The 57,671-nt window shown below is 66.3% G+C and carries 48 protein-coding genes (2 of these 48 only partly in view); 32 read left to right on the top strand and 16 right to left on the bottom strand.

Translation table 11 applies throughout. The features are described 5' to 3' along the window. Nucleotides 1-1,970, top strand: the 3' portion of a protein-coding gene (locus I7X43_RS04870; protein WP_198099747.1) for a TonB-dependent receptor. Its footprint begins 709 nt before the window's first position; 1,970 of the gene's 2,679 nt are visible here — the last part of the coding sequence; the start codon falls outside the window, past its left edge; its stop codon occupies nt 1,968-1,970. Between the two features lie 72 nt (nt 1,971-2,042). Beyond that, nucleotides 2,043-2,648 (top strand): septal ring lytic transglycosylase RlpA family protein, encoded by a 606-nt coding sequence (locus I7X43_RS04865; RefSeq protein ID WP_198099746.1) that lies wholly within the window; start codon nt 2,043-2,045, stop codon nt 2,646-2,648. On the opposite strand, the gene I7X43_RS04860 is transcribed toward I7X43_RS04865, so the two are convergent. From I7X43_RS04860 to I7X43_RS04850, 3 genes are read right to left on the bottom strand one after another with little or no spacing between them, the layout of a single operon-like run. Further along, nucleotides 2,614-3,459: a hypothetical protein gene (locus I7X43_RS04860; RefSeq protein WP_198099745.1), complete on the bottom strand. Its 846-nt coding sequence runs from the start codon at nt 3,457-3,459 to the stop codon at nt 2,614-2,616. The two genes, I7X43_RS04865 and I7X43_RS04860, sit on opposite strands and share 35 nt — an antisense overlap. Then, complete coding sequence (locus I7X43_RS04855; protein WP_198099744.1) at nt 3,456-4,223, bottom strand: substrate-binding periplasmic protein; 768 nt, start codon at nt 4,221-4,223, stop codon at nt 3,456-3,458. The genes I7X43_RS04860 and I7X43_RS04855 overlap by 4 nt, the downstream gene beginning before the upstream one ends. 51 nt (nt 4,224-4,274) lie before the next feature. Continuing rightward, nucleotides 4,275-7,649, bottom strand: coding sequence for a S41 family peptidase (locus I7X43_RS04850; RefSeq protein ID WP_198099743.1), 3,375 nt, complete (start codon nt 7,647-7,649; stop codon nt 4,275-4,277). Nucleotides 7,650-7,758: 109 nt separating this feature from the next. Here I7X43_RS04850 and I7X43_RS04845 point away from each other — a divergent pair, with 109 nt between their 5' ends. Together I7X43_RS04845 and I7X43_RS04840 are read left to right on the top strand one after the other, a co-directional pair. Beyond that, nucleotides 7,759-8,445: a YecA/YgfB family protein gene (locus tag I7X43_RS04845; protein WP_198099742.1), complete on the top strand. Its 687-nt coding sequence runs from the start codon at nt 7,759-7,761 to the stop codon at nt 8,443-8,445. Nucleotides 8,446-8,451: 6 nt separating this feature from the next. After that, on the top strand, nt 8,452-9,372 hold the full coding sequence (locus I7X43_RS04840) for a hypothetical protein (protein ID WP_198099741.1): 921 nt from the start codon (nt 8,452-8,454) through the stop codon (nt 9,370-9,372). A gap of 5 nt (nt 9,373-9,377) precedes the next feature. On the opposite strand, the gene I7X43_RS04835 is transcribed toward I7X43_RS04840, so the two are convergent. Together I7X43_RS04835 and I7X43_RS04830 are read right to left on the bottom strand one after the other, a co-directional pair. Beyond that, entirely contained in the window at nt 9,378-10,688 is a 1,311-nt protein-coding gene (locus I7X43_RS04835; protein WP_310737521.1) for an Hsp70 family protein, read from the bottom strand. Between the two features lie 59 nt (nt 10,689-10,747). Then, on the bottom strand, nt 10,748-12,019 hold the full coding sequence (locus I7X43_RS04830; protein WP_198099740.1) for a D-amino acid dehydrogenase: 1,272 nt from the start codon (nt 12,017-12,019) through the stop codon (nt 10,748-10,750). Between the two features lie 191 nt (nt 12,020-12,210). On the opposite strand from I7X43_RS04830, the gene I7X43_RS04825 reads away from it, so the two are divergent. Then, nucleotides 12,211-12,447 carry a hypothetical protein gene (locus I7X43_RS04825; protein ID WP_198099739.1) on the top strand — a complete coding sequence of 79 codons (237 nt, stop codon included), beginning with the start codon at nt 12,211-12,213 and terminating at the stop codon, nt 12,445-12,447. A gap of 23 nt (nt 12,448-12,470) precedes the next feature. Here the strand turns inward: I7X43_RS04825 and I7X43_RS04820 are convergent, their stop codons facing one another. From I7X43_RS04820 to I7X43_RS04805, 4 genes are all read right to left on the bottom strand, one after another. Then, nucleotides 12,471-12,893, bottom strand: a complete 423-nt coding sequence (locus I7X43_RS04820) for a universal stress protein (RefSeq protein WP_198099738.1) — start codon at nt 12,891-12,893, stop codon at nt 12,471-12,473. A 32-nt stretch (nt 12,894-12,925) separates the two neighbouring features. Then, nucleotides 12,926-13,756 (bottom strand): metallophosphoesterase, encoded by an 831-nt coding sequence (locus I7X43_RS04815; RefSeq protein ID WP_198099737.1) that lies wholly within the window; start codon nt 13,754-13,756, stop codon nt 12,926-12,928. Further along, the gene (locus I7X43_RS04810) at nt 13,753-14,478 is read right to left on the bottom strand and encodes a YecA/YgfB family protein (RefSeq protein WP_198099812.1); all 726 of its coding nucleotides are present in this window, start codon (nt 14,476-14,478) and stop codon (nt 13,753-13,755) included. The genes I7X43_RS04815 and I7X43_RS04810 overlap by 4 nt, the downstream gene beginning before the upstream one ends. Nucleotides 14,479-14,550: 72 nt before the next feature. Beyond that, nucleotides 14,551-16,410: a phosphoenolpyruvate carboxykinase (GTP) gene (locus I7X43_RS04805; protein ID WP_198099736.1), complete on the bottom strand. Its 1,860-nt coding sequence runs from the start codon at nt 16,408-16,410 to the stop codon at nt 14,551-14,553. Nucleotides 16,411-16,608: 198 nt separating this feature from the next. Between I7X43_RS04805 and I7X43_RS04800 the strand changes: the two genes are divergently transcribed. The 11 genes from I7X43_RS04800 (at nt 16,609) to I7X43_RS04745 (ending at nt 29,254) form a co-directional block, all read left to right on the top strand. Continuing rightward, complete coding sequence (locus I7X43_RS04800; protein WP_198099735.1) at nt 16,609-17,181, top strand: MOSC domain-containing protein; 573 nt, start codon at nt 16,609-16,611, stop codon at nt 17,179-17,181. Between the two features lie 142 nt (nt 17,182-17,323). Next, complete coding sequence (locus I7X43_RS04795) at nt 17,324-17,836, top strand: hypothetical protein (RefSeq protein ID WP_198099734.1); 513 nt, start codon at nt 17,324-17,326, stop codon at nt 17,834-17,836. Nucleotides 17,837-17,856: 20 nt separating this feature from the next. After that, nucleotides 17,857-18,225, top strand: coding sequence for a response regulator (locus I7X43_RS04790; protein WP_198099733.1), 369 nt, complete (start codon nt 17,857-17,859; stop codon nt 18,223-18,225). A gap of 9 nt (nt 18,226-18,234) precedes the next feature. Next, complete coding sequence (locus tag I7X43_RS04785) at nt 18,235-18,528, top strand: STAS domain-containing protein (protein WP_198099732.1); 294 nt, start codon at nt 18,235-18,237, stop codon at nt 18,526-18,528. A gap of 24 nt (nt 18,529-18,552) precedes the next feature. Then, nucleotides 18,553-20,760: a chemotaxis protein CheA gene (locus I7X43_RS04780; RefSeq protein ID WP_198099731.1), complete on the top strand. Its 2,208-nt coding sequence runs from the start codon at nt 18,553-18,555 to the stop codon at nt 20,758-20,760. 24 nt (nt 20,761-20,784) lie between these two features. Then, on the top strand, nt 20,785-23,619 hold the full coding sequence (locus I7X43_RS04775) for a methyl-accepting chemotaxis protein (protein WP_198099730.1): 2,835 nt from the start codon (nt 20,785-20,787) through the stop codon (nt 23,617-23,619). Nucleotides 23,620-23,662: 43 nt separating this feature from the next. Then, a complete protein-coding gene (locus tag I7X43_RS16555) occupies nt 23,663-26,293 on the top strand; it encodes a methyl-accepting chemotaxis protein (protein WP_375140380.1) in 2,631 nt (876 codons plus the stop codon). A gap of 14 nt (nt 26,294-26,307) precedes the next feature. Further along, on the top strand, nt 26,308-26,817 hold the full coding sequence (locus I7X43_RS04760; RefSeq protein WP_198099729.1) for a chemotaxis protein CheW: 510 nt from the start codon (nt 26,308-26,310) through the stop codon (nt 26,815-26,817). Then, complete coding sequence (locus I7X43_RS04755; protein ID WP_198099728.1) at nt 26,817-27,626, top strand: CheR family methyltransferase; 810 nt, start codon at nt 26,817-26,819, stop codon at nt 27,624-27,626. The genes I7X43_RS04760 and I7X43_RS04755 overlap by 1 nt, the downstream gene beginning before the upstream one ends. Beyond that, a complete protein-coding gene (locus I7X43_RS04750; RefSeq protein WP_198099727.1) occupies nt 27,619-28,158 on the top strand; it encodes a chemotaxis protein CheD in 540 nt (179 codons plus the stop codon). Before I7X43_RS04755 ends, I7X43_RS04750 begins: the two co-directional genes overlap by 8 nt. Before the next feature lie 10 nt (nt 28,159-28,168). Further along, nucleotides 28,169-29,254, top strand: coding sequence for a protein-glutamate methylesterase/protein-glutamine glutaminase (locus tag I7X43_RS04745; RefSeq protein WP_198099726.1), 1,086 nt, complete (start codon nt 28,169-28,171; stop codon nt 29,252-29,254). Here the strand turns inward: I7X43_RS04745 and I7X43_RS04740 are convergent. Beyond that, complete coding sequence (locus tag I7X43_RS04740; RefSeq protein ID WP_310737520.1) at nt 29,226-29,582, bottom strand: response regulator transcription factor; 357 nt, start codon at nt 29,580-29,582, stop codon at nt 29,226-29,228. The genes I7X43_RS04745 and I7X43_RS04740 overlap by 29 nt on opposite strands. A gap of 168 nt (nt 29,583-29,750) precedes the next feature. Between I7X43_RS04740 and I7X43_RS16550 the strand changes: the two genes are divergently transcribed. Both I7X43_RS16550 and I7X43_RS04730 read left to right on the top strand, forming a co-directional pair. Beyond that, nucleotides 29,751-31,259, top strand: coding sequence for a methyl-accepting chemotaxis protein (locus I7X43_RS16550; protein ID WP_198099724.1), 1,509 nt, complete (start codon nt 29,751-29,753; stop codon nt 31,257-31,259). A 101-nt stretch (nt 31,260-31,360) separates the two neighbouring features. Further along, on the top strand, nt 31,361-31,543 hold the full coding sequence (locus I7X43_RS04730) for a hypothetical protein (RefSeq protein WP_198099723.1): 183 nt from the start codon (nt 31,361-31,363) through the stop codon (nt 31,541-31,543). 26 nt (nt 31,544-31,569) lie between these two features. On the opposite strand, the gene I7X43_RS04725 is transcribed toward I7X43_RS04730, so the two are convergent. Further along, entirely contained in the window at nt 31,570-34,206 is a 2,637-nt protein-coding gene (locus tag I7X43_RS04725) for a bacteriohemerythrin (RefSeq protein ID WP_198099722.1), read from the bottom strand. Between the two features lie 58 nt (nt 34,207-34,264). On the opposite strand from I7X43_RS04725, the gene I7X43_RS04720 reads away from it, so the two are divergent. From I7X43_RS04720 to I7X43_RS04710, 3 genes are read left to right on the top strand one after another with little or no spacing between them, the layout of a single operon-like run. Continuing rightward, the gene (locus I7X43_RS04720; protein WP_198099721.1) at nt 34,265-35,797 is read left to right on the top strand and encodes a thioredoxin family protein; all 1,533 of its coding nucleotides are present in this window, start codon (nt 34,265-34,267) and stop codon (nt 35,795-35,797) included. A gap of 19 nt (nt 35,798-35,816) precedes the next feature. Then, entirely contained in the window at nt 35,817-36,209 is a 393-nt protein-coding gene (locus I7X43_RS04715; RefSeq protein ID WP_198099720.1) for a SirB2 family protein, read from the top strand. A gap of 23 nt (nt 36,210-36,232) precedes the next feature. Next, entirely contained in the window at nt 36,233-37,276 is a 1,044-nt protein-coding gene (locus I7X43_RS04710) for a homocysteine S-methyltransferase family protein (RefSeq protein ID WP_198099719.1), read from the top strand. Here I7X43_RS04710 and I7X43_RS04705 read toward each other — a convergent pair. The 3 genes from I7X43_RS04705 to I7X43_RS04695 all read right to left on the bottom strand — a co-directional run bounded on the left by I7X43_RS04705 (nt 37,228) and on the right by I7X43_RS04695 (nt 40,056). Next, entirely contained in the window at nt 37,228-38,022 is a 795-nt protein-coding gene (locus I7X43_RS04705) for a substrate-binding periplasmic protein (RefSeq protein ID WP_198099718.1), read from the bottom strand. The genes I7X43_RS04710 and I7X43_RS04705 overlap by 49 nt on opposite strands. A 70-nt stretch (nt 38,023-38,092) precedes the next feature. After that, nucleotides 38,093-38,854: a substrate-binding periplasmic protein gene (locus I7X43_RS04700; RefSeq protein ID WP_198099717.1), complete on the bottom strand. Its 762-nt coding sequence runs from the start codon at nt 38,852-38,854 to the stop codon at nt 38,093-38,095. Next, a complete protein-coding gene (locus I7X43_RS04695; protein WP_198099716.1) occupies nt 38,854-40,056 on the bottom strand; it encodes an HD-GYP domain-containing protein in 1,203 nt (400 codons plus the stop codon). Before I7X43_RS04695 ends, I7X43_RS04700 begins: the two co-directional genes overlap by 1 nt. Nucleotides 40,057-40,157: 101 nt before the next feature. Here I7X43_RS04695 and metH point away from each other — a divergent pair, with 101 nt between their 5' ends. Genes metH through I7X43_RS04675 form a run of 4 tightly spaced genes read left to right on the top strand, consistent with a single transcriptional unit; the run spans nt 40,158 to nt 47,659 of the window. After that, nucleotides 40,158-42,863 (top strand): methionine synthase, encoded by a 2,706-nt coding sequence (gene metH, locus I7X43_RS04690; protein ID WP_198099715.1) that lies wholly within the window; start codon nt 40,158-40,160, stop codon nt 42,861-42,863. 3 nt (nt 42,864-42,866) lie between these two features. Beyond that, nucleotides 42,867-43,520, top strand: a complete 654-nt coding sequence (locus I7X43_RS04685; RefSeq protein WP_198099714.1) for an FMN-binding negative transcriptional regulator — start codon at nt 42,867-42,869, stop codon at nt 43,518-43,520. A 52-nt stretch (nt 43,521-43,572) separates the two neighbouring features. Further along, nucleotides 43,573-44,748, top strand: coding sequence for a GGDEF domain-containing protein (locus I7X43_RS04680; RefSeq protein ID WP_198099713.1), 1,176 nt, complete (start codon nt 43,573-43,575; stop codon nt 44,746-44,748). A gap of 13 nt (nt 44,749-44,761) precedes the next feature. Beyond that, nucleotides 44,762-47,659 carry a ligand-binding sensor domain-containing diguanylate cyclase gene (locus I7X43_RS04675; RefSeq protein WP_198099712.1) on the top strand — a complete coding sequence of 966 codons (2,898 nt, stop codon included), beginning with the start codon at nt 44,762-44,764 and terminating at the stop codon, nt 47,657-47,659. A gap of 3 nt (nt 47,660-47,662) precedes the next feature. Here I7X43_RS04675 and I7X43_RS04670 read toward each other — a convergent pair whose 3' ends face one another. Further along, a complete protein-coding gene (locus I7X43_RS04670; RefSeq protein ID WP_246480122.1) occupies nt 47,663-49,021 on the bottom strand; it encodes an MATE family efflux transporter in 1,359 nt (452 codons plus the stop codon). A gap of 69 nt (nt 49,022-49,090) precedes the next feature. Between I7X43_RS04670 and proC the strand changes: the two genes are divergently transcribed. The 5 genes from proC (at nt 49,091) to I7X43_RS04645 (ending at nt 54,486) form a co-directional block, all read left to right on the top strand. Next, complete coding sequence (gene proC / locus I7X43_RS04665) at nt 49,091-49,897, top strand: pyrroline-5-carboxylate reductase (RefSeq protein WP_198099711.1); 807 nt, start codon at nt 49,091-49,093, stop codon at nt 49,895-49,897. Nucleotides 49,898-49,919: 22 nt separating this feature from the next. Then, nucleotides 49,920-50,522: a chorismate--pyruvate lyase family protein gene (locus I7X43_RS04660; RefSeq protein ID WP_198099710.1), complete on the top strand. Its 603-nt coding sequence runs from the start codon at nt 49,920-49,922 to the stop codon at nt 50,520-50,522. Between the two features lie 186 nt (nt 50,523-50,708). Then, entirely contained in the window at nt 50,709-52,787 is a 2,079-nt protein-coding gene (locus I7X43_RS04655; protein WP_198099709.1) for a hypothetical protein, read from the top strand. 36 nt (nt 52,788-52,823) lie between these two features. After that, nucleotides 52,824-53,699, top strand: a complete 876-nt coding sequence (locus tag I7X43_RS04650; protein WP_198099708.1) for an OmpA family protein — start codon at nt 52,824-52,826, stop codon at nt 53,697-53,699. Nucleotides 53,700-53,733: 34 nt separating this feature from the next. Continuing rightward, a complete protein-coding gene (locus tag I7X43_RS04645) occupies nt 53,734-54,486 on the top strand; it encodes a hypothetical protein (protein WP_198099707.1) in 753 nt (250 codons plus the stop codon). A 53-nt stretch (nt 54,487-54,539) separates the two neighbouring features. On the opposite strand, the gene I7X43_RS04640 is transcribed toward I7X43_RS04645, so the two are convergent. Then, nucleotides 54,540-55,001, bottom strand: coding sequence for a YybH family protein (locus I7X43_RS04640; RefSeq protein WP_198099706.1), 462 nt, complete (start codon nt 54,999-55,001; stop codon nt 54,540-54,542). A gap of 96 nt (nt 55,002-55,097) precedes the next feature. On the opposite strand from I7X43_RS04640, the gene recG reads away from it, so the two are divergent. After that, entirely contained in the window at nt 55,098-57,146 is a 2,049-nt protein-coding gene (recG, locus tag I7X43_RS04635) for an ATP-dependent DNA helicase RecG (protein ID WP_198099705.1), read from the top strand. A gap of 91 nt (nt 57,147-57,237) precedes the next feature. Further along, on the top strand, nt 57,238-57,671 hold the 5' portion of the coding sequence (locus tag I7X43_RS04630) for a GGDEF domain-containing protein (RefSeq protein ID WP_198099704.1). Its footprint extends 1,108 nt past the window's final position; the window shows 434 of its 1,542 coding nt (coding positions 1-434); the start codon lies at nt 57,238-57,240; its stop codon lies off the right edge, out of view.

Below are 57,671 nucleotides of genomic sequence, written 5' to 3'. Positions count from 1 at the left end.
TGCAGCGCGCCGGCTCGGAAGGTGTGTGGTGGGACAAGACCGGCGCCACCTACCCGGTCGCCAGCCTGGCCGGCAAGAACATCAGCCTGCTCAGCGGCGCCGTGCTGTTTGAACAGGAACGTGAGCGCAAGGGCGGCTATCTGGAAGTGGACTTCCGCCCCAGCAAGGACGTCAGCCTGAACCTGTCGGCCTTCGCCTCCAAGATGGATGCGAAGAACTTCAACACCAATTACATGGCCGACCTGATCAACGTGGTCTACGGTCCCGGCTGGAACGGCAAGGCCGTGGCCCCGACGGGCCCAACCTCGCTGTCGGGCGACACCATCACCTCGATCTTCGCGGGGGCCAACGCCTTTGCGGGCGTGGGCGGCTCGGCCGGCGCCTGGTCGGTGGTGGAAGACGTGGCCGCGCGTCCGGACGCCAAGACCGATTCCAAGTTCTTGAACCTGGACGGCAAGTGGCGCGTGTCGGACAGCCTGACGCTGACGACCAAGCTGGGCTCCACCTCGGGCGGCGGCTCCACGACCGACGTGGGTTTTGAAGTCCTGAGCGCCTGGAACCAAGGCGCCGGCTACACCCTCTCGCCCGAAGGCATCTTCGTGCTGGATGTGCCGGGCGGTGACAAGTTCAAGCCCGCAGGCGGCGGCATCGGCGGCTGGGGCGGTCGCTCCAGCTCCAAGGACAGCGAGCGCTACGGGCAGGTCGACGCCGAAATGTCACTGGACGATGACTTCTTCCACACGCTGAAGTTCGGTGCGCGCTTGGCCAAGCACCGTCGTGAGTTGACCCGCCTGGGGATGACGCTCAAGGCCGGCGCGGACAACGAGGCGCAAATTCCCGCCAGCGCCATTGGCAACTACCCCGCCAACTGGTACGGGAGCCTGCCGGTGAACCCAACCCCGGGCTTCCTGCCGTTCAAGATCAGCAAGGAATACGTGGCCCAGTGGGTGGCGCAGTACGCCACCTTCACCAACCACGCCACCCAAGCCGAATTCGACATCCAGGAAGACACCAGCGCCGGCTACGTGATGAGCAGCTTTGGTGACAACAGCGGTCTGGCCGGCAATGTGGGCCTGCGCGCTGTGCGCACCGACGCCACCATCAAGGCCTACCTGCCGGGCGGCAAGCCCAGCTTTGACAACGCCTACACCGACCTGCTGCCCAGCCTGAACCTGCGCAAAGCCCTGGGCACGGACTTGGTGGCCCGCTTTGCGCTGCACCGCAGCATGGCGCGCCCCGATTTCGGTCAGCTTGCCGGGAACGACCTGCGCGACATCCAGCACGAAGGTGTGGCCGGCAACCCCATGCTGAAGTCCATCAAGGCCAACAACATCGACGGCGCGCTGGAGTGGTACTTCGCCCCCAAGTCGGCGTTGACGGTGGGGGCGTTCGCCAGCAACCTCGATGGCGCCATCACCTACTCCAAGGAAACCCGTCTGTACGCCAATGCGTCCAAGCCCGGCAGCCCAGTGGAGGCCTACAAGGTCTCGACCCCGGTCAATGGCAAGGGCCGCATGACCGGGCTGGAACTGCAAGCTCAAGTGGCGCTCGGCTCGGGCTTTGGCATCGATGCCAATTACACCCGTTCGAACGGCCGCCAAACCCAGCGCCTGGCGGATAGCACCTGCAATGGCACGGCCACCGAAGAGTGCTCGCTGTATGGCACCTCCAAGGACGTCTACAACGCTGGTGCGTACTACGAGAACGACTGGATGAGCGCCCGCCTGGCCTACAGCCACCGCTCGGCCTACAAGCTGGGCAACCGCGGCGGTGCGGACTACTTCCAAAGCGCCAACGGCCAGCTGAACTTCGCCCTGAACGTGAACCCGATGAAGAACCTGACGGTGACGTTTGAAGCACAGAACCTGGCCGACCCGCTGCTCACCGTCTACAAGACGGACCTGACGCAGATCGCAGGGGTGTACAAGGCCGGCAAGATGTATTTCGCGGGCCTGCGCTACAAGCTCTGATCACCCCCACGCCCGGGTGCTTAAAGCCCGCCTCCCGCCCGGGGGGGCGGGCTTTTCATTTAGGCTTGCGCCATGCACCGACTGGTTGGGTCATTTTTGTTGCTGGTGCTGGCGGGCTGCGCCAGCCGCGCGCCTGTCCCCGCGGCCGCCACGGGCCGAGATGGCCCGCCTCCGGGGCCGCCACCGGCCCCTCACACCCTTCGAGACGCCACCCCACGGGTCGAGCCCATCCGCCCCGGTGGCCCCAACAAGCCCTACGAAGTGGCCGGTGTGCGCTACGTGCCCCTGCTGGAGGATTTGCCCTACGAAGAGCAGGGTTTGGCGAGTTGGTACGGACGCAAGTACCACGGCCAGCCGACGTCACTGGGCGAGCCCTATGACATGTACGCCATGACCGCCGCCCACCCGCGCTGGCCCCTGCCCAGCTACGCGCGCGTGCGCAACCCGGCCAACGGGCGGGAAGTCATCGTCCGCGTCAACGATCGCGGCCCCTTCGCGGCCGGCCGGGTCATCGACCTCAGCTATGCCGCGGCACTCAAACTGGACCTGCTGCGGGGCGTGGCGCCGGTTCTGATTCAGCGCTTGACGACCGAATCCATTCGTCAGGGCACCTGGCCCTTCAGTGCAGCCCCGCCCGAACGCGTCACAGCACGCGCCAGTTCGCCACCTGCGGATTGAAGAAACCCGACTGCTGGTACGCGCGGCGCACCACGCCCTGGTCTTGAAGGCCCCGCAGCCCAACCTCCAGAACCTCATTGCAGCGGTGGGCTTGCGGGTGGGCCTTGGGGATGAGGTAGTGGCGCGTCCCGCGAAGCGCCACCTTGACACCGGGAACCGGAACCAAACTCACACCGCCCACGGTCAACCCCATGTCCGTGCCGGGCTGGAAGGGGGCCAGCACCACATCGGCCCGGCCCGCCCGAATCATGCGCGGCATGGCTTCCCATTGGTCCGCGTGCGCCACTTGCGTGACCCCCAGCGCTTGAAGCGTGGCCCAGTCCACCCGCCAGTGGCGGTTGGATACAAAACGGAGCGCGCGCAGGTCGCCGCGCTCCCGCACGCTCAGCACGTCCGCGCGTGTGGCCAGCGTGTACAGGCCGGCAACAAACTCCCCATCCTGGACCATGGGGCGGCTGAAGTGGAACGCCGCAGGCTCATCGACATCGGTTTTCCAGTAGGTGGTGCCGCTCACAACACCCTGGCCCAGCGCCAACTCACGCACCAAACGCGGCACGGTGGGCACCGACACCAGCTCAGGGCGCGGGCCCCAGCCGCCCAGCTCCAGCGCTTGCATCAGCAGCACCAACTCCACCACATCACGCCGCGCATGGGGGCCGTCGTATTGGTGCAAATCGGCCATCGCACGGCCCGCCACAAAGCGATCAAAGTCCAGGCGCACGTCGTGCGGCACCAGAATGCGCCCGCGTTCCGCTCCAGCCTGGGCCACCAGCGGAATGGCCCCTGCGCCCAAGCAGGTGCGGCGTCTCATTTGGGGTGCCCCTTGGCGGCCTCGCCTGCTCGCACTTGAGCGTCGACCAGGGCCGCCACACGACCCTGCTCCTGTAACCGCCGCAGCCCGGCATCCAGCCGGTGAAGCCCGGCCGCAAAGTCCGCCCCCGGTGGGCAAATCACGTGGGTGGTGTTGTGAGAGAGGGTGCCCCGCACCACCACCTCCAGCCCCAAACGCCGGGCCTCAAACCCCACGTTGTCCGCATCGGTCAACACCACATCCACCTTGCCCGCGTGTAGCGCCATGAAAAGCCGATCCCCGTAAGTCATGCGCACGGTCTTGAGTTCGGGCCCATCCAGCGCCCGATCCAAGGTTTCACCATAACTCCAACCCCGATGCAGGCCCACGACCTGCCCCTTCAAGTCTTGCCATCGCGTGACGGGCGGCAGGGCTTTGTGTTCCAGGCTGACCGCCACGATGCGTTCGGTCCAAATCGCTTCGCTGAACTGGAAGCGGCGCCGGCGCTCCGGCGTGGCGTACGCCCCACCGACGCAGCCGGTACCGGCCTCCAGTTCCGCAAGGGCCCGCGGCCAGGGCAAGGCCGACAGGCGCACCCCCAAACCGGCCTGACGTGCCGCTTCCGTCACCAGGGTGGGGTAGACGCCCCGGGCTTGCCCCGCCTCACCCCACATGGACGGCGGATTGCCCTGATCAAAGGCGATGGGCAGGCTGGGCTCGGCCACGGCCACCGCTGTGGCCATGCCCATGCCCATCACGCCGACCCAAGCCTGACGCCATGCCATCCCATCGCTCCTTGTTGGGGAGACTTGCAAGGATAGCGGGCGACGCCCCGTTTAGTCTCGGGGTCGCGGATAGGCTTTCACCCGCGGCAGCCGCTCCTCCATCGCGGTGGCCTTGGCGGGCAATTGCTTGAGCAGGTGCTGCACGGCTGCCTCAAGCTGGGCATCCTGCCCTTGGGCCGTGGCGCGTGGGGGGTTGTCCACCTCCAGGTCGGGCACCACCCCCTTGCCTTCGATCAGCACCTCGCCGTGGGGGCTCATCTGCGCAATCTCCGCCGCGCGCACGATGCCGTTGTCCAGGAGGGTGTTGCGGTCGGTCAGCCAGACCCCCGCACCGCTCGTGGTCTTGCCAATCACGGCCCCCAGCCCCAAACGCTTGAACCCTTCCGCCACCGTCTCCCCATCGCTGTAGCTGTTCTCGTTGATCAACATGGCCAGCTTACCGGCGAAGCTCTGCTGCATGTTGGCCTGACGCGGCCCCCCGGCCGGGTGACGCGGCTGCCAGTACGCCCAGCTTTTGCGCAGCAGCTTGTCCAACACCCAGGAATCGATGTTGCCGCCGTTGTTAAAGCGAACATCCAGCACGATGGCCTCCTTGTCCAGCTGGGCATAGAACTCGCGCGCAAAGTCCGCGATGTCTTGTCCGCCCATGGCGCGCAAATGCAAGTAGCCCACCCGGCCACCAGACAGCCTGTCGACCGCTTCAGCGCGACGGGTGCGCCAGTCTTGATAGCGCAGTGCCGCCTCGCGTCGGGCATCCACGGGCGTGACGATGACGCTGCGCGCCCCGGTGCCATCGGCTCGCTGCACCTCCAGGCGCACTTGCTTGCCGGCCTCGCCCTGCAACAACACAGCGCCCTGTGGCCACTGCAGCGCTTGGCCGTTGATGGCGGTGATGACATCGCCTTCGCGCAGATCCAGGCCGGGCGCCTGCAGCGGCCCGCGCTCGCTGACCAGCTCCGCCTCGGTGCGATAGATCCGGGCCAGGCTTGCGCCCTTGGCATGGGACACCAGACGCGCCCCCAGGCCCGCCATCGCGGGCGCAGGGTCGGCGGCCGCCGGCACGTCGCCCAAGCCGACTTGGCTGTGCAAGAGGCTGAGGTCCGACGCCATCATCCCCATCAGCTCCCCCAGCTCCACGCGGTCCCCCACGCGCTCCAACAAGGGCACGTGGCGGTCACGGCTGGCGGCCCAGTCGACCCCGTGCAGTTGGGCGTCATAGAAGTAATCGCGCTGCAGTCGCCAGGCGTCCATGAACATTTGGCGCCATTCCTGGCGGGGGTTCACCGGAATCTGCCAGTCGGACCACCGCACGGCGAACTTGCTGGTGTCGGCGGGCGCCTTGGGCGCTGCGTCCAGCAGCAACAGGTCGCCGGCCTGACCGGGCGCCGCTTCGCGTTGAACCAGCAAGGTCTTGCCATTGCCGCTGAGTTGAAAGCGCCGCACTTTGTCGCTGTGCATGTCGGCTTGCGCGCCGGCTTCCAGGCTCACGCTTCGCAGCGCGCCCGAAGCGCCGTCGCTCTCGATCCACCACAGACGCTTGGCCTCCGCCTGCAAACTGCGGAAGCGGCCGGCCGGCAGCGGCAATTCGTGCAGGCGCTCGGCCAAGCCCTCCCGATCGATGCGCGGCAGGGCGACCTTCGCGTCTTTCTTGGGATCCGACTTGGCGTCCGGCTTTTCATCCTTCTTGGGCTCGGGCTTGGGCACCCCCGGCAATTCATCCTTGGCGGCGAAGGGCGAACGCAGCCCAGGCTGCAGGGCCAGCGCGTACAGCTTGGTGCCCGGTTCAAAGGCGGGTCCCATGTCGCGTTCAGCCCAAACACTGGAGCCCGGCTGGAGCTGAAAGTGGCGGCGCGAGGCGAAATACAGCCACTGGCCGTCCGGGCTGAACGCCGGCGAGCTGCTGCTGTACTTCGGGCTGGTGAGGACACGTTTGTCCCCATCGGCCAGGGTGTAAAGCCAAACTTGGCTGCGGATTCCCCCCGTCACCGGGCGACGGCTGTAGGCCAGCGCCTGGGCCTCGGGGTGCCAAGCGAACTCGATGCCGTTGTCATCCGACAGCTGATCGATTTTTTGGGTGCGCGGACCGCCGTCAGCCTTCAAATCCGTCAGGTACACCGCCCCGCCCAAGTCGGCGTGGGCAATGTGCCGACCGTCCGGCGCCACACTCAGCTCGGTGCGCAGCACCTTGGCATCGCGCGTCAGCACTTTGGGGGCGGTAAGGCCCAACGCGTCGAACTGCCAGAGCTCCACCTCGGCTTGCCCGCGCTGGGCCCCATCCGCTTGTGGGGCCGCCGGGAGGTCACACAGCGCGAACACCGACTTGCTGTCCGCACTGAACGCGGCGTCACGGCAGCGCGCGCCCTCGGGCATCGGGAGCACCGCGCGGCGCAGGTTCTGCACCCCTTGCGTCGCCAAACGGCCACGTACGCTCAGAAGCGCCCGCTCCCCATTGGGCGCCACCGCAGCCTCGGTCAGAAACGATTGGGGCTTTTGAATCCAGCGCGTCGTGCTGGCCGGCTGATCTCCGGCCAAGCCAATCGGCAGCACGGGGGCATCACCCCCGCCCGCATTCAAGTCCACGCGCTGCAAGTCTGCGCCCCGCGCCACCACCCCCGTGCTGCCGCTCAGGGCCAGGTGTCGAGCATCGAAATCTTTGAACCGGGTGTGCTGGCGCGCACCCTGTCCGTCAGCGCCCACCGACCACACATTGAAGAAGCCATCACGATCACTCAGGAACGCAATCCGTTCGCGGCCTTGCTCATCGCGATACGGCAGAGGGCGGCGGTTGTTCGCGCGCGGGAAATCAGCCCCCAGCAGCGGTTTGGCTTCGGCGGTGCCGTGCAGCTCCACGCTCCAAATCCCGGCCACCGCCCCCCCGCGGTAATTTTTGGCGTGGTCGCCGCGCAAGCCATGGCGCGTGAACAGCAAGCGCTTCCCGTCGAGCGACACCGCAGCATCGCTGGCGTCGCCGGCCGGCAAGGCTTGAAGCTGGTCGCCCACCAAGCGATAGGGCTGTTGAACCGGCCGGCCGTCCTCCGCCGGTGCGGTCACCAGCAAGGCGCCGCTGGCGTCGGCACTCCACACCCGCACCGTCGGCAATCCCAGCCAGGTGCGGCGCTGCGGCACCCCGCCCGCCAAGCTCAGGGTGTAAACATCCCCCGCGCTCTCGTACTGGGCCACAAAGGCGACGGTCTTGCCGTCCGGCAGCAACACCGGCGACTGCTCTTGCCCTGCGTGCGAGGTGAGCCGTTGCGCGGCTCCGCCCCCCAGCGTCACGCGCCACAGGTCCCCCTGGCTGACAAACACCACGGTGTCGCCCGCCACGGTCGGCTGGCGATAAAAACCCAGCGAACCGGCCTGGGTCAACCCAGCGCCCAACAAACCGGCTCCCAGGGCCGACCAACGAACCCAATGCGGCAGACTCATCACGCGATCTCCAAATGCAATGGGCGGGGATTGTGCGGCGCCCCTCGCGGCTGCCCGTTGGTCACCCCCCTTCCGCAGAACCGGCCTTCGTGAGACGGACAATCACCGCATGAAGCCCACCCCCGACCTGGATCTGGACGCCCTGCAAGCCTTGCTGGATGGCGTGCCCCAACCGCTCGAACCCTTGGACGTGAGCATGCTGGACGGCTACCTCACCGCCATCGCCCTGCAGCCCAAGGCCCCGCCTCCGGGTGAATGGTTGCGCTGGGTGTTGGACAGCGAGGAAGGCCGCGCGCCGGCAGAGGGCTTCAACCCCGAGCCGATTCGCGCCCTGGCCATGCGCCGCTTGCAGCAATTGGACGCCGCCATCCGCGGGCGCCAGTGGTGGGACCCCTGGGTCTTCGAACCCGAAGAGGAGGACGGCGAGTTGGCCGACCCCGACGACTGGGAAACCGTCCTCGCGGCGGTCTACCCCTGGGTGGCCGGCTTTGCCCTGGGCGCCGACAGTTTCCCAAAGGGCCTGATGGCCTGCGATGAAGCCGCGCTGCTGGAAGGCCTGGCCGGGATTTACCAGTTTCTGGACCCCGAGGACCTGGAGGACGCGGACGCCTTGCTGGAAGCGATTGAAGGCATCGAACCGGCCGCCAATCTTGAAGAGGCCATCGAGCACCTGGTGGCCCACAGCCTGCTGCTGGCCGATGTCAGCCGCCCGCGAAAGGCCCCCACGCCCGGTGGACGACACCCTGCGCCCCGAGGCCACCGATCCCCCGCCAGTGGGCGCTCCGGGCGGCGCTGAGTTCCGATGCACCCTCCCCACGAATCCGCCAAGGCGTCGGGCTTGCCTCGACGGGCGGTCGCGTTGGGCGGCGCGGCAGCCTGTCTGGCCCCGGGGGCTACACCGGCGAAAAAGCCGCCCTGGCGGTGGCTCGCCTCAGACTACGCGCCCATCGCCATCCGGCAAGGCCCTGACGCCGGCCAAGGTTACGGTCAACGCATGCTGGACGAAGTGCTCTGGCCCGCCCTGGCCGAACACGACCACGAATTAACGTTTGTGTCATCGGCCCGACTCGAGGCAGAACTCCGGGACCAGCCGGCCACTTGCGCCGTGCTGCTTAGAAAGACGCCCAAGCGCGCGGAAACCTGGCTGTATTCCGTCCCCATGATTCGACACCTGCCTGTCGGCTTGGTGGTGCGAGCGGCCGAACTCAGAAACCTGCGCGACTTGATCAATGCCCGAGGGGAAATCTCTCTCGCACGCTACCTCGACCGAGGCCACGTGGTGGGCGTGGTGGGCAACCGAGCCAATGGCGCTGGCATCGATGGCCTGTTGGAGCAGCGCCCCCAGCAGCGTCGCAGCATTGTGATCACCGATGCCAACCGCGCCACCATGGCGATGGTGCAGCGGCAGCATGACCTTAGCGCAACGCTGGCCTACTCCTTTGAGGTGACTTACTTCAATCGCCAGAAGGCGAGGTCGGAGACGGGTCAAGCCGCGCTGACTTGGCTGGCCATTGCAGAGCAAAGCGACACCCTGCTGGCGCACGCGGTCTGTGGTCGCTCGCCAGCGGGCCAAGCGCACATCGATGCCATCAACGCCCTGCTGCGCCGCTCGGGCGTTCGGGAACGCCTTCAAACGCTATACGAAACCTGGCTGGACGAGCCCGAACGCAAGCGGCTGGCCGCCTTGCGGCAACAAATGGGCAGCAAGTTCTTCGAGGAGTAAGGACGTCACCCAAACACCCGCCGCGCGTGCAGACCCAGGCCCTGGGCCACGGAGGCCAACGGGTCGCCTTGCACCCGCTGCGCCGTCCCAAAGGGCTGGGCAATGGCCTCGACCAGGGGACGCAGCCCGGTCGAGCCGCCGGTGAAGTACAGCGCATCAACCGTGCGCAAGCCGGCCACCCGCACCGTTTCCTGCGCGGCAGCGGCAATGGCCGCCACATCATCGGCCAGGGCAGTTTGGGCATCCTGACGCCTCATGGGCCACGCCAGACCCGGTTCGACCAGGTCCAAATCGAAGTCGTGGGTGTCCAACGGATCGAGGCGACCGTCTGAGCCGCTGAGGTCGATCTTACCGTCCTCCGATTCGCTGGCCAGGTGGTGCCCCAATCGGTCCTCCAAAACAGTCATCAAGCGGCGGTGCTCGGCCGGGTCGGCGTAGTCGGTCTTGCGCAGGCGCATCTCGGCCACCACGGCGGGGGTGTAGCAAGTGTTGATGAGGTGCCAAGTCGCCAAGTCAAAGGTGATGCCCGTGGGCACCTCACGGGGCGGCCCCTCGGCGCGGGCGGGGCCGAAACTGCCATGACCCAGGGCCCGCATCGGGCCCGCCAGGGCGATCCGTCGGTCAAAGTCGGTCCCGGCGATGTGAATGCCGTGATGGGCCAGGATGTCCGCCCGGCGATCCAGAAGCGCTCGTCGCTCCGGCCCCACACGCACCACGGAAAAGTCCGACGTCCCCCCGCCAATATCGGCCACCAGCACGGTTTGCTCCCGGGTGACCTGCTGCTCGTAATCGAAGGCGGCGGCAATGGGTTCGAACTGAAAGGCCAGTTCCGAGAACCCCACGGCACGGGCCGCGGCCTCCAGGGCGGCCTGCGCTTGGGCATCCCGCGCCGGGTCGCCGTCGACAAAGTAGACCGGCCGCCCGAGCACCGCGTGGGTCAAGGTCTGCCCGCCTTGACACGCTTCCGCAGTGCGTTTGAGCCGCTTCAAATAGCCCACCACCACGTCGGCGTATTTGGCCGAACGCCCGCCCCCCACGTCGGTGTGGCGCTCGAGCAAATCCGACCCCAGGATGGATTTCATCGAGCGCATCAAACGCCCGTCATGGCCCTCCACATACGCGGCGAGCGCCGCGCGGCCAAACGCCCGCGGCGGCCCGTCGACATCATGCGGTCCTTCCGCGAAGTAATAGACCGCGGTGGGCATGGTGAGGGACTCACCCTCCAAGGGCACGAGTCGCATGCCGCCAGCCGATGGCAAGGCCACGGCCGAATTCGAGGTGCCAAAGTCGATGGCGCAGAAAGAGGGCGTGGCCACGGCCAGTTTCTCCGAGGAAAAAGGGGCGGGATTGTGCCTGCCCTGGAGCGGCCTTTGGCTCAGGTGGCGTAGAACGTGAACGAGGTTTCAGGCTGGCGGCCGCTGATCAACTCGGCCAGCGCATGGCCACTGCCCGCGCCATGGGTCCACCCGAGCGTGCCATGTCCGCAATTCAGCCACAGGTTGCTCAGCTTGCGACTGCGCCCCAAATAGGGGATGTTGGTGGGGGTGCTGGGGCGCAAACCGGTCCAAAAGTTCGGCTCGCTCAGTTCCGCCACACCGGGGAACAATTCCTCATAGCGGTTCACCAAAGCCGCGCACCGGGTACGGGCGGTGGGGCTGTCCAAGTTCAAATCCAAACCGGCCATTTCAGCCGTGCCCGCAATGCGGATGTAATCACCCAAGCGGCTGATGGCGATTTTCCGGGTGTCATCCAAGAGGCTGACCGTGCTGGCGGCCTCCGGGCGCTTGAGCCGCAGCGTGGCCGAATACCCCTTGGTGGGATAGATGTTCAAACAGTCGGCCACGGGGTTGACCAAGGCCGGCGCGTAGCTGGCCAAAGCCACCACGTACGCGTCGGCTTTCAATGTTTCGACCTGGCCCTCAGCACCCCGAACCCGCACCCCGCCAATCTGCTGACCCTGCTTGTCCAGGGACAGGATGGTGGTGCTGAATCGCATCTCCACCCCCCGTTCAGCGGCCAACTGTGCAAGCTTTTGCGTGAACACCAGGGCGTCACCGGATTCATCGCTCGGCGTGTAGGTGCCCCCAAAGATGCGGTGGCCAAAGGTCGTGAGCGCCGGCTCCACGCGCAGCACGTCCTCGCGGCTCAGCACCCGGCGGTCCACGCCGTGCCGGCGCATGACCTCGGCCCCTGCCGCTCCGGCATCCAGGTCTTGTTGACTGCTGAAGAAATGCAGGATGCCTTTTTCCAGCCGGTTGTACTCAATGCCGGTGGCCGCCACCAGCTCCTTGAGACGGGCGTGGCTGTAACGGCCCAACTGCACCAACTCTTCGACATTGCGCTCGAAGCTGGCCGTGTTGCACTGGGTCAAGAACGCCAAGCCGTAGCGCATTTGCGCCCACTCCAAGCGCGGGCGGAACAGCAGCGGCGAATCGTCTCGCAACAACCACTTGGCCACCTTGATCGGCACCCAGGCATTGGCCCAAGGCTCGCAGAAGCTGACCGATATTTGCGCGCCATTGGCATAGCTGGTCTCAAGGCCGGCCCCGGGTTGGCGATCCACCAACACCACGTCGTGGCCCGCCTCCCGCAGGTACCAGGCCGAGCAAACCCCCAAGATACCCGCACCCAACACGATGACTTTCATGCCGCAATCTCCCCATCGAAGCCACAACTGTGCTTTATTTCCAACGCCCTGGGGCATTCCAGCCAATAGGGGGGTACCAAAAGCCCGGCAGCACGCGCACACTCAATGGCGTGGTGCCACCCCGCGTTTGTCAACCGGTCGTGCACCTGCTGCGCTGAGCCCCTGACCCGTTGTTTGAGTGGAGGTGCCTGATGCGTTGGATGCCCGTATGGCCGGCGAACCCGCTGGCTCGATGGTTGGGTCGGAGTGACCGCACCCGCCCGCATGACATGGACCCCGCCGATTTGGGCACTGCCTTTGGACTGGACGCCAGCCTGGAAGACGGGGGCGACTATTTCCGCCCATCGACCGCGTCGTTTCCGCTGGAAAGTGAACAGCGCCACGCCGACACACAGGCTCCCCTGCTGCGCGGTTCGGGCGGGCGCTGACACGGGTTCGCGCCAGGCGTCGATTAGCGGATCAACAGCACCGGAACCTCGGACTGCGCCAGCACGCGGGTGCTGACCGAGCCCAGCACCAAACTGCCCAGCGCACCGTGTCCGTGGCTGCCCATCATGATGAGGTCATGCCCACCCTTGCTGGCAATGCTGGCAATCGTGTCGGCTGCATGGCCCACCTTGTAGACAAATTCAGCCTTGACCCCCTGTTTGGCAAAGAAGGTTCGAAGGGGTTTGAACACTTTCTCCGCTTCGTCGTCGTAGTAGCCTCGCAAGGTTTCGCGGTCGATTGCGGCGGCGGCCCGGGGCGGCACACCGGGCACCACCGTCAAGCAGGTGTACTGGTGCTGAGGGCCCAACCACTCGTCATGCGCCGTCAAATAGGCCAAGGCGCGTTTGGTGTAGGGGCTGCCATCCACGGCGACGAGGATCTTCATGCGGATCTCCTTGATGCAATCGGTTCAGTTTCTCACTGCGGAGCGTGGAGATCGATGCGCAAAGGATCGATAAATCCCTGGGCCTCCCCTTTGCGCGTGTAGCCCCGGCCGTTGGCCAGGACCCGGCAGCGGCCCAGCCGGTAATCGTGCCGGCAGTGCAAGTGCCCATGCAACCAGAAGTCGGCTTGTTGGACCAAGTCGTCCAGGGCATTGCAGAACCCCGCCGTTCCGGGGTTCAAACCGTAGCGAGGGTCCGCGCTGCGCGCGCTGGGCGCATGGTGGGTGATGACCACCGTCACGCCGTCAAAAGGTTGCGCCAGGGTCTCGCGCAGCCAGGCCTGATCGATCAGCGCCTCGTCGCGCCAGCGCGGGGCCAACATGGGCGCCCCCTGCTCCAGCGCGCTGTACTGGCGCAGATAAAAGTTGGCGGCACGAAAGGCCTTTTCTTGCACCCGCAGCTGCTCCGTCAAGGGAGCGGCGGGGTCCACCAGCAGGTCGAAATCGGTCCACAGCGTGCAGCCCACAAACCGCACGCCACCGATGACCGTGACCATCCGATCCAAACAGCGAATACCCAGCCGTTCACAGGCCGCGGCCAAACCGGCCTTGGCCTCTGGCCAAGGCAGCCCGTCGTATTCGTGATTGCCCGGTACAAAAAGCACATGGCGCCACGGCGCCCCCAACTGAGGGGAAAACCGACGCAGCCCCCAATCCGCCTGCGCATCAAACGGCAAGAGGGCCGAACCCGCCTGATAAGAGCCGATGTCCCCGGCCAAAACCAGGACCTCGGCATCGGCTACGGCCTTCGGTTGAAAGCCCGCCTCGCGCTCCAGGTGCAGGTCACTCAGAAGTTGAAGAATCAATTTTTGCCGCAGCAGGCCTTGAACTTCTTGCCACTGCCGCAGGCGCAAGGATCGTTGCGACCCAATTTGGGGGCTTCGTGCCGCACCGGCTGCACGTGGTAACGCTGGCCTTCGGTGAGGGCGTCCAAATCGACGATGGCCATGACCAAGTCTTCCACGGCCTCGTCCAGGTTCTTGAGCGGCAGCTCGGCATCCAGTTCCGCCATGGCAGCGCGTTCGTCGTCATCGCTGCAGGGCAGGTGACGGGCCACCCGGTCCATGGCCTGCTCCACGGTGTCATCGGTCAGTGACAGCAGTCCGTTGGGGAAGGCGTTCAACGCCGTCACAAAGCCACTGGCAAACGGCACCAGGGGCTTGGAGTAGTCGGGCAGGGCCGCAAAGGCTGGGTCAGGGTCGGGCTCTTCATCGCCCTCCAGTTGCAGCACGATGGGGTCGAACCACTGCTCTTCCGCCAGCGATCGGCGCAGCGCCGCATGGCGGCGCTCAATCAAGGCGGTGGTCCGCGCCACCCAGGCCGGATCGGCGTCGGCAGGCAGGGGGCGTCCTTCAGCGTCGAACACCAGGGGCAGCCAGTCGGCGCTGTCGATCAGCTCGGGTTGCACGAGCACGCCACACAGGTAGCCATCCAGCATGGCGACATCCATGGCCTCCAGGCCACCGGGCGCTTCGCTGAGCAGGCGATCGAGTTCGTCGAGTTCTTGGGGGGTGAGGTCTTTGGCCATGGGGGGATTGTCGGTCCGGAAGTAAGAACGCCCGCGCGGGGCGGGCGTTGCGTCAATCAATCAATGTTGTGTTCACAGCGCCGCCAAGCGCGCCTCAATCTGGCGCTTGGTTGCCGGCAGCTCGGCCGGCAGACGCAACGCCAGCTGATCAAACAGCTCGGCATGCAGTTTCAATTCGGCCTCCCAGTCGGCCTTGTGGATCTCGGTCACCGTTTCGTAGTGGGCGCGCGTGAAGGCCAGCCCATCCCAGTTGAGCTCGTCGTACTTGGGGCTCAGACCGAAGGGGTTGTCCATGCCTTCGCCCTTGCCGTCCAGACGGTCCAGCATCCACGCCAGCACGCGCATGTTGTCGCCGTAGCCCGGCCACACGAACTTGCCGTCGGCGCCTTTGCGGAACCAGTTCACGCAGAAGATGGCGGGCGCTTTATCGCCCAACTGCGCGCCCAGCTTCAGCCAATGGGCGAAATAGTCGCTCATGTTGTAGCCCATGAAGGGCAGCATGGCGAAGGGGTCGCGGCGCACCACACCTTGCTGGCCAAAGGCCGCGGCGGTGGTCTCGCTGCCCATGGTGGCCGCCATGTAAACGCCCTCCACCCAGTTGCGCGCCTGCGTCACCAGCGGCACGGTCGTGCTGCGGCGGCCGCCGAAGATGAAGGCGTCGATCACCACCCCGTCGGGGTTGTCCCACTCGGCATCCAGGGCCGGATTGTTGCCAGCAGCCACCGTGAAGCGCGCATTCGGATGCGCCGCTTTGCGGCCCTCGACCTTGCCGTCGTGCGGCGTCCAGTCCTTGCCCTGCCAATCCACCAGATGCGCCGGCGCCTCACCGAGGCCCTCCCACCACACGTCGCCGTCATCGGTCAGCGCAACGTTGGTGAAGATGACATCGCGGTCCAACGAGGCCATGCAATTCGGGTTCGTCAGGGTGTTGGTTCCCGGGGCCACACCGAAGTAGCCGGCCTCGGGGTTGATGGCGCGCAGCCGGCCATCCGGGCCGGGCTTGATCCAAGCAATGTCGTCGCCGATGGTCGTGACCTTCCAGCCCTCAAAGCCCGCGGGGGGGATCAGCATGGCGAAGTTGGTCTTGCCACACGCACTGGGGAAAGCCGCCGCCACATGGCGCTTGCGGCCTTGCGGGTCGGTCACCCCCAGGATCAGCATGTGCTCGGCCAGCCAGCCTTGGTCGCGCCCCATGGTGGAGGCGATGCGCAGGGCAAAGCACTTCTTGCCCAGCAGCGCATTGCCGCCGTAACCCGAGCCATAGCTCCAGATTTCCCGCGTTTCGGGGTAGTGGACGATGTACTTGGTGGCGGGATTGCAGGGCCACGCCGTATCCGCCTGACCCGGCTGCAGCGGCGCCCCCACGGTGTGCACGCAAGGCACGAAGTCGCCGTCGGTGCCCAAGACCTCCAGAGCGCCCCGGCCCATGCGGGTCATCAGCTTCATGTTGACGGCCACATAGGGGCTGTCGCTCAACTCCACACCGATGTGGGCAATGGGGCTGCCCAAAGGGCCCATGCTGAACGGCACCACATACATCGTGCGTCCGCGCATGCTGCCCTTGAACAGCGCGTTGTCCCCCGTCTGCAGCAGGGCGCGCATGGCGTCCGGTTCCATCCAGTTGTTGGTGGGGCCGGCATCGTCTTGGTTCTGGCTGCAGATGAAGGTGCGGTCTTCCACGCGCGCCACGTCGCTGGGATCGCTCCAAGCCAAGTAGCTGCCCGGTCGCTTGGCGGGGTTGAGCTTCTTAAAGGTGCCCTTGGCCACCAGTTGCTCGCACAGGCGGTCGTATTCCTCTTGCGAGCCATCGCACCAAACGATTTGATCCGGCTCGGTCAGGGCGGCCACTTGGCGCACCCATTCAATCAAACGCGCGTGTTGCACATAGGTCGGCACATTCAGTGCCGGCCCATTCGCGGGGGTTGAGTTCATGACAAGTCCTTGGAGATGAAAAAACGGAATTGGGTGAGCCCTGCTTCTGCCTGAATGGGGGGGCAGGGCTCACCGAAGGCCGCTCGGCGCCGAACCCGCGATTTTCCGGCGCCCGTAACCAAGATGTAACCCGCCCTCGGCATGGGGTTATGCGCGTGGCGCATGGTGCAATGCAGCCTCGCCGCCCCACGAACGCCCATGAAACTGATCAGTTTGAACACCGCGCCCATCCAGCCCTTGCGCCTTTTGGACGGCACGGAGGTGGCCAGCGCCTATCAAAAACAGGGCCAACTGGGGCCTCGACCCGTTTCGTTTGAGGGGATCGAAGGCGACGCCCAGGCAGACCGCAGCGTGCACGGCGGCCCCCAGCAAGCGCTGTACGCCTACCCCAGCGAGCATTACGCCGTGTGGCAGACCCTGCGAGCCCAAGCGCGGGCGGCCGATTGGGGTGCCCCACTCCCCTGGGGCAGCCTGGGAGAGAACCTCACGCTAGCGGGGCTTCTGGAGTCGCAGGTCTGGATCGGCGATGTGTTGCAGTTCCCCGACTGCGAGCTCATCGTCACCCGTCCGCGTCAGCCCTGCGTCAAGCTCAACGCCGCGCTGGGTTTCCCGCAGGCCGCGCGCCTGATGCAGCAAAGCGGTTACAGCGGTTTTTATGTGGCCGTTCGCCAGCCTGGCACTCTCGCACAGGGGCAACCCTTTCAACTCGTTCCCGGCCCCCGCGAGTTGGCCTTGTCGGAATGGGAAGCGGCCCAACGACCCGGCGGCTGAGGGGTCCACGCAACAGCGCCGCCCCTCCATTTGACCAATGGGGTTTCCCCCGGCGCCCCTGGAACCCCGAGCCATTGACTTTGGTTTAGGCTCCATCCCAAGGCCCTCCACCCGGTGCGAGGGCGCACTACGGGTGAGGCCTATGCAATCGCAGGAAGACATCGGTGCCCTTTCATCGGGGCCCAACGCAGTGTTGCTGGATGACGGCACGGTCGTCATGGCTCAAGCCGTGCTGCCCGTGTGGGGGCGCCAGCTGGATGTGATTCACGAGCAGCTGAATGCCGGCATCAGCGAAATCACCGTCGCGCTGGCTGCATTGGATGGTCTGCACGAGGAGCTGGCCGCGCTGGGTCGTCAAGAACCACAAGCCCTACGCGACGGGCTCGGCCAGCTGCTGCCCCAAATCCAAGAGCAGAGCATGCACGCGCTCTCCGGCCTGCAGATTGGCGACCGCTTGAGCCAGATGCTGACCGTGGTGCGCGGCGACATTCAACGCCTGGTGGATGAAATGCCGCTGCTGGGCCTGGCTGGCCAGCAGCGCGCCGAAGAGTGGTTGGCTGAACTCAAAACCCGCTACACCACTCCGGAGCAGCACCGTGTCCACGGTGCCGACCCCACTGCCGGCGCGGACGCCGCCGGTATCGACTTTTTCTGATCCCCCGAAGAGGAGACCCAATGAGCAAGACTGTGATGGTGATTGACGATTCCGGCAGCTTCCGCACCGTCGTCAAGCTGGCCCTGCAAAAAGCGGGCTACACCGTTGTCGAAGCCGGCGATGGCAAGGATGCGCTGACCAAGCTGGAGGCCACGGCCAAGGTCAACCTGATCGTGTGCGACGTCAACATGCCCAACATGGATGGCCTGACCTTTCTGAAGACCATCAAAGGCATGGCGGCCTACAAGTTCACGCCGGTCATCATGCTGACGACGGAGAGCCAGGAAGCCAAAAAGTCCGAAGGTCGCGCGGCGGGAGCCAAGGCCTGGATTACCAAGCCCTTCCAGCCCTCGCAGCTGGTGGACGCCGTCAACAAGCTCTGCGTGTAAGGCCACCCCATGGGCGAACCGCTTCAATTGGGCACGGAGTGGACCATTGCACAAGCCAGCCAGTTGCATCAGCGGCTGCTGGAGTCCCTGTTTCAGAGTGCGGAGACTGCTGAGGCGCCTTCTTTGGACCTCGGTTCGGTGGACAGCATGGATTCCGCTGGGGTGCAACTGCTGATCGCCCTGCGTCGCAGCCTGCAAGAGCGGGGACAGGAGTTGCTGATCACCGCGGCCAGCCCCACAGTCCGCGCCGCCCTGCAGGTGTACCGCGTGCGGGACCTGCTGCTCCCCCCCGAAGTGGATTGACGGCTCCCGGCCAAAAGGATCTTCATGAGCCTGCACGACGACGATGCCGAAATTCTGGCGGCCGCCCGCGCCGGGTACCTCGAGGAAGCGCAGGAGATGCTGCGCCAATACGAGGCCGCCCTGCTCATTCTGGAGAACGAGCCCAGCGACAGCGAGCAACTGAACGCCGCCTTTCGCGCCGCCCACACCATCAAGGGTGGCGCTGGCATGTTCGGGTTCGAAGACGTGGTGCGATTCACCCATGACGTCGAAACCTTGCTGGATGCCCTCCGTGACGGGCAACGCACCCTCGACGCCGAGTGCATGGATGTGCTCCTGCTCAGCCGCGACCAGATTGAATCGCTGCTGGCCGCCATTGACCAGGGGGGCGAAACCGAACCCACGGTGTTGGAGCGCTCGCACGCGCTGAGCGCCCGCCTTCAGGTGCTGATGGGGCGCCCCGCCCCCGCGGTGCCCGCCCCGGCGGCGGCGAGCCCGGCAGCGGCGCCCGAACCGGCGCCATCCGGCCCCGCGTGTTGGCATTTGTCGTTGCGTTTTTTACAAGACGCGCTGCGCAACGGCCTGGACCCCTTGGCGTTTCTGCGCTATCTGGAGCAACTGGGGACGGTTCACGCCCTGCACCTGATGCACGCGGAGGTACCGGCGCTGGACGCCCTGGACGCCGAGGCGTGTTACTTGTGGGTGGAGCTGCGATTCGAGACCACCAAGGGCCGCAGCGAGATCGAATCGGTCTTCGAATTCGCGCTCGAAGACAGCGACGTGCAGATCTTCGAACCCGGCACACCCCCGGCCGCGTTCGAGAGCCTGGCCGAGCGCCGCTGCGGACTGGATGCCGAAAAACGCGCACTGCTCTTTGAAATTTGGCACGACATGGGGGTGCGGTTTGAGGTCGTTGAGACCGTCGTCGCCACCCTGGAAGCCGAAGAGGCGGTCATTCCCCGCATTGAACGCCGGGCCGAAGGGGCGCCGCGCGAAAAAGGCCCCGACCGTCGCAGTGGTGAGGGCGACCGGCGCTCGTCGCCGCGCGACCGCCGCACGGGGGAAGACACGCGTTTCATCCGGGTGCGGGCGGACAAGCTCGACACCCTGATCGATTTGATCGGCGAATTGGTCATTGCCGGCTCCGGCGCCCAAATGGTGGCGCACCAAGGGGGCGACAGCCTGGCCATCGAGGCCTCGGCCCGCGTCATGGCCTTGATGCAGGACACCCGCGATGCCGCCCTGGGCCTGCGCATGGTCCCGGTGGGCGAAACCTTTGGCCGCTTCCAGCGTGTGGTGCGCGATGTGGCCAAACAGCTCGGGAAGGAGATCGAGCTGGTCGTCACCGGGGGCGACACCGAAATGGACAAGTCCATGGTGGACGCCATCGCTGACCCCTTGATGCACCTGGTACGCAACAGCATGGATCATGGCTTGGAGCTTCCCGATGACCGGGAAGCGGCAGGCAAACCGCGGGCCGGCACGCTCAAGCTCAACGCCTTCCACGAGGCCGGCAGCATCGTCATCGAGGTCGCCGACGATGGGCGCGGCCTGTCGCGCGACCGCATCCTGAACAAAGCCATCGAACGGGAGTTGGTGGCTGCTGACGCGGTGCTCTCCGACGCCGAAGTCTGGCAACTGATCTTCCAGCCCGGCTTCTCAACGGCCGAGCAGGTCACGGACCTCTCTGGGCGCGGAGTGGGCATGGACGTGGTCAAACGCGGCATTGAAAGCCTGCGCGGCCACATCCACCTCTCCAGCACACCGGGCAACGGCACGCGCACGCAGATTCGCCTGCCCCTGACCCTGGCCATGATCGATGGGTTCCTGACTCAGGTGGGGGAGGTGCACTACGTACTCCCGCTCAGCGTGGTCAGCGAGTGCATTGACGTGCCCCCCGAAGCCGAGCGGCAGTTGGCCCAGAACCCGACGCAGGTGAGCGGCACCTTCAACTTGCGCGGCGAAATCGTGCCGTGGCTGGATTTGGCGCGCTTTTACCGCTCCCCCAGCGACACCAGCCGCCGCCGCAGCGTGCTGGTGGCGCGCGAAGGCCAGCAGTCGCGCGTGGGCTTGATCGTGGACCGCTTGCTGGGCGAGCACCAAACCGTGATCAAGCCGCTGTCGGGCTTGTTCACCCACGTCAAAGCCCTGGCCGGCTCCACCATTTTGGGCAGCGGCGATGTGGCCTTGGTGCTCGACATCCAAGGCCTGATGGAGGCCGCACGCCGCCACGGTGCCGCCGCACGCCATTAACTCTCATTAGAAAAGGGCTCCCCCATGAACGCCTTTCTTCGCCGCCTCCAGACCTGGCAAAAGCTGGCAGTTGCCGGCTTATTGGCCTTGATCGCTGCCTTAGTGCCACTCACTCAACTAACTCTGGACTTGCAGGACCGAATCAGAGTCGCGGTCGGCGAGGACGCTGGCTTAGACGCGGTTGAAGCCAGTGGAGAAATCTTGGTAGCGCTGCAGAACCACCGTGGTCTCAGCAACCGCCTGCTGCTGGGGGACGGCAGCGCTCAGTCAGGTCGTGAAGCGGCCGCGGCCAAGGCCAGCAAGCTACTGGGCGAAGTGACGGCGCAGTTGAATACCGCTGGGCTAGCCAAGTCGGCGGGCCGATTTGCTGCCTTGAGCAAGGAGTTCAGGGAGCTTCTAGACGCCGTCGTCAACCGCAGCGCACCAGCGTCAGAGGCGTTTACTCGGCACACCCAATTGATTGACGAGTATCTCTTCACGGTTGAAGGCTTGGCCGATGAATCGGGCCTTTCGCTGGACCCCATTGCTGAGAGCTATTTCATGATGACCTCCGTGGTGGACTTCCTCCCCCGCCTGATGGAGACCCTCGCTCAGGCCCGCGGAAAAGGCGCAGGGTTGGCCGCTCAACTACAGGCCAACAAAGAAGTCAACCCGATTGACCGCGCTGCCCTGACCCAAGCCGCATCGCAAGTGGACTACTTTCGCCGCCGTGCAATAGCGCAGTTTGAAAAAGCCGCCTCAGCAGATCCGCGGGTCGCAAAAGCGGTACAGGCAGCGACTCAAAAGGCCAACGCTGAAGCGCAGCGCTTCTTGATGCAGTTGCAGAACGAGGTGTTAGCCGCCTCGAACAAGAGTGCACCAAGCCCCGAGGCAATCTTTGCCTCGGGAACCCAGGCCGCTCTGGCTCAGTTTGCGCTACACCAAGCGGCAACCAGCGTGCTCCAGACGATGCTTCACGACCGCATCGCGGCAGAGACGCGCACACGAAATTTGCAGGTAGGCAGCATCTCCCTCGTGTTCGTTTTCGTTGCCCTTCTGGGCGCCTTCACGGTTCGCGCCATCACCCAACCCTTGCATCGCGCCATGGAGGCGGCCAATGCCGTCGCAGCCGGGGATTTGAGCAGCGACGTCGCCGACCGCGGTGGCGACGAAATGGCCCGACTCCTGGAGGCCATCGGTCGCATGCAAGTGAACTTGCGAGAGCGCAACGAGCGCGACAGCAAAGCCCTGGCGGAAACCACACGCGTGAAGCAAGCCCTGGATCGGTGCTCCACCAATGTGATGGTGGCCGATGCCAGCGGGCAGATCGTCTACTTCAACGCCTCCTTGCTATCGATGATGCAAGGTAATCAAGAGGAGTTGCGCCGCCACATCCCCAGCTTTGACGCGAATCGCCTCATGGGAGCGAACTTCGACCAATTCCATCGCAACCCAGGCCACCAGCGTCGTCTGTTGGATGGGTTGACCGCCGAATACCGCAGCCGCGTGAAGGTCGGACAACTCACCTTTGACCTCTTCGCCAATGCCATTTGGAGCGATCAGCACGAACGCCTCGGGACTGTGGTGGAATGGCGGGACATCACCCAAGAGCTCGCCGCCAGGGATCGTGAGCAGCGTGTGGCGGCGGAGAACCTTCGAGTTCGTCAAGCCCTGGATGTGACCGCCACACCGGTGCGCATCGCAGACGCTGAAGGGGTGCTCGTGTACGTGAACGATGCCTTGGCCACAGTATTGCGCCGCGACGAAGGTGCGTTCCGCGCCACCAACCCCAGCTTTAGCTCACAGAACGTCATTGGCTCGTCAGTGGGCATGTTCTACGCGGACCCTGCAGGCGCCATCGCACGGTTGAAGTCACTGAAGACGCCCGCCACCTCCCAAATGACCCTGGGCGGCCGGGAATACCTCGTGACGACCACACCCATCTTGGATGCGCAAGGACTACTGTTGGGGTCGGTGGGCCAATGGCTGGACGTCAGCGACCAACGCCAGGCCGAAGCGGAATTCAGCACCATGACTTCAGCAGCAGCCCAGGGTGACCTCACCCAACGTGTGAGAACGGACAACAAACAGGGCTTCTTCCGGGAGGCCGGAGAAAGATTCAACGAACTGATCCAAAACATGGGCAGTCTGTTGCTCGAGGTTCGCGGAGCCGCGGATCAACTCAGCTCCGCTTCTGCGCAAGTTTCACAAACTTCGCAAAGCCTCAGCCACAGCGCCAGTCAGCAAGCGGCCAGCGTTGAGGAGACGACCGCTTCACTGTCTGAAATGGCAAGCAGTGTTCAGCACAACGCGGAGAACGCCGGCATCACCGATCGCATGGCCACGCAAGCCGCGCAGCAGGCCATGGAGGGCGGTCAGGCGGTGACCATGACGGTGGATGCCATGAAGAGCATCGCCACCAAGATCGGCATCATCGACGACATCGCCTATCAAACCAACTTGCTGGCCCTGAACGCGGCCATTGAAGCGGCCCGCGCTGGCGAGCATGGCAAAGGCTTCGCCGTGGTCGCGGCCGAAGTACGCAAGCTCGCTGAGCGCAGCCAGGTGGCGGCGCAGGAAATCGGCGCCCTCGCCGGCAACAGCGTCGGCTTGGCCGAACAGGCGGGCCAACTGCTGTCCCAAATGGTGCCGTCCATTCAAAAAACCAGTGAGCTGGTTCAGGAGATTGCCGCCTCCAGCGGGCAGCAGAGTCAGGGCGTGGCGCAAATCACCTCGGCGATGAACCATGTCAGCGGCATCACCCAGCAAACCGCCAGCGCAAGTGAGCAGCTCAGCGCAACAGCCGAGGAGCTGTCGGCCCAGGCGGCGCAGCTTCAAGAACTCCTTGCCGGCTTCCTGCTGAGCGAGCACGACCGCTAATCCACAGTTTCGAACGATAACGTCAACATTTCGGGAGTTACTTGTGCGCACCAACCTGCCGATCACCCAACAAGAATGGGTCCTGCGCGATGGCATGACCATCGTCTCGCGTACGGACCTCAAAGGTCGCATCACCTACGTGAACGACGATTTCATTGAGGCCAGCGGTTTCGTGGAATCGGAGCTCATCGGCCAGGCGCACAACATCGTGCGCCACCCCGACATGCCGCCCGAAGCCTTTCAAGACCTGTGGGACACCTTGAAGGCCGGGCGTCCCTGGAGTGGCATGGTCAAAAACCGTCGCAAGAACGGTGACCACTACTGGGTCGTCGCCAATGCCACCCCGGTCAAAGAAGGCGACTCGGTGGTGGGCTACATGTCGGTGCGCACCCGTCCGACACGGGACCAAGTTGAAGCAGCCGAACGCATTTATCGCGATTTCCGCGAAGGTCGCGCCAAGGGGTGGGTGATCCGCGACGGGGCCGCCGTGAAGACCGGTTTGACCGATCGCCTGGACCAATGGCGGGACCGTTGGAGCCTCGGGTTTGCGCAAACGCTGCAGTGCGCCGCCCTCGCCGCCGGCGGTGGCCTCTTTGCCTATGGGGTGGGACAGTGGCCCTTCATGGTGGGTGGCGCGGCGTTGCTGGCGGCGGGTGCTTTCGGCGCTTGGACCATGAACCGCCGAATTGACACGACGCTGCGCGATGCCGGGCGGTTGCTGGAAAATTTTGCCCAAGCCCGATTCGACGGCATCGTGCAGGTCAAGGGACGCGACCGGCTGGCGGAAGCCATGCAAGCCCTGCGCCGAGTGCAAACGCGCTTGGGCTTTGAATTTGCCGACACCAAGAAGCGCGCCGAAGATTCCGAACGCATTCGGCAAGCCTTGGATGTCGCAGCGACCAACATGATGGTCGCCGACCCCAGCTACAACATCATTTACGGCAACGCTTCTCTCAAGGCCATGTTGAATGTGGCGGAGGCCGACATCCGGAAAGACCTGCCGCAGTTCAGTGCGGCCGGCGTCATTGGCGCCAACATCGACCAGTTCCACAAGAACCCCGCACACCAGCGCGGCCTGTTGGATCGCCTCAGCGGCGCCCACAAGACCCGCCTGCACATCGGGGGCCGCCGCTTTGACCTGATCGTGAACCCCGTAATCAAAGACGGCAAACGCTTGGGCACGGTGGTCGAGTGGAAGGACATGACGGCCGAATTGGCCGCACTGGAACGCGAGCAAGCACTGGCCGCGGAAAACGCGCGGGTGCGTCAGGCCCTGGACACCTGCTCCACCAACGTGATGATTGCCGATGCCAACGGCAACATCGTCTACAACAACGCCTCCGTCGCGCAAATGATGCTGCGCAACGAAGGGGAGCTCCGCAAAGTGCTGCCGCAGTTCGACGCCCGTCGCATCGTGGGCAGCAACTTTGACCAGTTCCACCGCAACCCCGCCCATCAGCGCAACCTGTTGGGCCAGCTCAAAGGCGAATACAAGACCCAGATCAACGTGGGCAGTTTGACCTTCCGACTGACGGCCAGTCCCATCGTCGATGCCCAAGGCCAGCGCCTGGGGACGGTTGTGGAGTGGATGGACCGGACCGAAGAAGTCGCCGCCGAGCGCGAAATTGCCACCTTGGTCGAAGGGGCCAGCGGGGGGGACTACGCCCAGCGCATCAACGTCGACGGCAAGAACCCCTTCTTCCAGATGCTGGGCAATGGCTTCAATGGCCTGCTGCAAAGCATGAGCACCACGCTGCTGGAAGTGCGCACCGCCGCCACCCAGCTGTCCAGCGCGTCCGAGCAGGTGTCGCAGACCTCGCAGTCGCTCAGCCACAGTGCGAGCCAGCAAGCCGCCAGCGTGGAGGAGACGACCGCCTCGCTGCACGAAATGGGGGCCAGCATCCACCAGAACGCCGAAAACGCCCGCGTCACCGACCGCATGGCCACCGATGCCTCGCGTCAGGCCCAGGACGGCGGTACGGCGGTGCGCACCACGGTCGATGCCATGAAGAGCATTGCCACCAAGATTGGCATCATTGACGACATCGCGTACCAGACCAACCTGCTGGCGCTGAATGCGGCCATTGAGGCAGCCCGCGCCGGCGAGCACGGCAAGGGCTTTGCCGTCGTGGCGGCGGAGGTTCGCAAGCTGGCCGAACGCAGCCAAGTGGCCGCACAAGAAATCGGCTCCTTGGCCGGGGAGTCGGTCAAGGTGGCGGAAACCGCGGGACGCCTGCTCACCGAGATGGTGCCCGCGACCCAGCGCACCAGCGAGCTGGTGCAAGAGATTGCCGCGGCCAGTGGCGAGCAAAACCAAGCGGTGGAGCAGATCAACGCGACGATGAACCACATCTCCGGCATCACGCAGCAAACCGCCAGCGCCAGCGAAGAGCTGAGCGCCACGGCCGAAGAGCTCAGCGCCCAAGCCATGCAGCTGCAAGAATTGATTGCCAGCTTCCGCCTACAAGGCGAAACCGGCAGCAGCACGCCCAGCTCAGGCGGCGGTTTTGCTGGTCGTCGGGCCGCGGCCGCTGCGCCGGCCCGCGGGGCGGCTCCGGCCCCCCGCATGGCAGCCCCCACGCGTCCTGCCCCCACTGCCGCAGCCGCCGCCCCCCGCAGCGGACCGCGGGCGCCGGCCGGGCCGGTGGATGAGTCGCACTTCTCTTCTTTCTGAGCCCGAGTACCCCCATGAGCGCAGAACCCTCAAGCGCCACCACCCGCCAGGTCTTGCGCCTGGCCTCCGGGGGGGAGTCGCTGGTCGTGCCCATCGACAGCGTGCGCGAGATCCTGGAAGTCGGCAAGCTGACGCCCATGCCCCGGGCGCCGGACTTTCTGCGGGGCGTGATGAACCTGCGCGGCGCCGTCGTGCCCATCATTGACCTGGCCTCCCGCTTTGGCCACGGGGCCTCCACGATCGGCCGGCGCAGCGCCATCGTGGTGGTGGAGTGTGCCGGGGACGAGGTGCAACCCCGTGTTCTGGCCGGTCTCCTGGTGGATGCGGTCTTTGAGGTGCTGGACTTTCAGACCACTCAACTGGAGTCGGTTCCCAGCCTGGGCATCCAACTGCCCACCCAGTACATCGCCGGAATGATCAACCTCACGAGCGGGTACGCCGCCCTGCTGAGTCTGGAAACCCTGCTCGCCCCCGCCGACTTGGCCACCCGCATTGGCGCCGCACAAGAGGCAGGAGTGAACTGATGCAAGGCTTGCAGCCCTCGACCTTTCGCGCCATCACCGAGCTGTTTCACCGCATCTCGGGCATTCGACTGGTCGAGGCCAAACAAGCCCTGGTGTATGGACGGCTGCAAAAGCTGGCGCTGGATGAAGGCCAGGGCCAAGATGTCGAAGCTTTTGCCCAGCGCCTGATCAAGGGCCAGGTGCCCGACCGGCTCATGGTGGAGTTGGTGAACCGGCTCACCACCAACGAAACCTATTTCTTCCGCGAACCGCAGCACTTTGAAGACCTGCGCAAGCGGGCCGAGGCCGCCAAGTCCAGCAAAGAGTTTGTGCTGTGGAGCGCGGCCTCGTCGTCGGGCGAAGAGGCTTACTCCATCGCCATGCTGCTGGCCGACTGCCTGGGGCTGAAACACCCGTGGTCCATTTACGGTACCGATTTGTCCACCAACATGGTGGAGGCGGCGCGGCAAGCGCTCTACCCACTGGAGCGGGGCCGCAACATCCCCACCGAGTACCTGAAGCGCTACTGCCGCAAAGGCGGCGGGCCTTACGAAGGCCAGTTCCTCATGAATGCCGAACTGCGAGCCCGTGCCCAGTTCATGGGGGCGAACTTGATGCAGCCCTTACCCAAAGAGTTGCCCCAGTTCGACATCATCTTTTTGCGAAATGTGTTGATTTATTTTGACGCCGCCGCCAAAGCGGACATCGTCAAACGGGTGATCGGGCGGCTCAAGCCGCAGGGCGTGCTATATACGGGGCATGCAGAGTCGCTGACCGGTCTGGGGCTGCCCTTAAGGGCCCTGGCGCCGGCCGTCTATTGCCATGCATAAGCCACCCAAACCCGTCTTTACACCCCGCCCCTTCACCCCCCCGACAGCCCCAGCGCCTGAACTGCGCAACCTGCTGCCGGGGCAGTGGCACTTTGGTGCCAGCGGCACGCTGAAAACCCTGCTGGGCTCGTGCGTGGCGGTCACGCTCTGGCACCCGCAGCGCGGCTTGGGGGGCATGTGCCACTATCTGCTCCCCGGTCGGACCCGACGCGCCGGTGAACCGCTGGATGGTCGCTACGGCGACGAGGCGCTGGAGTTGCTCGTTCAGCAGATCCGGCTGCAGGGCACCCAGCCCAAGGACTATCACGCGCACCTGTACGGGGGCGCTGACACCCTGCCCGACGCCATGAACGTGAAGTTCAACGTGGGCGAGCGCAACATCGAGCAGGGCTGGAGCCTGTTGGATCAACACGGGTTTCAGCTTCAAGGCGTCGATGTGGGCGACACCGTGCCCCGCACCGTCACGCTGCAGCTGCCCCAAGGGCTGGTGACCATGACGCGCGGCAAGTGCGTCAATTCCACCCCCCGATAAAGGCTGTCCCATGATTCGCGTCGCCATCGTCGACGACTCGGCCGTCGTGCGCCAGCAGCTCAGTCAGCTGCTCACCCAGGCCGGCCTGCAAGTGCAATTCACGGCCAGCGACCCGCTCTTCGCCTGGCCCAAGATCAAGGCCAACCCACCCGATGTGCTGGTGCTGGATGTCGAAATGCCGCGCATGGATGGCATCAGTTTTTTGCGCCAGCTGATGAGCGAACACCCCCTGCCCGTGGTGATGTGCTCCACGCTGACGCAGGCTGGCGCGGAAACCACACTGCAAGCCCTGGCCGCCGGCGCGGTGGCCTTTGTTACCAAGCCCAAGATTGGTTTGCGCGATTTCTTGGCGGATGACGCCAATGGACTGATTCCCGCGGTGAAGGCCGCCGCCGCTGCCAATCTGCGTGCCCTGCCCAAGCCCCAGGCGCCGCGTGCCCCCGCCCCCACTCACCCGGTCCAAGCCCCGGCACCCGCCGCGGCGATGGCCGAAACCACCGACCGCATCGTGGCCGTGGGTAGCTCCACCGGGGGCGTCCAGACCTTTGAGAACTTCTTGCAGGGCCTACCCAACACCCTACCGGCGGGAATCGTTTGGGTCCAACACATGCCCCCCGGCTTCACGGCGAGTCTGGCCGAGCGATTGACCCGTGTCTCCGGCTTCGACGTGATTGAGGCCAAGGACGGCGACCGCGTGCTGGCGGGCCGGGTCTTGATCGCCCCCGGGGGCAAGCACATGCAGCTCACGCGCAGCGGCGCGCAGTACCGGGTGGAAGTGAAGGATGGCCCTCTCGTGAACCACCACAAGCCGTCAGTGGACGTGCTGTTTCGCTCCGTTGCCCGCTGCGCGGGGCGCAATGCCCTGGGGGTGATCCTGACCGGGATGGGAGACGACGGCGCCCGCGGCCTGCTGGAGATGCGCAAAGCCGGCGCTTACACCGTGGCGCAAGACGAGGCCTCTTGTGTTGTCTACGGCATGCCCAAGGCGGCGTTTGAAATGGGGGCGGCCGTGCAGTCGCTGCCGCTGGGCGCCATCGGTTCGGCGGTCGTGGAGCGCCTTCAGGCGGTCAACGCAACACCTTCTGGCACACCGTGATCAGCTCCAACGGGCTGAAAGGTTTGAGCAGATAGGCGCTCGCCCCCATGCGCAGGCCTTCCGCGCGGTCGCGGGGGTCCGTTCTTGAAGTCAACATCACCACCTTGGTGCCTGACAAGCCCGGATCCGAGCGAATGCGACTGCAGGCGGTCAGCCCATCGATGGCGCCGGGCATCATCACGTCCATCAGCACCAAGTTGGGCTTGGTGCGCTGGGCCTTGCGAAGGCCTTCCTCGCCATTGGCCGCCTCGTCGATCGAGAAATTCTCAAATTCCAACGTCACCCGAATGAGTTCCCGGATCTCTTCCTGGTCTTCAACGATCAGCACGGACTTCAAAGTGACCTCTTCGTTTTCAAAGTCTGCCCCCGATGGGCGGGCGGTGGGCTACCCTGAGTCAGACCCGCAGTCGCCCTAGGGCCTGGAGCCTCATTTGAGTGGCACGATACACCCGAAGCCCCTGGTTGCAAGCCCGAAATCTTCAGAACAAGGAACGATGTGAGCACCTCCAATTCGCTGGGAGCCAGCTCCAAAGCCCAAGACCGGATTTTGTTTGGTCTCACCCTGGTCAATGCCCTGGCCGTGGTGGGATTGGCCCACGCCGCCCAGCGCTTGGGCACGGGGGGCATGATCGGCGCCGCGGCACTGGGGGCCGCCCTCTTTCTAATGTGGCAGCACAGTGGCCGGTCCCCCGCACGCTTGGGCATGGCCCTGCTCAATGTGGTCTTGGTCCTGGCGCAGCATGAATTCAGAGACAAAGCCGCCGTTGACTTTGCAGCGCTGGAGTCGGCCATGCCGGTCACGCTGTGTTTGCTCCTGCCCTACCGCGATTGGCGCCCCATCGCCCTGGCCGGTGTCAGCTATGTGCTCGCCGAGTTGGCCTGGGAAGGGTGGCGCTCCCTGGGTTCAGCGGCCTACATCGGCGCCCTCTCGGTTGTCTTGGGCGTCATTGCCCGCAGCCTGGCCCGCGAAGCCGCCGAGCGTTTCGAGCTCGAATTCTTGGTCAACGCCATGGGTCGCGATGGCCCCATTCGGCTCAACCTGGATGTGGTTCGCACCGAGTCCGAGATCGGCAAACGGCTCAAGCATGTGCAAACCCGCATGGCCGTGGCCCTGCGTGAGGTGCGCGAAGCCATCACCCTGGTTCAAGGGGCAGCCCAAGAGGTCGGCAGCAGCGCTTCGCTGTTGAGCGAACGCACCGACCGCACGGCCTCGGGCCTGCGAGACGCCGCCCTGAGCCTGGAGCAAATCAACGTCATCGTGCAAGAGTCGGCCCGCGCCGCCAAGGAAGCGCACACGCTGGCCGATGAGGCCGCCTCCATGGCCACCCGGGGCGGGGGCGTGGTGGGCCAACTCGTGCGCACCATGCAGGACATCGACCAGTCCTCGCGCCGCATCACCGACATCATCGGCACCATCGACAGCATCGCCTTTCAAACCAACATCCTGGCCCTGAACGCCGCGGTGGAGGCCGCCCGGGCCGGTGAGGCCGGGCGCGGGTTTGCGGTGGTGGCCACCGAAGTGCGCATGCTGGCGGGCCGTTCCTCGGAAGCCGCCAAAGAAATCAAGTCCCTGATCGCCGCGTCGCTGGAGACCGTGGAACGGGGCAGCCGCTTGAGCAACGAGGCCGGCACCGCAATGAACGACTTGGTTCACTCCGTGCAGGGCGTGGGGGCGGTGTTCAAGAACCTAACCGCCGATTCCGCCGAGCACGCAGCCTCCATCGACGTGGTCACGACCTCCGTCAAGGAATTGGACGCGGTGACCGCTCAAAACGTGGAAGTCGCCGTGCGCGGCGGTGAAATTGCCAGCGAGTTGTTGACGGAAGCCGTGCGACTGGCGGAGGTGCTTTCCAGTTTCCGGCTCGGCGACGACGCCAAGCTCACCAAGCTGCTCGAAGAAACGCGCGTCAAAGCGGCGCAGGCGGCTCAAGACCATCAGGCCAACATGTCCCGCAGTGCTGCGCACCAGCGCGCCGAAGAACCGGGCGGTGTGGACTTTTTCTGACACCCACGTCTAAGGCCGCGTCAACGTGATGGCCGTCACATGGCGGTCACACGTCGCTGCTCAAAATGAGGGCCATTCTGACGATGACTCAAGGGATGGCCATGAACAAACAAACAAACCCCGGCCCCGCCACGCTGCCCCTGGTGGCCAGCCTGCTGCGCCGCTGGACCGCGCCCACCCCGGTGGAACCGGCCGCCGAAGAATGGGGCGTTGAAGTGCCCTATGTGTCGTTCGTTCACACGGCGGACGGCACGGACGAGCCGCACTGGCCACTGGCGGCCTGATCACCGGCCGCTAACCTGGCGCTGGACTATCCCAGCGCCAGTGCTTTGAGCGCGGCGATCCAGCGATCGCGCAGGGCCACCAATTCCTGCAGCGCTTCGGCCTGAAGGGGCTGCCCAGAGAGCTCCGCCTCTCGCAGCCACGCCTGCGCGCAAGTACGCAGGAGCGTACCCAGTTCGCAGGCCTCGGTCCAATCCAAGGCCTCCGCCACAGACGCTTCGACGCCCCAGGCCTCCCAAAGCTTCTCAGGGTGGTCTGACAGCCCCGGAATCAAGGGAGGCTCCGGGTGCTCACTCCCTTGTCCCTGCAGTCTTTGCAAGAGCGCTTGGCACCAGGCGCGCTCCTTCACGACCGCCCGCAGCAATTGCAAGCGCTCGTGTGGCAAGCGGGCACAGGCCTGCCACACCGCATCGGGTTGCCACGTCGCTTTCCAGGCGGGGATTTCTTGCGCCGGCATGGGGCGCGCGATGGCATAGCCCTGTGCGAACTCATAACCTAGATGCAAAAGCATTTCCCCGTGCGCCACGGTTTCCACCCCCTCTGCCACCACTTGACGGCGAAAGGCACGCGCCAAACCCAGAACGGCATCCAAGATGGACAAGTCGTCCGGGTCCTCCAGGACATCTCGCACAAATCTCTGGTCCACTTTGAGGCACTGCGCGCCCAACTCCTTGAGGTAAGCCAGCGAGGAGTAGCCCGTTCCGAAGTCGTCGATCGCGAAGTCCACGCCCAGCGCCCGACACGCGTCGATGAGGCAGGAAACCCGCGCCATGTCCTTGAGCGCACTGGACTCCAACACTTCCAACTCCAGGTCTCCTGGGCGGACGGTCGGATGCCGGGCTAAAGCCTCTTGCAGCACCTGCAAGAAGTCCGGGCGGCTCAGTTGCGCGGCTGACACATTCACACTAACGGTCAATTCCACGCCTTGCGTGCGCCACTGAGCCTGCTGCTGCAGGGCCGCGTCCAAGACCCAATCGTCCAGGGCCAGGCCCACGGAGTGGCCTTCGACCCCGGGCAGAAACTCCCCCGGGAGCACCAGGCCGCGCTCTGGATGCCGCCAGCGAATCAGCGCCTCGACGCCCAGCATCGCGCCACTGCGCATGTGGACCTTGGGCTGATAAAAGAGCTCGAACTGCCCCGCCTCCAACGCCTGCCGAACCAGTTCCACCTGTTCCAGGCGCCCCCGCACCATGCGGTCCCGATCGGCATCGAAAACATGCAGCCGATTGCGCCCAGACTGCTTGGCCTTGAAGAGCGCTTGTGCGGCACTGCGCAGGAGCTGATCCGGTGCCACACTCCCGTCGGCCGCCTGAAGCAGCACGGCACCCATGCTCGCGCTGAGCTGCCAGCGTCGCCCGTCCACCTCCAAGGGCTGTGCCACGGCCTCTCGAACCGCACTCAGCGCCGCCACCGCGTCCGACCGGCCTCCAGAGCACATCACCACCAGTGCGAATTCATCACCCCCCAACCGCGCGAGAAGCGCCGTTTCGGGCAGACCCGAATGCAAGCGGGAAGCCAACTGGGTCAACACCCGGTCGCCGCCCGTATGGCCGCACTGGGCATTGACCTCATGAAAGGCGTCGAGGTCGAGGCAGGCCACCGCCAAGGTCCCCCCGGCATGGGGCAGTTGCGCCAGCAGCCCGTGCATGCGGTCGGTCAGCAGGGTGCGGTTGGGCAAATGGGTCAGCGCGTCAAAGTGCGTCGCATCCGCCAGCTTCTTCTGATGCTCCTTGGCCGCTGTGATGTCCGTAAACAAACAGACATAGTGGGCCAACTCGCCCATGTCGTTGCGCACCGCGCTGATGGTTTGGAGCTTGGCAAACAACTCCCCGTTGCGCCGCCGCCCCCAAACTTCACCGTGCCAGCGCCCTTGCAACATCAGCGCCGTCCACATGTCCCCGTAGAACGCGGCCTCATGTTCATCGACCTTGAGCAATCGCGCGTTGTGCCCCACCGCCTCAGCGCGGGGGAACCCCGTGATGTGCTCAAACGCGGCATTGACATCCAGAATGGTGCCCTGCGGGTCGGTGATCATGATGGCTTCGTTGGCGTTCGCAAAAACGCTGGCCGCCTGGCGCAGGCGCTGGGCCTCGTTCGAACGGGCATGAAGCTCCTGCATGAGGCGCAGGGTGTTTTTGGACAGCGCCGAGGTGACCGTGAGCACCAGCTCCATCAGGCCCTCGTGCTTTTGCACCTGGTCGGCGGCACGCGCCCGAGCCTGGGGAAGGCTCAGGCCTTCGCGCAGCCCGATCACGCACAGAGCGAAGTAGCGGTCGGCCCGAAGAATGTGCCCGGCCAACCAGCGCACCAAAAAATCCAGCAAGGTTTCAGGGTCAATCTCTCCCGCGCTCCCAGTCGCCGCCAACTGCTCCAGCTTGCGCTCAAACTCAGCATGGCGCTCGCGGTGTGAGCGCTCATCGGCCTCCCCGCCCAAGTGCTGCGCCCACAGCGCCTCCTCATGGCGGAAGTGGTATTCGGTGTAAGACACCAGCTCCCGAAACACCCGCGCGAGCGCCTCGCGGTCCACGCCAAAGGCCAGTTGGCTGGCCACTTGGTTCAGCAAGTCCACCAAGCGTTTGTGCTGGTCGTCGATGTCCCCAAGGCCGGTGCCAAAGACCTCGTTCCAAACAAAAACGCTCAGGGCTTTCATTGAGGGCGGACGCATCGCAGTGGATTGCACATGGCCGGACAATATAAGCGTCAGTTCTTTTTTCCTACACGTCATGCGAATAGCCCTAAGCGCCCTGAGCCTTTCCCTCGTTCTGGCCTTTACCGCCCCCGCCCAGGCGGCGCTGGACATGCCGCCCGGCATCGCGTGGCGTGCCGCCAGCCAGGACGCGGACATCGAAGCCGCCTTCCAAGCCGCGAAGGCCGAGAAGAAGCCCGTGCTGCTGTACTGGGGGGCCAAATGGTGCCCACCCTGCAACCAGCTCAAGGCCACGCTGTTCAACCGCGCGGACTTCATTGAGCAAAGTCACGCCGTCATCCCCGTGCTCATCGACGGCGACCTGCCCGGCGCCCAAAAGCTCGGGGCCCGCTTCAAGGTGCGGGGTTACCCAACCATGATCCTGTTCAACGGCGACGGGCAGGAGCTCACGCGCCTGCCGGGCGAAGCCGACGCGGCGCGGGTCGTCAAACTGTTCCAAATGGGCCTCTCGGGGGGGCGCCCCATCAAGGCCGTGTTGGCGGATGCCCAGGCCGGCAAGCCCCTCAAGGCCGGCGAATGGCAGTTGCTGAGCTTTTATTCTTGGGAAACCGACGAGCAGTCGTTGGTGGGTGCGGCGGATCGCGGTGCGGTCCTGCAGCGTTTGGCCCAAGGGCGCGGCGTCCCGGACGAAGCCCGCACGCGGCTGAAGCTGAAGTCGCTCGCCGCCGGCGCCAACCCAGCCCAAGGTGATGCAGCCTGGGTCGGCAGCCTGCTTGGGGACGCCAAGAAGGTGCGCCAGCACCTGGACGTGCTGAGCAACAGCGCCGATGACCTGGTGCGGGCCTTGCACCCCAAGGCCGGGGCCGACCGCATCACGCTGGTTCACGCCTTCCAGCAGGCCTTGCTGCAACAGCAGAACGACACGCAACTCTCCCGAGCCGATCGCATCAACTGCTTGGCGGCACGCGTGGAGTTGGCGCGCCTTGATCTGGACAAAGCCGACATTTCCCCCAAGCTCGAAGCCACCTTGTTGAATGAGGTCCGAGGGCTGACCGCGTTGTTGGATCGTGAAATTCAGGACGGATACGAGCGCCAAGCGGTGATGACCGCTGCCGGGCACGTGCTGGGGCTGGCCGGGCTGTGGAGTGAAAGTGACGCTCTGCTCAAAGCCAACCTGAGCAAGAGCCATTCGCCCTATTACCTGATGAACCAGCTGGGAGCCAACGCCCGCAAGACGGGCCGCAAGGACGAAGCGCTGTCATGGTTCGAGCAGGCTTTCAATAAGAGCGAGGGCCCCGCCACCCGTCTGCAATGGGGTGCCACCTATTTCGAAAACCTCGTGAAACTGGCACCGCAGGATGCCGCCCGCATTGAGAAGCTGGCGGCCCAACTGGTGCAGGAGGCCGAGAAAGACAAGGGGGCGTTCTACGAGCGCAGCGCCCGCTCCTTGCAGAAGGTCAGCGAGCAGTTGCTGGGCTGGGCCAAGGCCCACAACGGTCAGGCTGCCGTGGCCCGGGTGCAAGGGCAGTTGGGGCCGGTGTGCGGCAAGCTGGACAAGGCGGATGCTTCACGGAGTACCTGCGAAGCCCTGTTCAAGCCGCGAGCCTGAGGCCGCCTGAACGGCCGGCATGGATTTCTACGACTACCCCGCCCTTAAAAGCCTGCACGCCCTGATGGCGTTCGTGGCGATTGGGCTCTTCGGGGCCCGGGGGCTCCCGCTCCTGGGCGGGGCCCGCTGGCCGCGAGACAGCCGGCTGCGGGTGATCCATGGGGCCGTCATTTTCTTGTTGGTGGTGTCCGGCATCAGCCTATGGGGCGTGCTGTACATCAGCCCTGTGCACCACAGCTGGCTGGCCACCAAGATGGCGCTGACCGCGGTGTACGGCTTGCTCGCCTGGGGCACGTTTGACGAGGAAACGCCCGATGGGCTGCGGGCCCTGTGTTTTTTGCTGGGGCTCTTGTGTGCCCTGGTGCTGGTACGCGTGGGTCAAACGCGCGACCCGCTGTTCGGCTTGGGCTAAGGCTCAGGCCGGACAATGCGCCCATGAATGCCACTGCTTACACCCGAGCCGCCGCCCTGCCCACCTTGATGCGCCAGCGCATCTTGGTGCTGGACGGGGCCATGGGCACCATGATCCAGCGCTATCGGTTGACGGAGGCGGATTTCCGCGGCACCCGCTTTGCCGATCACCCACGGGACCTCAAAGGCAACAACGACCTGCTGCAACTAACCCGCCCTGACGTGATCACCCAAATCCACGAGCAGTATTTGGCGGCCGGCGCGGATGTGATCGAAACCAACACCTTCGGCGCAACCTCCGTGGCGCAAGAAGACTATGGCCTGGCCGGGTTGGCCTACGAACTCAACGTTGAAGCCGCCCGCCTGGCACGAGCCGCTTGCGATCGATACGCCACCCCGGATAAACCGCGCTTTGCCGCCGGCGCGTTGGGCCCCACGCCGAAGACCGCCTCCATCAGCCCCGATGTGAACGACCCGGGAGCCCGCAACGTGGACTTTGAGCAGCTTCGGGCCGCCTACTACGAGCAGGCCCAGGGCTTGTTGGCCGGCGGTTGCGACCTGTTCCTGGTCGAGACGATTTTTGACACCCTGAACGCCAAAGCGGCGCTGTTTGCCCTGGATGAGCTGATGGACGCCACCGGGGAGCGCCTGCCGGTGATCATCTCGGGCACGGTGACCGATGCGTCGGGGCGCATCCTCAGTGGGCAGACGGTGACCGCCTTTTGGCACTCGGTTCGCCATGCCCACCCAATCGCCGTGGGCCTGAATTGCGCCCTGGGCGCCAGCTTGATGCGCCCCTATCTCGAAGAGTTGGCCCAAGCGGCCGCGGACACCCCGATCAGCTGCTACCCCAACGCCGGCCTGCCCAACCCCATGAGCGACACCGGCTTTGACGAGACCCCGGAGATCACTGGCCGTCTGGTGGGTGAATTTGCGGCCCGGGGCCTGCTGAACATTGCCGGGGGCTGCTGCGGCACCACGCCTGCCCACGTGGCGGCCATCGCCGAACAAGTGGGCCGCTACCGACCGCGCTCGGCCGGGGCCTTTACCGGCTTGGTGGGCGGCTGATCCGGGTCCTCGGGCAGGCTGGGCAGCAGGGTCTGCTCCAACTCTTTGACCACGCCGCGGCGGCGCAAGTCGGCCAGAACCCGGTTGAAATCAGCCGCGCGCGCTTGGGCCCGCGGGTCTTGACGCGGCCACACCAAGTGCAGATAGCCATAGGCAATCGGCCCCCCGACCGTCTTGAAGGCACTCAGGCCGGCCGTGCTCTGCCGCGCCCCGGCCCACCCCGCGTAGTCACTCAACGCCACAAAGTCCACCCGGCCCCGCGCCAACATCTCAAAGCACTGCGGCGTGTGCGCCACCCGTTCGATCTTGACGATGCCGTCGTCGACCATGCGCTGCACGGGCACCGGCTGGTTGGAGCCTTGCAAGTGGCAGCTGCGCTTGCCCGGCAGGTCCGCCAAACCGGTGATGGTGCTGTCGGCCCGCACAAACAGATAGGAGCGAACCGACAGCAGCGGATCAGAGAACACCAGATCCCGTTCCCGCTCGGTGGTTCGGAGCAGTGGAAACGCCGCATCAAACTGCCCCTCGAGGATGGACACCCGCACGCGCGCCGGGGGCTGGTAGTGCAATTCCATCTGGAGCGACTGCTCGGCCAGCACGCGGCGGATCAGGGCCGCATAAAAACCCTGCTGCGGCAAATCCGCGCCCACATAGGGCGGAAAGTCGTTGGTGACCACCCGCCACAGCGTGGCCTGCGCCGGCACAGCACAGGCCCAGAGCAGCAATGACCACACGATTCGGCGCATGCCCCGAGTTTCTACCCATCGCGCCCTTTTGGCGCTCGGGTCTGCCCCCGATGGCCTGCCGCGGGCTGAATCAGCTGATCGGGCCCTTGGGCACCACGCGCTGCTCCAGCCGGTTCAGCTCGCCGCTGCGGCGCAGGCGTTGCAGCGCCCGGTTGAAGTCGCGCACCCGTCGGGCGCTTTCCGGCAACACGCGCGGAAACATCAGATGCACGGGCTGTTCCGAGAGCAAAACTGGCGCCATGCGCACTTGGTCGGCCGCCTCACCCATGGCGTGCAGGGCCGAATACCCGGTGTTCTCCCCCGTCACCACAAACCGCACCCGCCCCACAGCGAGCATGCGAAAGCAGGCCGACAAGTCGGTCACCCGCTGCATCTTGAGGCGCCCGGCGTCGAGGGCCGCCTCCAACTCAGGGTAGGTGCGCACGCCCTGGACGTTGCACAACAACCCGTCTTTGAAGTCTTCCACCGTCGAGCCCGCCCAGGCGTCGTCGCGGCGCAGGAACACCCGCAGCCGCACGACGTAAAACGGGTCGCTGGCCAGGAACGTCAGCTGCCGCTCGGGCGTACGCGCAGCCGGAAACAAGGCCGCATACAAGCCCTGAGCGGCATCCAGCTGAGCACGCGCCGGGGGGAGGAAGTGGAATTCCGGGTTGATGTCCATCTCATCAAAAACCCGACGCAAGATGACGGCGTAGTAGCCAAGATCCGCTGCCTTGGTGGTGATGGCCGGTGGCAGGTCGGCCGTGGCCAGCGCCCAGGTGTCCCGCGCGTGGACTGGCCCCGCAGCCCACGCTGCGAGCGCCCAGGTCGCCCACTGTCGCCACCCGCGCATCACGCCGCCAATCGAAGCAATTTTTCGAGCGAAACCCGCAGACGCAACTCGTGTGGCGCCAGACTCTGGGTGATGGCGTTGCTCGCCAAACGGGTGTCGCGCGGCACCGGCTCATAGAGCGGGTTGCCGCTCTTACCGATCAAGGCCGCCACCAAGGGCTCCGTCGCACTCAACCCGCGCTTGACCACCACCCCTTCTTCGCCGGTCGCCAAACGCACCGCGCTACCGGGCGGATACAGCCCCACAGCCTTGATGAGGGCCGCGCCCGCTTCGTCCTGCTGCTTGCGTTCGTCCAGAAAGATGGAACGAGCCGCCTGCGCGCCAGCCTGCGCCTTGCGCGCGGCGCGCGGCGACAAACGCGCCGCAAATTGGTCGATGCGTTGCAGCAACCGGGCCAATTGCTCTGGGACCGCGCGCCCCTCCAGCGGACCGGGAGCCGCGTCATGGTGCAGTCGCACCGCCTGCAGCCAGGTGTCGTCACGCACCCCCAGCTGCTGCAGCAAGTCCGCCGACCGGTCGCCATGCCCGGCCAACAGGCGCATTTGGTCGGGCCGCAAGGCTTCGCGCTGCTGCGTCAGCCGGTCCTGCAGCAAGCCCAGCGACAGGTTCATGCTCAGCGCGGCACGCGTCAGGGCGCCCACCCGGTCCACAGGCCAGCCCATCCGCTCCCCCGCCAGATGGCACAGCGCCGCGCACAACAGTGCATGCCGCGCCGTGTACTGACCCAGCTCCTGGCCGGCGTCGTACACCAGCATCAGCAGGGCCTTGTCCGGGCTGCGCTGCAGGCGCTCCTGCCCTTCGGTGTGCAGGGCCTCGAATCGCGCCAGAAAGTCTTCGGTGCGCGGCTCCTTGAGCAAGGCATGCAAACGCGACTGGAAATCCAGCCACTGCGCCACATCACTGGCCACCACCGCGGCCGGCTTCTGCCGGTCGTGTTGAAAGTCCGCCTGGACCCGGGCGATGTCCTTCAAGGTCGCGTTCTGGTGGACCAGGGTGTTGGCGCGGGCCGTCACCTCCCGTTGGTAGGCTTCGGTCTCGTGGGCATAGGTGTAGGCCCCCCGCTCCAGCAGCTCGCGCACCGCGTCCGAAGCGGGCAGCACCGAGCCGCTGGCGAACAGCAGCTTGCCGCTGGCGTCGCGCAACGAAAACCCGAGCCGCTGGCCAGGCTTGAGAGCGTTGGGGGGCAGGTGAATCAGTTCCACCCCTGCATTGTCGGCGCGCGAAGCCCAGACCCAAGGGCAGCTTCCTAGAATCCCCGGCGGATTTACCCCAGTTTTTCGCGCCTTTTCAGGCGCCACCTGCCATGTCCTTGCCCCCCCTCAAACTCTCTGGCCTCGAACCCATGACCATCGGCCAGGGCAGCCTGTTCGTGAACGTGGGGGAGCGCACCAACGTCACCGGCTCCAAGGCCTTTGCCCGCCTGATCCTGGCCGGCCAGTACGAAGAAGCCGTCGCCGTGGCGCGCCAGCAGGTGGAAAACGGCGCCCAGATCATCGACGTCAACATGGACGAGGCCATGCTGGACAGCCAGGCGGCCATGGTGCGATTCCTGAACCTGCTGGCCAGCGAACCCGATGTGGCACGCGTGCCGGTGATGGTCGACTCGTCGAAGTGGAGCGTCATTGAGGCCGGCCTGCGCTGCCTGCAGGGCAAGGGCATCGTCAATTCGATCTCGCTCAAGGAAGGCGAGGCCGAGTTCCTGCGCCAGGCCAAGCTGGTCAAGCGCTACGGCGCCGCCGCGGTGGTGATGGCCTTCGACGAACAGGGCCAGGCCGACACCTTGCAACGCCGCCAGACCATCTGCCTGCGCGCCTACGACCTGCTGGTCGGGATTGGCTTCCCGCCCGAAGACATCATCTTCGACCCCAACATCTTTGCGATTGCCACCGGCATCGAGGAGCACGCCAACTACGCGGTGGACTTCATTGAGGCGACGCGCTGGATCAAGCAGAACCTGCCCGGCGCCAAGGTGTCCGGCGGCGTCTCCAACGTGAGCTTCAGCTTCCGCGGCAACGAGCCGGTGCGCGAGGCCATCCACACCGTCTTCCTGTACCACGCCATCCAGGCCGGCATGGACATGGGCATCGTCAACGCGGGCATGATCGGCGTGTACGACGAGATCCCGGCCGACTTGCGCGAGCGCGTCGAAGACGTGGTGCTGAACCGCCGCCCCGACGCCACCGAGCGCCTGCTGGAAGTGGCCGATGCGGTCAAAGGCGCCGCCAAGGACGATTCGGCCAAGCTGGCCTGGCGCGCGGGCGATGTGAACGAGCGCCTCAAGCACGCCCTGGTGCACGGCATCACCGACTTCATCAACGAAGACACCGAGGAAGCCTGGCAAGCCATCAAGGCCCAGGGGGGCCGCCCGCTGCATGTCATTGAGGGCCCGCTGATGGCCGGCATGAATGTGGTCGGCGATCTCTTCGGCGCCGGCAAGATGTTCCTGCCCCAGGTGGTCAAGAGTGCGCGCGTGATGAAGTCCGCCGTCGCGCACCTGATCCCTTACATCGAGGAAGAAAAGCGCCAGCTCGAAGCCGCCGGTGCGGACGTGCGCGCCAAGGGCAAGATCGTCATCGCCACGGTGAAGGGCGATGTGCACGACATCGGCAAGAACATCGTCACCGTGGTCTTGCAGTGCAACAACTACGAGGTCATCAACATGGGCGTGATGGTGCCGGCCCATGAGATCCTGGCGCGCGCCAAGGCCGAAGGGGCCGACATCATTGGCCTGTCCGGCCTGATCACCCCCAGCCTGGAGGAGATGCAGCACGTCGCAGCCGAGATGCAGGCCGACCCGCATTTCCGCGAGGCCGGCATTCCGCTGCTGATCGGCGGGGCCACCACCAGCCGCGTGCACACCGCGGTCAAGATTGCCCCCAAGTACGAGGGCCCGGTGCTGTACGTGCCCGACGCGTCGCGCTCGGTGTCGGTGTGCTCCGAATTGTTGAGCCCCGAGCGCCGGGGGGCCTACCTGGCCGAGATCCAAGCGGACTACAACAAGGTGCGCGAACTGCACGCCAACAAGAAGCAGACCCCGCTGATCCCGCTGGCGGCTGCGCGCGCCAACAAGGCCATCGTCGATTTCCGCAGCCTGCCCGTGCCGCGCTTCGTCGGCGTGCGCCGGCTGGAGAACTACCCGCTGCAAGAGCTGGTGGCCTGCATCGACTGGGGCCCCTTCTTCCAGACCTGGGACCTGGCCGGCCCTTACCCCGCCATCCTGCAGGATGCAGTGGTGGGCGAGCAGGCGCGCAAGGTGTTTGCCGACGCCCAGGCCATGTTGGACAAGCTGGTGGCCGGCCGATGGCTGCGCGCCGATGGCGCCTTCGCCCTGCTGCCCGCTGGGCAGACGGAGGACGACGACATCGCCGTCTTCGACGCCCATGGCGCACCGCTGATGACCTGGCATGGCCTGCGCATGCAGACCGAGCGCCCGGTGGTGGACGGGCAACGCCGACCCAACCGCTGCCTGGCCGACTTCGTCGCCCCGCTGCGCGAGGGCCAGCCGCAGGACCATGTCGGCCTGTTCGCCGTCACGGTCCATGGCGTGGAAAGCAAGGAGGCCGAGTTCCTGGCCCGCCACGACGATTACTCCGCCATCCTGCTCAAGGCCCTGGCCGACCGCCTGGCCGAGGCCTTTGCCGAGCGCCTGCACCAGCGCGTGCGCACCGAGTTCTGGGCCTACGCGCCCGATGAGCAACTGAGCAACGAGGCGCTCATTGCTGAGCAGTACCGCGGCATCCGCCCCGCCCCCGGCTACCCGGCCTGCCCGGACCATCTGGTGAAGAAGGACCTGCTGCGCGTGCTGCAGGCGCAGGGCTTCGGCATGAGCCTGACCGAATCCATGGCCATGCACCCGGCCAGCTCGGTCAGCGGCTTCTACCTGGCCCACCCGGACGCGGCCTACTTCAATGTCGGCCGCATCGGCGAAGACCAGTTGCAGGACTGGGCGCGCCGTTGCGGGCTGGACAACGCCGCGGCCCGCCGTGCCCTGGCCCCCCTACTGGACTGAGCCATGTACACCCCGCCCTACACCGTCGCCGCCGAGGCGGACAGCCTGGCGCTGCTGCGCGCCCACCCGCTGGGCACCGTCGCCTGGCAAGGACCGAGCGGTCTGGAAGCCACGCCCCTGCCTTGGCTGCTGCGAGGCACCGCCCTGTCCGAAGGCCTGCGGCTCGCAGCCCACGCCCCGCGCGCCAACCCGCTGGTCCAGCGGGCGCTGGCGCAGCCGCAGGAAGTGCTGGTGATCTTCCAAGGCGTGCAAGGCTACATCTCGCCCAACTGGTATCCCAGCAAGGCCCAGTTCGAAAAGATGGTGCCCACCTGGAACTACAGCACCGTGCACGTGCACGGGCGGCTGCGGGCGATCGACGACCCGAACTGGGTGCGCGAGCAGCTGATCGAATTGACAGCCAGGTATGAGGCCAACGAGCCGGAGCCCTGGACCCTGGAGCAGGCCGCGCCGGGCTTCATCGACCAGTTGCAACGCGCCTTGGTCGGGCTGGAACTGACCGTGACGCGGATCGAGGGCAAGGCCAAACTCAGCCAGAACCGCGAGGAGGGCGATCAGCGCGGGGCCATCCAGGCGCTGCGCCAGCGCGGCGAGCACGGGCTGGCCGAGGCCATGGAACAGGCGCGAGACGGTCACGTGCCCCCATCCAGCCGCTAACCCCGGCAAAGCCTGATAGCCAGCTGGGGCCACGGGCCACACAATTTCCGGCATGCCGGCCAATGCCTCCCTGCATCTCCCCACGGTTCTGCTCTTCGCGGGACTGCTGACCATCGTGGTCACACTGGGCCTGGGTTTACTGGCTTGGCGCGACCGCAGCCCCTACCTCTGGCACTGGGTTGCGGCGATGGTGTGCACGTGCGTGGGCATGGTGCTGTTCAGCCTGCGCGGGCTGCTTTCGGTCTGGCTGACCGTCTTTGTGGCCAACCTGATGCTGCTGGGCAATGTGCTGTTCACGCTCAGTGGCTACGACCGTCTGTTTGGCCGCCTCACACCCTGGCGGTGGATGGCGGCCCTGGTGGCGGTCAACGCGGCGATTTACGCGTGGTTCACGGGCTGGTACGACCATTTCCCCACCCGCGTGGTGACCTTCAATTTCACGTTGGCTGCGCTCTCTGTGGCCGCCGCCGGGGTGCTGTGGAGCGAGCGGCGGCGGTGGCCTTTGGCCCTGATTGCGCTGCCGCTGGGCGCGCACGGCTTGCAGGCGGTGCTGGGCCTCACGCGCGTGAGGCTGGTGCTCGGCGGCGCGGACACCGGGCCCAGCTTGCAGGCGGTGAGCCAGCCCCATGCGGTGGTGATCATGCTCAACAGCTTCGCGGCCCTGGCCCTGGTGTTCGGGTTCAGCACCTTGCACGCCGCCCGCTTGCACCGCGAGCTGGACCAACAGGCCACGACCGATGTCCTCACCGGCCTGCTGAACCGCCGGGGTTTTGAGCGGGCGCTGGGGCGCGAATGGCGCCGCAACCAGCGCTTGCAGCATGGTTTGGCTGCGCTCATGGTGGACATTGACCATTTCAAAGCCATCAACGACCGCTATTGCCACGCGGCGGGCGACACCGCCCTTCGGCTGCTGGCGCAGGCCTTGGGCCAGCAACTGCGGCCATATGACCTGCTCGGGCGTGTGGGAGGCGAGGAGTTTTGCGTCGTGCTGCCGGGCGTCACGCCCGAGTTGGCCGTACAAACCGCCGAACGCCTGTGCCGCGCCCCGGTGAGCTTTGTGCCCGAAGGCGCCACCCAGCCCCTGCACCTGACCGTCTCCATCGGCGTGGCCTGCAGCATCCCAGCCGACCGCTCGCCGGACGCGCTGCTGCGGCGCGCAGACCAAGCGCTGTATCGCGCGAAGAAGCTGGGGCGTGACCAGGTGGTGGTGGCTCCCACCGAGGCCTGAATCCATGCAGGCCATGCTGCGTTCACTGCTGGGGCTCTGCATCCTGTGGTTCTTGCCACTGAATGCCCCAGCGGTCCACCTCACCGATGGCATCTTGAGCCGCTACCGCTTGGATGGCTGGCAAGCGGAGCAGGGCCTGCCCAGCACCGCGGTGCAGGTGGTGTTGCAGGCCCGCAATGGCACGTTGTGGGTGGGAACGGGCACCGGCTTGGCGCGTTTTGATGGCCTGCAATTCCGCTTGGAACAAGACCTTGACGCCCCCGCCCTGAGCCGCCGGCCCATCTTTGGCCTGATGGAGGACCGTAACGGCCGCATTTGGGTGGGTCACGGGGCGGGGGCGTCGCGGTGGAACGGGCGGCGCTGGGAGACCCTGCTGGACGCCGATCAGATCAAGGGGCGACGGGTTTGGAGTTTTGTGCAGGCGCCCGACGGGAGCGTGTGGGGCGCCAGTGAGGCCGGCCTGTTGCACTGGACGGGAGACCGACTCCGCCACATCACACCCGCCGACGGCCTGCCGGTCGAGCGTTTGCGCACCCTGGCCCTGGACCGCGATGGCACGCTGTGGATTGGCAGCACGGGGGCGGGGCTCTTGCGCCTGCGGGAGGGGCGCTTTGAATCCGTGCCCCGGTTCCCCCACACCGAGGTGCGCCACCTGCTGGCCGACCCCGAGGGCGGGGTGTGGGCGGCCACACCGGGGGCCGGTCTGGTGCGCGTTCACCCCGATGGCCAGTGGCAGCGCTATGACGTGGACGACGGCCTGCCCACCGACCAACTCACGTCCCTGGCGCGGGACCGCGAAGGCAACCTGTGGATTGGCACCTGGGGTGCCGGGGTCACGCGCTGGCGAGAGGGCCAGTTCCAATCCCTGACCACCGAGAGTGGGCTGGGGGGCGACCAGGTCTGGACGGTTCATGCGGACCCCGAAGGCAGCCTGTGGATGGGCAGTTGGAACGGCGGACTCAACCGCCTGCGCCCCCGCAGCTTTCCCATCCTCGGCAAGCCCGAAGGCTTGGCGGGGGACAACGTACGTTCGGTGCTTCAAGCCCGAGACGGGTCGCTGTGGGTCAACACGTCGGGGGGCGGCGTCAGCCGCCTTCAGGGCCAACGGATCCAAACCCTGGGCCTGCGCGAGGGCTTGCCGACTTTGGAGCTGTCCACCCTGTACGAGGATGCCGATGGCGCCATCTGGATGGGCAGCTACACCGCCGGACTGGCGCGGTGGATGGCCGGGCGCATGGAACGCTTCGGCACCGCCGCTGGACTGCCCCATGTGGACGTCAGGTCCCTGCTGCGAGACCGCCAGGGCACGCTGTGGGTGGGCACCCGCGCCGGCTTGGCGCGGGGGGTCGGCCCTCGGTTTGAGGCGGTGCACGACGCGCAAGCTCCCCAAGAGGGCGTGGTGGCGATGCTGGAAGCCCAAGACGGAACGCTTTGGTTCGCCACCACCGGGGACGGTCTGGTGCGCTACCGAGACGGACGCTTCAGCCGCCTCACCCGGGAAGACGGTTTGCCCTCGAATTGGATCCTGGCCTTGCATGAAGACGCTGACGGCGCCCTGTGGATCGGGAGCAACGGCGAGGGCTTGGCGCGACTGAAGAACGACCAGATCCGGGTCGCCCGTGTGAGTGATGGACTCTGGGACGGGTTGGCCCAGGTCTTCCTGCCCGATGCCCACGACCGGCTGTGGATGACCTGCAATCGAGGCTTCTATTGGGTGCAGCGCCGTGAACTGAATGACTTTCTGGACGGCAAACTCGCCCGGGTGCCGTCCACCGGCTATGGGGTGGGCGAAGCGCTGCGGGCCACGACGTTTGCGGGCGGGCTCCAGTCGGCCGGCGCCCGGGACGCGCACGGTCGCCTGTGGCTCCCCTCCCTCAAGGGTTTGGTGCGCGTCGATCCCGAGCACCTGCCGCGCCTGGGCTTGCCACCGGCGGTGCGCCTGGAGGCCATCAGCCTCGGAGGCCAAGCCCAGCCCTTGCAGTCGGTCTTCACGGTCCCCGCGGGGGCCACCCCCCCGCTGACACTCCGCTTTGCGGCGGCCACCGTGCAGCACGCCGAGCGCGTGCGGTTTCGCTACCGCATGGAGGGCATGACACCCGGTTGGGTTGACCTGGGCCCCCAGCGGGAAGCCAGCTTCCCCGTCCTGCCCCACGGTCAGTACCGGCTGCATGTGGCGGCCAGCCTGGATGGCGAAACGTGGCAGGAGAGCACAGACCTGGTCCGGGTGACGGTCGCACCGCGTTTCTTTGAGCGTCGCGACGTGCAGGCGTTGGGGGGCGTTTTGGGTCTGGCCTTGCTCGCCTTGGGGGTGCAGTTCCGCACCCGGCAGCTGCGTCAACGCCAACGGGACATGGAGCGGGTGGTCGCCGAGAAAACCGAGGCCCTGCGCCGCGCCAATGAACACTTGGAACAGTTGTCCTTCAGCGACGCCCTCACGGGCCTGTCCAACCGGCGCTGGTTTGATGAACAGTTGGCGCGCGAATGGCGCCGCTGTGCCCGCGCCCGCGAGCCCCTGGCCCTGGTGCTGGCCGACATCGACGCCTTCAAGGCTTACAACGACAGCGTGGGCCATGCGGCCGGTGACGATTGCCTGCGCGCGGTGTCCCGCGTCATTCAACAGCACAGCGGCCGGGCCGCCGACTGCGCCGCGCGCTACGGCGGTGAGGAGTTCGTGCTGCTGCTGCCCGGACTGGACCTCCCTGCCGCTCGCGCCGCCGCCGAACACCTGCGCGCCGCTTGCCAGGCCCAATCCCTGCCCCATCCGGCCTCTCCCGTGGGCCCGGTGGTGACGCTCAGCCTGGGCGTCGCGGCCTGCATCCCCGATCCACACGTCGATCCGCTCACCCTCTTCAACGCCGCAGACACTGCGCTCTACCAGGCCAAGCAGTCGGGGCGCAACCAGGTTGCGTAGCCTTCAACCGGCAGTGCGCTGCAGTCCCCGAAGTCGACGCCGGACGCCACGGGCTGCCGGCACCCAATCCAGGCGCACCCAGCGACGCCACATCAGCACCCCCCGCAGCCATTCGTCCGCCACATAGGCCAGCCAAACACCGGTCAGGCCCCAGCCCAGTGGCCCCCCGAGCAACCAGGCCCCCCCGGCCAGCACCACCAGCATGGACCCCGCGCCCACGGCCACCGGATAGCGGGCGTCGCCTGCGGCGCGCAGCGCGTTGATCACGACCAAGTTGAAGGTGCGACCCGGCTCCAGCAGCACCACCAGCCAGAGCAAACCGGCAGCCTGCGCCGCAATGCCCGCGTCTTGGGTGAACGCCCGCAGCAGCCACGGCCCTGCCAGCGCCACCCCCAGGGCCACGAGCACACTCGTCAGCAAGCCCAGCGCCAGCGCCCGGCGCAACAAACGGTTGGCCTCGTGCAGTCGGCCCGCGCCAATCAGGTGCCCAATCAGGATCTCCAGCGACAGGCCAATGGCCAAGCCCGCCAGGAGCACAAAAAACATGATCTGGCTGGCATAGGCGTGCGCCGCCAGCGCAGGCAGGCCCAGGCTGGCCACCACGGCCATGGTGGCGGTGTAGGCGATGCGGTAGGCGATGTTCTCGGCCGCCCCCGGCAAGCCAATGTGGAGCATCGCCCGCACCTCCACCGGGCGCCACTGCCACCAGTCCGCCCACCGCGGGCGCAGGTTCAGGCGCTGCGTCCACAGCAGGGTGTGCAAAGCCAGCGCCACCACGCGGCTGGCGATCAAGGCCCAGGCAAAACCCACCAAGCCAAAGGTCGGCATCCACAGCGTCGCCAGCACGAGCTGGCCCGTGTTCATCACGATGAGCACCATCAGGCTGTCCCGGGCCCGCAGGTGCGAGCGCATCACGCTGCCCATGCTGGCGTTCCATGCATCCAGCACCAAGCCAGGGGCCATCCACTGCAGGAACGCCACCGCCAAAGGCAGCAGCTCAGCCGGTGCATTCAGCGCCCGAAGCAGCGGCTGCGCCCCCGCCCATGCCAGGGCCGCACAGGTCAAGCCCACCCACGTGCTGGCCGCCAACGCGGCGCGGGCCATGGCGTCCGCCGCCTCGCGCTGGCCACCCCCCAGGGCTTGGGTGATCACCACCCCCATGCCCGCACCAATGATGCGAAAAAAGATGAACAGCGTGGCCTGCAACTGCTGCGTGAGTGCGAAGGCCCCGGCGGCGCCGTCGCTGACGCGGGAGGCCAGGGCGGTGGCCACCGCCCCCACGACCATGCCCAAGGCCAGCTCCAAAAAAAGGGGCCACAGCAGCGGCCACAAACGGGGCGAAGGAGACAGGGGCGGGCGCATGGCGCCGATTGTGCGGAGGTACCCGCCTGTAACCCCCGCGCTCAGCGGCAGGGCGCCACAATCCACGCCATGCACCCCACCCTCGCATTCATCGGCGGCGGCAACATGGCCAGCGCCATCCTGGGCGGCCTGCGGCGCGCAGGCCGCCCCGCCGACGCCTTCCTGGTCGTCGAGCCCTTCGAAAGCCAGCGGGCTCGCCTGCACGCAGAGTTTGGCGTCACGGCGCTGGCGGCGCCGGATCCCCGCTTGGCGGATGCCAGCATGGTCATCTGGGCGGTCAAACCGCAGCTCTTCGCTGAGGCCGCCGCGCCCGCGGCGCCCTGGATCGCGCAGGCCTTGCACCTCTCGGTGATGGCCGGCATCCGCAGCGCGTCGCTGGTCCAGGCCGCCGGCACCGAGCGCGTGGTGCGCAGCATGCCCAACACGCCGGCCCTGATCGGCCAAGGCATCGCGGGGCTCTATGCCCGCGACGCCGTGACCGAGCTGGACCGCGCTGAAGTGGACGCCGTATTGGCCCCCACGGGCCGCACGGTGTGGGTGGAGCGCGAAGACGACCTGGATGCCGTGACCGCCTTGTCCGGCTCCGGGCCCGCTTACTTTTTCTACGTCGTCGAAGCCATGATCCAGGCCGGACTGGACTTGGGCCTGCACGAGACCCAGGCGCGCGAGTTGGCCCTCGCCACCTGTGGCGGGGCCGCTGCACTGGCCCTGCAGTCGGGCGAACCCGTGAGCACCCTGCGCGAGCGTGTGACCAGCAAGGGTGGCACCACCCATGCCGCGCTGGAAAGCCTGCGCGCCGATGGGGTGGGCGAGGCCGTTCAGCGCGCCGTGCGCGCCGCGGCCGCGCGCGCCGCGGAACTCGGCCGAGCCGGCTGACCCCGTGGGCATCGCGGCCCGCATGAGCCTGCGTGCGTGGCTGCGCGCGCCGGGCTCTCTCTCCGCCCGGCTGGCCCGCCATGGTCGCTTTGAGGTGCAGCTGCTGCGCCAAGCACCGGCCCCGTTGGGCGCCCCGGAGCGCCAGCAACTCGGCCCCCCGCGGCACGGGTGCACCCTGGTGCGCGAGGTGGTGCTGCGAGTGGGCGGCCAACCCCTGGTGTGGGCCCGCTCCAGCCTGCACCGCAGCACCCTGGCCGGCCCCTGGAAGGCGCTCAAGGGCCTGGGGCGCCGCCCCCTGGCCGAGCTGCTCTACCAAGACCGACGCGTGCAGCGCAGCACCTTGCAACCCAAACGCCTGCTGCGCCACGGGCCGACCCGGCGCCACATGCAGCGCCAGTGGGTGCAAGCCACCGGCAGCCCGCCCCCCGCCGGCATGGTGTGGGCCCGCCACTCGGTGTTCAAGCGCCAGGGCGCGCTCTTGCGCATCCTGGAGCTCTTCCACCCCGATGTGTCCGCGCTCGCCCCGTACCCCGGCACGCGCCGGCCCACGCTCAAGACCTTGGCGAGCACGCCAGCCGGCCGGTTGCACCACCCGCAGTGGCGGCGCCCGACCCGCAGGGGCTGAACACCCCAACCTCATTCAAACCTGGCGAACACCCCATGACCCGACGCCTTTTGATCACCGGTTTAAACGGCTCGCTCGCGCCCGCAACGCCTGGTATGCCCAAACAAACCAGTTCTTGACCTAAATCGTCGTGGCGCGCGCCAAACCCATGCTCGAATGTCCCTTTGGCCAGATCGGAGGGTGGTCGTGCTCAGCTCATGGATCCTCGCGGCAGCGGCCGCAACGTCTGTGGCGCCTGGTCCTGCCCCGTCTTGGACCACTGTGCGCGAATGGCAGTTGGTGGTCGAGCACACCGTGTCGGCACGCTACCGCAGTGAGATGCGCGGGGCGGGAGCGGTGTTGCGCAGCAGCGATGCAGAGCGATTGCGCTGCTCGTTTCGACTTACCCTGCGCAGTGACGGCGGAGGCCATGAGGACGGCGCTGAATGGTCCGGACAAGGGCAAGGGTCGGGCGCAGGCTACCGCAGAAGCTCCGAAGTGGCCCTGGGCGGTGGCCAGCGGCAGGAGAGTACGGATCGCCGAGAAGCCTCGGGCCGTTTTCGCACCGAGGGGCGGCTGCAAATTGACTTGACCCAGGGCACCTACAGCTTCGAGGTGCAAGGCGAGGAGGGTATGAGTGGAACCCGGCGGGTGCACAAGGCCGGCCACAGCAGCACGTTTCAGGAGAAGCGGGGTTGCGATGCCGGCATTCCCGATCAGCGTCTGCCGACGAGAGGCACCGTTTTGGAAGGCACGCACACCACGGAAGAGCCCCCGACCGCCGCCCCCAATCCGGGGTTGAACGCCCAGGCGACTCGCGTCGTCACGACCCGCTGGTCGCTTCATCCCGTGGGGCGCGTGCGCACCCGCTTGGTCATCGAACCCGGACCTGGCTATGAAACCTGGCTGCCGGAGGGCAGCGACGGGCCGCAGGGGGTCGGTGCGGTCCACACGGTTCGCCTGCGTTTGACTGACGCGAACGGCACTGCGCCGCGCCAGGCTGCGAGCCGCGTGCGCGTCCGCCTCACCCAGGTCAGCCGGGAAAGAGGGACCTCATTGAACTGGCCCCGCCATGGCAACACCTCACCCGATCTGTTTTTTCGCTCACAAGGACAAGAGGGCCTCGTTGAGTTGCGCGACGGCGGGCAGGAGTTGATTTTGGAAGGCGGTCGCACGGAGTGGACGGTGCCGGTTTACGCCAACGACTTCGGCGCCTATGGTGAGTTGATCGCCCAGGCAGAGTTGGTGGGCGGCGGCGTGGCCCAGGGCGAGCGAGCAGGGTCGCCGGGACATAGCTTCTTGTCACTGCCCAAGGACGACAACCACAACCGCATCGCCGACGCTTGGGAGGCGAGCGTGCGTCCTGCATCGGCCGACCCCGAAACGGACGACGACGACACCTCACAGGGTCTGGAACGCCCAGGTGATGGGCTCAGCCTGTACGAGGAATACCGAGGTTTGCGTACCGCAGACCATGCGCATCGACGCCTCGATCCGCGGGTGCCAGACCTCTTTATCGTCGACGCAAGGCGACTGGTGCTGCCGGGTGATTGGCGAGCAATTACCGGCATCGAACTGCATCATCTGGAGTGGACCCACTTGCCGGCCGGCGACCGCCTACCCCTGGACCCCACCACCTCAAGAAAGATGCGCCGGGTGGACCACCACGCCGGTTTCGCCGATGGAGATGCGGCACATGCGGTATGGCTGAATGCCAACCACGGCATGGACGATTCCATCATCTTCCAAGGGCCCCTGCGTGCACGCATGTCGGCTCAAGACGCCGCAGAGTCGGCGTCCGTATATCGGCTCGGCACGACCATCCAAGTCGGCCATTACGACCCGGCCTTGGCTGAGGTCGAGGGTGGTGACGCATGGGCTCCCGTAAACATCTTTGCCTCCTACATCAATTTCGACAGGCTGCATCGGATTGCCTTTCACGGACTGCAGTCGATCTTGCAAAAAGTGGCAGATGGAATAACCGCGCCTTCCGAAGACATTGGCGCCTCCCCGGCCGAAGCAAGGTCCCTGGCGCAGCGTTTATGGCAGGGAGACGCGCAAATCCGTGCCTCCATGCCCACGTATCTTGCCCGGATCGCGATGCACGAGTTGATGCACGCCATCGGCAGCGATCACCATGAACCCGACATTCATGGGGGCAGCGTTGCCTGCCTGATGCGCTACCCCACGGATGCGCAAGAAGCACGGAACCTGCTTGACGGTGCGCCGGCACCAGAAGTCTGTTTTGCGCCCACATGCCGCCCGCGCATGCGCCTGTTACCTTGACACACGCCATCGAACCCCGCCCCTGGAGAAGATCCCATGAAAACCCAAACGCTGATCGGATGCTGCCTGCTGTCATTCAACCCCCTTTGGGCAAGCGCGGCCGACAACCCGAAATGCGCGCCCGACCCCGTGTTTGAACGCCATCCCAGGGGCGAGTTGTCGACCTGTGAAAAGGCCAGTTTCAAGGCACTGACCCTCACCTCTGCCTACAACACCAGCAGCGGCGAGCGAACCACCGTCGCTAAAGAAGGCGCCTACTGGGCCAGCTTCTATTCAATTCGAAAAGATGCGTCCGGCGCCCTGCCCTCGACGCTGGAATTGCAGCGCAACTACGAAAACGCCGTGCGCCAAGGGAACGGAAAAGTGGTCTGGCGCGATGCCTCGCCCAGCTCCATGGGAGACCTGACGTTTCAGCTCAGCAAGGGCGGCACAGAGTACTGGGGCAAGGTGTACTGCGACGACGGCAACAGCGACGGCTGCGGCCGGCTGGTCATTGAAACCGTGGGCATCAAGGCCATGAGCCAGGAGGTCACCCTGTCGGCCGAGCAGATCGCCAAGGACATGAAAAGTGGCGGCAAGGTGATCTTCTATGGCATCTTGTTTGACACCGACAAATCCAGCATCAAACCCGAATCCGAACCCACGCTAGTCGAAATGGCCAAATGGCTCAAAACCAACCCGGCCGCCAGAGTTTTCATCGTGGGCCACACGGACATGCAGGGGCAGTCGGACTACAACGTTCGCCTGTCCAAAGACCGTGCAGGCAGTGTCGTGAGCGCGTTGACGGGACGGCTCGGTATCGCCAAGGAGCGGCTCGCCGCCGAGGGCGTGGGGCCCCTGGCGCCCGTGGCGAGCAATGGGGATGAGGCCGGGCGGGCGCGCAACCGGCGGGTGGAAATGGTGATCCGCTAAACCCGGGCCCGCCCCCTCAATCCCGGAGGACCTCGTGGAGAGTCTCCTGAGCCTGCTGGGGTCGTCCTGGCCCCTGCTCATTTTTCTGGCGTTTTTCGTTGCCCTCGTTTGGCGGCCTGGCAGTCGCACACTCCCCGGGCCTCGCCCCCCGCCCGGCAGTTTGTCGGGACCCGAGCAGACGGGCAGCCAGACATGGCAGGGTCACACCCAGGGCATCGACTGGCAGGCCGAGGTCACTTGGCAGCCGGCGGAGGTCGACGATGGTCAAGCCAACCGACGGCGCACCAACGCGCAAAGCACACGCTGGTCGGCGCCAGGCCTTCGACCCGCCAGTGGTGCGTTGCTACTGATGAGCTTGCCCGACGACTGCCCGCCCGCCGCCGCCCGGGGTGCAGACAGTGTGCTCGGGGCCATGGCCGCCCCGATCGCCCGAGCGGCCCACAAGGCGTTCTTGCATCTGGCCTTCGGCGCTGAGCGGACGGCCCCCTTGCGACTGGGCCCTGAGCACCACGTCCCCCTTGAGCGGGATGAATTCGGCTGTGCTTTTGCCGCCTTCGCCGATCCACCCGACTTGATGGGCCACTTGTCGCCGGCGGCGCGTGCGCTTCTGTTGAAGGGTCATCATGGCCGCCCGGCGCTACTTTGGGATGAAGAGGGGCTGACCCTGGCCTGGCCCCACGCCCGCGTCGGACCCGCCCAACAACAGGAGTTGGCTGCGCTGGTCGCCTATGGGGCCAGTGTTGTCGGACTGCTGACGGCCAGCAGGGGCGGACGCCTATCCACCTGAGCGCTGGAACAGTGCCAATGCACCGGCCACGCCGGCCAGGGCATAGCGTTTGCTCAAGTCGGCCCGGTCCCGAAGTCGAACACGATCTCCCACTCCCCGTCGGGCTTGCGCCGCCAGGTGGATTGAAAGCGGGCGACCACCTGACCGGCCGGGTCTTTGACCGGACCGCTGGAGCGCGCCAACTCCCCGCTGGGCAGCACCATCACCACGTCCGGCGCCCAGCTGAACGGCGCCGACGGCCCCTCGAAGTAGCGCGCCCAGTGCGCCACCACCGCCTCCGGCCCGATCAGGGGCTCGTCCTTGCCCTGGGTGAACACCGTGTCGGGCGCCAAGAAGCGCCGGAACGCCGCCAGGTCGCGGGCGGCCATCGTCGCGGCAAAGGCGATCTCAGTGGCCCGCACGGCCTCGATGCGGCGGGCCAATTCCTCGGCGCTGGGCCAGGTGGAAGCCAGGACAGGGGCGGTCATGAGCGGCAGACTGGCGCTGGTCAGTAGCCAGGCGCGGCGGTTCAACATGGCGGGTGGGGCGAGCAAAGCGGCAATGGTAGGCCCCGCACGTCAAAACATGCACGCACGGTGAACAAGCGAAACAGGCCGCCACAATCCCGGCCCATGTCCGCCGAGCCGCCCAAGCCCAAGCCTGCCCCGTCCGGCCCGCGCCGGGCGATGGAGCGCCTCGGGCTGCTGCGGCCCATCGACCTGGCCCTGCACCTGCCGCTGCGTTACGAGGACGAGACCCGGCTGACACCGCTGCGCGAAGCGCGTCATGGGCAGGTGATCCAAATCGAGGGGGTGGTGCGCGACTGCCGCGTCGAAACGCAGCGCCGCCGCCAGCTGCTGGTGAGCCTGCAGGATGACGCCGGCGAGCGCCTGCTGCTGCGGTTCCTGAACTTCTACCCCAGCCAACAAAAGCAGATGGCACCCGGCACCCGCCTGCGCGTGCGTGGCGAGCTGCGCAGCAGCTTATTCGGCCGCGAGATGGTGCACCCGCACGTCAAACCGGTGGACGCCGACACCCCGCTGGCCCAGGCGCTCACGCCCGTCTACCCCACCAGCGCCGGGCTGCCGCAGGCCTACCTGCGCAAGGCCATCGAGGCCGCGCTGCCGCGCGCGCCCCTGCAGGAGCTGCTGCCGGCCGGCACCGTCCCACGCGGCCTGCCGCCCTTGCGAGAGGCGCTACACTTCCTGCACCACCCGGCGCCCCAAGTGCCGCTGACCACGCTCGAAGACCACTCGCACCCGGCCTGGCAGCGCCTGAAGTTCGAGGAGCTGCTGGCCCAGCAGCTCAGCCAGTTGCAGAGCAAGGCCCTGCGCGCCCAACACCGCGCGCCGGTGCTGCGCGGCGGCACCGTGGTGGAACGGCTGCTGGCGCAGTTGCCGTTTGAGCTGACCGGTGCACAGCGCCGCGTGGGGGAGGAGATCGCCCAGGATCTGGCCCAGGCGCAGCCAATGCACAGGCTCTTGCAAGGCGATGTCGGCTCCGGCAAGACCGTGGTGGCCGCGCTGGCCGCCGCCGTCTGCATCGACGCAGGCTGGCAGTGCGCGCTGATGGCCCCCACCGAACTGCTGGCCGAGCAGCATTTGCGCAAGCTCGTGGGCTGGCTGGAGCCCATCGGCGTCAAGGTGGCCTGGATCACCGGCAGCGTCAAGGGCAAAAAGCGCGAGGCCCTGCTGGACCAGGCCGCCAGCGGCGAGGCTCAGCTGGTGGTGGGCACGCATGCCGTCATCGAGGACAAAGTGCAGTTCGCCAACCTGGGCTTGGCCATCGTGGACGAGCAGCACCGCTTTGGCGTGGCGCAGCGCCTGGCCCTGCGGCGCAAGCTGGCCGAACGCGGGCTGGAGCCGCACCTCTTGATGATGAGCGCCACCCCCATCCCGCGCACGCTGGCCATGAGCTACTACGCCGACCTGGACGTCAGCACCCTGGACGAGCTGCCGCCCGGCCGCAGCCCCATCGTCACCAAGGTGTTTGCGCTGGACAAACGCGAGGCCGTCATCGCCCGCATCGCCGACGCCATCGCCCAGGGCCGGCAAAGCTACTGGGTCTGCCCGCTGATCGAAGAGAACGAGGAGCTGGACCTGCAGGCGGCCACCGCCACCCATGCCGACCTGGCCGAACGCCTGGGCGCCGAGCGGGTGGGCCTGCTGCACGGGCGCTTGAAGGCGGATGAGAAAGCCGCCGTGATGGCCCGGTTTGCCAGCGGCGAGCTGCCGCTCTTGGTGGCCACCACGGTGATCGAGGTGGGCGTGGACGTCCCCAACGCCAGCCTGATGGTGATCGAGCACGCCGAGCGCTTCGGGCTGGCGCAGCTGCACCAGCTGCGAGGGCGCGTGGGGCGCGGTGCGGCCGCCTCGGTGTGCGTGCTGATGTACGCCGGCCCCTTGAGCGAGAGCGGGCGCGAGCGCCTCAAGGCCATGGCCGAGACCACGGACGGCTTCGAGATCGCCCGCCGCGACCTGGCGATCCGAGGCCCCGGCGAGTTCATGGGCCACCGCCAAAGCGGCGCCGACCTGCTGCGCTTTGCCGACTTGCAGGAGGACGCTCCGCTGCTGGTGGCCGCGCGCGCTGTCGCGCCGCGTCTGCTGGCCAGCCACCCAGCCGCCGCGCAAGCCCAGGTCGAACGCTGGTTGGGGGCCAAGGCTGAACTGATGAAGGCCTAGGAACGCCCCGGAGCACATAAGGAAAAACCGCGCTTGACGCGGCGCGGGGGCCGCGACCATGCTGTCGCCCTTGGCGATCCAAAGGACTGACATGCACGCTGGGGGGTCTCGCGTCTCGCTTCGGTGGCAGCTCGCTCTGTTGGTGGCCCTGTGCGTGCTGCCGCTGCTGGGCTTTGGTGCCTTGCTGGTGCAGCGCTATTCGGCACAGCTGTTGACCCAAGTGGAGGGTGAAACCCTGCTCTTGGCCAAGAAGGTGATGGCCGAAGTCGACCGCGAATGGGCCTCCGTGGAGGGCGGTTTGGCGGTCCTGGCCACGTCCGACGATTTGATTCAAGGACGTTGGGAGGCGTTTCGGCGTCAAGCCCATTCGGCCATTGCGGCCGGCATGTCCCGCAACTATGTCGTGACGGATGCCCAGGGCCGGCAACTGTTCAACACGCTGGTCCCCGCCGGGCAAGCCCTGCCGGAAGGCGGCACCCCCCCGGAGCTGTTGACGGTGCTCCAAGGCCGACCCGCCCTGACCGG

It is taken from the genome of Inhella gelatinilytica (assembly GCF_016093295.1).
GTDB lineage: Bacteria > Pseudomonadota > Gammaproteobacteria > Burkholderiales > Burkholderiaceae_C > Inhella > Inhella gelatinilytica.
Note: the sequence above shows the minus strand (reverse complement) of the source record. Positions and strands in the feature narration are given on the sequence as shown.

Coding starts and splice junctions, on each gene's coding strand:
- I7X43_RS04865 (WP_198099746.1), top strand. CDS start 2,043: ATGCACCGACTGGTTGGGTCATTTTTGTTGCTGGTGCTGGCGGGCTGC.
- I7X43_RS04860 (WP_198099745.1), bottom strand. CDS start 3,459: ATGAGACGCCGCACCTGCTTGGGCGCAGGGGCCATTCCGCTGGTGGCC.
- I7X43_RS04855 (WP_198099744.1), bottom strand. CDS start 4,223: ATGGCATGGCGTCAGGCTTGGGTCGGCGTGATGGGCATGGGCATGGCC.
- I7X43_RS04850 (WP_198099743.1), bottom strand. CDS start 7,649: ATGAGTCTGCCGCATTGGGTTCGTTGGTCGGCCCTGGGAGCCGGTTTG.
- I7X43_RS04845 (WP_198099742.1), top strand. CDS start 7,759: ATGAAGCCCACCCCCGACCTGGATCTGGACGCCCTGCAAGCCTTGCTG.
- I7X43_RS04840 (WP_198099741.1), top strand. CDS start 8,452: ATGCACCCTCCCCACGAATCCGCCAAGGCGTCGGGCTTGCCTCGACGG.
- I7X43_RS04830 (WP_198099740.1), bottom strand. CDS start 12,019: ATGAAAGTCATCGTGTTGGGTGCGGGTATCTTGGGGGTTTGCTCGGCC.
- I7X43_RS04825 (WP_198099739.1), top strand. CDS start 12,211: ATGCGTTGGATGCCCGTATGGCCGGCGAACCCGCTGGCTCGATGGTTG.
- I7X43_RS04820 (WP_198099738.1), bottom strand. CDS start 12,893: ATGAAGATCCTCGTCGCCGTGGATGGCAGCCCCTACACCAAACGCGCC.
- I7X43_RS04810 (WP_198099812.1), bottom strand. CDS start 14,478: ATGGCCAAAGACCTCACCCCCCAAGAACTCGACGAACTCGATCGCCTG.
- I7X43_RS04805 (WP_198099736.1), bottom strand. CDS start 16,410: ATGAACTCAACCCCCGCGAATGGGCCGGCACTGAATGTGCCGACCTAT.
- I7X43_RS04800 (WP_198099735.1), top strand. CDS start 16,609: ATGAAACTGATCAGTTTGAACACCGCGCCCATCCAGCCCTTGCGCCTT.
- I7X43_RS04795 (WP_198099734.1), top strand. CDS start 17,324: ATGCAATCGCAGGAAGACATCGGTGCCCTTTCATCGGGGCCCAACGCA.
- I7X43_RS04790 (WP_198099733.1), top strand. CDS start 17,857: ATGAGCAAGACTGTGATGGTGATTGACGATTCCGGCAGCTTCCGCACC.
- I7X43_RS04785 (WP_198099732.1), top strand. CDS start 18,235: ATGGGCGAACCGCTTCAATTGGGCACGGAGTGGACCATTGCACAAGCC.
- I7X43_RS04780 (WP_198099731.1), top strand. CDS start 18,553: ATGAGCCTGCACGACGACGATGCCGAAATTCTGGCGGCCGCCCGCGCC.
- I7X43_RS04775 (WP_198099730.1), top strand. CDS start 20,785: ATGAACGCCTTTCTTCGCCGCCTCCAGACCTGGCAAAAGCTGGCAGTT.
- I7X43_RS04760 (WP_198099729.1), top strand. CDS start 26,308: ATGAGCGCAGAACCCTCAAGCGCCACCACCCGCCAGGTCTTGCGCCTG.
- I7X43_RS04755 (WP_198099728.1), top strand. CDS start 26,817: ATGCAAGGCTTGCAGCCCTCGACCTTTCGCGCCATCACCGAGCTGTTT.
- I7X43_RS04750 (WP_198099727.1), top strand. CDS start 27,619: ATGCATAAGCCACCCAAACCCGTCTTTACACCCCGCCCCTTCACCCCC.
- I7X43_RS04745 (WP_198099726.1), top strand. CDS start 28,169: ATGATTCGCGTCGCCATCGTCGACGACTCGGCCGTCGTGCGCCAGCAG.
- I7X43_RS04730 (WP_198099723.1), top strand. CDS start 31,361: ATGAACAAACAAACAAACCCCGGCCCCGCCACGCTGCCCCTGGTGGCC.
- I7X43_RS04725 (WP_198099722.1), bottom strand. CDS start 34,206: ATGCGTCCGCCCTCAATGAAAGCCCTGAGCGTTTTTGTTTGGAACGAG.
- I7X43_RS04720 (WP_198099721.1), top strand. CDS start 34,265: ATGCGAATAGCCCTAAGCGCCCTGAGCCTTTCCCTCGTTCTGGCCTTT.
- I7X43_RS04715 (WP_198099720.1), top strand. CDS start 35,817: ATGGATTTCTACGACTACCCCGCCCTTAAAAGCCTGCACGCCCTGATG.
- I7X43_RS04710 (WP_198099719.1), top strand. CDS start 36,233: ATGAATGCCACTGCTTACACCCGAGCCGCCGCCCTGCCCACCTTGATG.
- I7X43_RS04705 (WP_198099718.1), bottom strand. CDS start 38,022: ATGCGCCGAATCGTGTGGTCATTGCTGCTCTGGGCCTGTGCTGTGCCG.
- I7X43_RS04700 (WP_198099717.1), bottom strand. CDS start 38,854: ATGCGCGGGTGGCGACAGTGGGCGACCTGGGCGCTCGCAGCGTGGGCT.
- metH (WP_198099715.1), top strand. CDS start 40,158: ATGTCCTTGCCCCCCCTCAAACTCTCTGGCCTCGAACCCATGACCATC.
- I7X43_RS04685 (WP_198099714.1), top strand. CDS start 42,867: ATGTACACCCCGCCCTACACCGTCGCCGCCGAGGCGGACAGCCTGGCG.
- I7X43_RS04680 (WP_198099713.1), top strand. CDS start 43,573: ATGCCGGCCAATGCCTCCCTGCATCTCCCCACGGTTCTGCTCTTCGCG.
- I7X43_RS04675 (WP_198099712.1), top strand. CDS start 44,762: ATGCTGCGTTCACTGCTGGGGCTCTGCATCCTGTGGTTCTTGCCACTG.
- I7X43_RS04670 (WP_246480122.1), bottom strand. CDS start 49,021: ATGCGCCCGCCCCTGTCTCCTTCGCCCCGTTTGTGGCCGCTGCTGTGG.
- proC (WP_198099711.1), top strand. CDS start 49,091: ATGCACCCCACCCTCGCATTCATCGGCGGCGGCAACATGGCCAGCGCC.
- I7X43_RS04660 (WP_198099710.1), top strand. CDS start 49,920: ATGAGCCTGCGTGCGTGGCTGCGCGCGCCGGGCTCTCTCTCCGCCCGG.
- I7X43_RS04650 (WP_198099708.1), top strand. CDS start 52,824: ATGAAAACCCAAACGCTGATCGGATGCTGCCTGCTGTCATTCAACCCC.
- I7X43_RS04640 (WP_198099706.1), bottom strand. CDS start 55,001: ATGTTGAACCGCCGCGCCTGGCTACTGACCAGCGCCAGTCTGCCGCTC.
- recG (WP_198099705.1), top strand. CDS start 55,098: ATGTCCGCCGAGCCGCCCAAGCCCAAGCCTGCCCCGTCCGGCCCGCGC.